The 57,671-nt window shown below is 35.5% G+C and carries 50 protein-coding genes (1 of these 50 running past the window's edge); 22 read left to right on the top strand and 28 right to left on the bottom strand.

Annotation, left to right across the window (positions count from 1 at the left end):
- Nucleotides 1-81: 81 nt before the first annotated feature.
- The gene (locus tag QP953_RS03395; protein WP_309553965.1) at nucleotides 82-699 is read left to right on the top strand and encodes a hypothetical protein; all 618 of its coding nucleotides are present in this window, start codon (nucleotides 82-84) and stop codon (nucleotides 697-699) included.
- 88 nt (nucleotides 700-787) lie between these two features.
- Nucleotides 788-1,411 (top strand): hypothetical protein, encoded by a 624-nt coding sequence (locus QP953_RS03390; protein WP_309553964.1) that lies wholly within the window; start codon nucleotides 788-790, stop codon nucleotides 1,409-1,411.
- A 57-nt stretch (nucleotides 1,412-1,468) separates the two neighbouring features.
- Here QP953_RS03390 and gldN read toward each other — a convergent pair whose 3' ends face one another.
- The 3 genes from gldN to QP953_RS03375 all read right to left on the bottom strand — a co-directional run bounded on the left by gldN (nucleotide 1,469) and on the right by QP953_RS03375 (nucleotide 8,709).
- Nucleotides 1,469-2,359 carry a gliding motility protein GldN gene (gene gldN / locus QP953_RS03385; RefSeq protein ID WP_052598015.1) on the bottom strand — a complete coding sequence of 297 codons (891 nt, stop codon included), beginning with the start codon at nucleotides 2,357-2,359 and terminating at the stop codon, nucleotides 1,469-1,471.
- 458 nt (nucleotides 2,360-2,817) lie between these two features.
- Nucleotides 2,818-5,502, bottom strand: a complete 2,685-nt coding sequence (locus QP953_RS03380) for a transglycosylase domain-containing protein (protein ID WP_052598014.1) — start codon at nucleotides 5,500-5,502, stop codon at nucleotides 2,818-2,820.
- A 375-nt stretch (nucleotides 5,503-5,877) separates the two neighbouring features.
- Nucleotides 5,878-8,709, bottom strand: coding sequence for a tetratricopeptide repeat protein (locus QP953_RS03375; RefSeq protein WP_052598013.1), 2,832 nt, complete (start codon nucleotides 8,707-8,709; stop codon nucleotides 5,878-5,880).
- A gap of 644 nt (nucleotides 8,710-9,353) precedes the next feature.
- Between QP953_RS03375 and QP953_RS03370 the strand changes: the two genes are divergently transcribed.
- The gene (locus tag QP953_RS03370) at nucleotides 9,354-10,205 is read left to right on the top strand and encodes a M23 family metallopeptidase (protein ID WP_052598012.1); all 852 of its coding nucleotides are present in this window, start codon (nucleotides 9,354-9,356) and stop codon (nucleotides 10,203-10,205) included.
- A gap of 101 nt (nucleotides 10,206-10,306) precedes the next feature.
- Here QP953_RS03370 and QP953_RS03365 read toward each other — a convergent pair whose 3' ends face one another.
- From QP953_RS03365 to radC, 3 genes are all read right to left on the bottom strand, one after another.
- Entirely contained in the window at nucleotides 10,307-11,119 is an 813-nt protein-coding gene (locus QP953_RS03365; RefSeq protein ID WP_052598011.1) for an ABC transporter permease, read from the bottom strand.
- A 6-nt stretch (nucleotides 11,120-11,125) separates the two neighbouring features.
- Nucleotides 11,126-12,172, bottom strand: a complete 1,047-nt coding sequence (gene rlmN / locus QP953_RS03360) for a 23S rRNA (adenine(2503)-C(2))-methyltransferase RlmN (RefSeq protein WP_052598010.1) — start codon at nucleotides 12,170-12,172, stop codon at nucleotides 11,126-11,128.
- Between the two features lie 143 nt (nucleotides 12,173-12,315).
- Nucleotides 12,316-13,023 (bottom strand): RadC family protein, encoded by a 708-nt coding sequence (gene radC, locus QP953_RS03355; protein WP_309553963.1) that lies wholly within the window; start codon nucleotides 13,021-13,023, stop codon nucleotides 12,316-12,318.
- Nucleotides 13,024-13,273: 250 nt separating this feature from the next.
- Between radC and QP953_RS03350 the strand changes: the two genes are divergently transcribed.
- Together QP953_RS03350 and QP953_RS03345 are read left to right on the top strand one after the other, a co-directional pair.
- The gene (locus tag QP953_RS03350; RefSeq protein ID WP_052598008.1) at nucleotides 13,274-15,610 is read left to right on the top strand and encodes a CotH kinase family protein; all 2,337 of its coding nucleotides are present in this window, start codon (nucleotides 13,274-13,276) and stop codon (nucleotides 15,608-15,610) included.
- Nucleotides 15,611-15,820: 210 nt separating this feature from the next.
- On the top strand, nucleotides 15,821-17,557 hold the full coding sequence (locus tag QP953_RS03345; RefSeq protein WP_309553962.1) for a response regulator: 1,737 nt from the start codon (nucleotides 15,821-15,823) through the stop codon (nucleotides 17,555-17,557).
- Nucleotides 17,558-17,561: 4 nt separating this feature from the next.
- On the opposite strand, the gene QP953_RS03340 is transcribed toward QP953_RS03345, so the two are convergent.
- The 12 genes from QP953_RS03340 to QP953_RS03285 form a co-directional block, all read right to left on the bottom strand.
- A complete protein-coding gene (locus QP953_RS03340) occupies nucleotides 17,562-18,218 on the bottom strand; it encodes a M23 family metallopeptidase (protein ID WP_309553961.1) in 657 nt (218 codons plus the stop codon).
- On the bottom strand, nucleotides 18,188-18,814 hold the full coding sequence (locus QP953_RS03335) for an SPFH domain-containing protein (protein ID WP_309553960.1): 627 nt from the start codon (nucleotides 18,812-18,814) through the stop codon (nucleotides 18,188-18,190). Before QP953_RS03335 ends, QP953_RS03340 begins: the two co-directional genes overlap by 31 nt.
- Nucleotides 18,815-18,848: 34 nt before the next feature.
- Nucleotides 18,849-19,427, bottom strand: coding sequence for a uracil-DNA glycosylase family protein (locus QP953_RS03330; protein WP_309553959.1), 579 nt, complete (start codon nucleotides 19,425-19,427; stop codon nucleotides 18,849-18,851).
- 139 nt (nucleotides 19,428-19,566) lie between these two features.
- Nucleotides 19,567-20,397 (bottom strand): GNAT family N-acetyltransferase, encoded by an 831-nt coding sequence (locus tag QP953_RS03325; protein WP_309553958.1) that lies wholly within the window; start codon nucleotides 20,395-20,397, stop codon nucleotides 19,567-19,569.
- A gap of 6 nt (nucleotides 20,398-20,403) precedes the next feature.
- Entirely contained in the window at nucleotides 20,404-20,916 is a 513-nt protein-coding gene (locus QP953_RS03320; protein WP_309553956.1) for a hypothetical protein, read from the bottom strand.
- 22 nt (nucleotides 20,917-20,938) lie between these two features.
- Nucleotides 20,939-21,358, bottom strand: a complete 420-nt coding sequence (locus QP953_RS03315) for a hypothetical protein (RefSeq protein ID WP_052598002.1) — start codon at nucleotides 21,356-21,358, stop codon at nucleotides 20,939-20,941.
- 140 nt (nucleotides 21,359-21,498) lie between these two features.
- Nucleotides 21,499-22,008 carry a hypothetical protein gene (locus QP953_RS03310; protein ID WP_309553955.1) on the bottom strand — a complete coding sequence of 170 codons (510 nt, stop codon included), beginning with the start codon at nucleotides 22,006-22,008 and terminating at the stop codon, nucleotides 21,499-21,501.
- Nucleotides 22,009-22,288: 280 nt separating this feature from the next.
- Entirely contained in the window at nucleotides 22,289-22,672 is a 384-nt protein-coding gene (locus QP953_RS03305; RefSeq protein WP_052598000.1) for a hypothetical protein, read from the bottom strand.
- Nucleotides 22,673-22,906: 234 nt separating this feature from the next.
- Nucleotides 22,907-23,674, bottom strand: a complete 768-nt coding sequence (locus QP953_RS03300; RefSeq protein WP_052597999.1) for an ABC transporter ATP-binding protein — start codon at nucleotides 23,672-23,674, stop codon at nucleotides 22,907-22,909.
- A 34-nt stretch (nucleotides 23,675-23,708) separates the two neighbouring features.
- Nucleotides 23,709-24,398 carry an ABC transporter permease gene (locus QP953_RS03295; RefSeq protein ID WP_231512809.1) on the bottom strand — a complete coding sequence of 230 codons (690 nt, stop codon included), beginning with the start codon at nucleotides 24,396-24,398 and terminating at the stop codon, nucleotides 23,709-23,711.
- Between the two features lie 320 nt (nucleotides 24,399-24,718).
- A complete protein-coding gene (locus QP953_RS03290) occupies nucleotides 24,719-25,849 on the bottom strand; it encodes an alginate O-acetyltransferase AlgX-related protein (RefSeq protein WP_309553954.1) in 1,131 nt (376 codons plus the stop codon).
- A 5-nt stretch (nucleotides 25,850-25,854) separates the two neighbouring features.
- The gene (locus QP953_RS03285) at nucleotides 25,855-27,267 is read right to left on the bottom strand and encodes an MBOAT family O-acyltransferase (RefSeq protein ID WP_408913452.1); all 1,413 of its coding nucleotides are present in this window, start codon (nucleotides 27,265-27,267) and stop codon (nucleotides 25,855-25,857) included.
- 331 nt (nucleotides 27,268-27,598) lie between these two features.
- Here QP953_RS03285 and QP953_RS03280 point away from each other — a divergent pair, with 331 nt between their 5' ends.
- Complete coding sequence (locus QP953_RS03280) at nucleotides 27,599-29,503, top strand: AAA domain-containing protein (RefSeq protein ID WP_309553952.1); 1,905 nt, start codon at nucleotides 27,599-27,601, stop codon at nucleotides 29,501-29,503.
- A gap of 297 nt (nucleotides 29,504-29,800) precedes the next feature.
- On the opposite strand, the gene QP953_RS03275 is transcribed toward QP953_RS03280, so the two are convergent.
- Complete coding sequence (locus QP953_RS03275; RefSeq protein ID WP_052597997.1) at nucleotides 29,801-30,226, bottom strand: hypothetical protein; 426 nt, start codon at nucleotides 30,224-30,226, stop codon at nucleotides 29,801-29,803.
- A gap of 56 nt (nucleotides 30,227-30,282) precedes the next feature.
- On the opposite strand from QP953_RS03275, the gene QP953_RS03270 reads away from it, so the two are divergent.
- Together QP953_RS03270 and QP953_RS03265 are read left to right on the top strand one after the other, a co-directional pair.
- Nucleotides 30,283-31,416 carry a hypothetical protein gene (locus tag QP953_RS03270; protein WP_052597996.1) on the top strand — a complete coding sequence of 378 codons (1,134 nt, stop codon included), beginning with the start codon at nucleotides 30,283-30,285 and terminating at the stop codon, nucleotides 31,414-31,416.
- A gap of 127 nt (nucleotides 31,417-31,543) precedes the next feature.
- A complete protein-coding gene (locus QP953_RS03265) occupies nucleotides 31,544-33,094 on the top strand; it encodes a peptide MFS transporter (RefSeq protein WP_309553951.1) in 1,551 nt (516 codons plus the stop codon).
- A 163-nt stretch (nucleotides 33,095-33,257) separates the two neighbouring features.
- On the opposite strand, the gene ovoA is transcribed toward QP953_RS03265, so the two are convergent.
- Complete coding sequence (ovoA, locus tag QP953_RS03260) at nucleotides 33,258-34,604, bottom strand: 5-histidylcysteine sulfoxide synthase (RefSeq protein ID WP_052597994.1); 1,347 nt, start codon at nucleotides 34,602-34,604, stop codon at nucleotides 33,258-33,260.
- A gap of 320 nt (nucleotides 34,605-34,924) precedes the next feature.
- On the opposite strand from ovoA, the gene QP953_RS03255 reads away from it, so the two are divergent.
- The 10 genes from QP953_RS03255 to QP953_RS03210 all read left to right on the top strand — a co-directional run bounded on the left by QP953_RS03255 (nucleotide 34,925) and on the right by QP953_RS03210 (nucleotide 44,974).
- Nucleotides 34,925-36,118, top strand: a complete 1,194-nt coding sequence (locus QP953_RS03255; protein WP_052597993.1) for an NADP-dependent malic enzyme — start codon at nucleotides 34,925-34,927, stop codon at nucleotides 36,116-36,118.
- 152 nt (nucleotides 36,119-36,270) lie between these two features.
- A complete protein-coding gene (locus QP953_RS03250) occupies nucleotides 36,271-36,477 on the top strand; it encodes a hypothetical protein (RefSeq protein ID WP_052597992.1) in 207 nt (68 codons plus the stop codon).
- Between the two features lie 540 nt (nucleotides 36,478-37,017).
- On the top strand, nucleotides 37,018-37,617 hold the full coding sequence (locus QP953_RS03245; protein WP_309553950.1) for a DNA-3-methyladenine glycosylase 2 family protein: 600 nt from the start codon (nucleotides 37,018-37,020) through the stop codon (nucleotides 37,615-37,617).
- Nucleotides 37,618-37,830: 213 nt separating this feature from the next.
- Nucleotides 37,831-38,328, top strand: a complete 498-nt coding sequence (gene tpx, locus QP953_RS03240) for a thiol peroxidase (RefSeq protein WP_052597990.1) — start codon at nucleotides 37,831-37,833, stop codon at nucleotides 38,326-38,328.
- Nucleotides 38,329-38,671: 343 nt separating this feature from the next.
- Entirely contained in the window at nucleotides 38,672-39,736 is a 1,065-nt protein-coding gene (locus QP953_RS03235) for a hypothetical protein (RefSeq protein ID WP_052597989.1), read from the top strand.
- 336 nt (nucleotides 39,737-40,072) lie between these two features.
- A complete protein-coding gene (locus QP953_RS03230) occupies nucleotides 40,073-42,217 on the top strand; it encodes a S9 family peptidase (RefSeq protein ID WP_052597988.1) in 2,145 nt (714 codons plus the stop codon).
- 166 nt (nucleotides 42,218-42,383) lie between these two features.
- Complete coding sequence (locus QP953_RS03225) at nucleotides 42,384-42,773, top strand: hypothetical protein (RefSeq protein WP_052597987.1); 390 nt, start codon at nucleotides 42,384-42,386, stop codon at nucleotides 42,771-42,773.
- 264 nt (nucleotides 42,774-43,037) lie between these two features.
- Nucleotides 43,038-43,964, top strand: coding sequence for a glycoside hydrolase family 73 protein (locus QP953_RS03220; protein ID WP_231512808.1), 927 nt, complete (start codon nucleotides 43,038-43,040; stop codon nucleotides 43,962-43,964).
- Nucleotides 43,965-43,995: 31 nt separating this feature from the next.
- On the top strand, nucleotides 43,996-44,439 hold the full coding sequence (locus tag QP953_RS03215) for a hypothetical protein (protein ID WP_052597984.1): 444 nt from the start codon (nucleotides 43,996-43,998) through the stop codon (nucleotides 44,437-44,439).
- A gap of 295 nt (nucleotides 44,440-44,734) precedes the next feature.
- Nucleotides 44,735-44,974, top strand: a complete 240-nt coding sequence (locus QP953_RS03210; protein ID WP_052597983.1) for a hypothetical protein — start codon at nucleotides 44,735-44,737, stop codon at nucleotides 44,972-44,974.
- Between the two features lie 100 nt (nucleotides 44,975-45,074).
- Here the strand turns inward: QP953_RS03210 and QP953_RS03205 are convergent, their stop codons facing one another.
- The 5 genes from QP953_RS03205 to serS form a co-directional block, all read right to left on the bottom strand.
- Nucleotides 45,075-45,494: a hypothetical protein gene (locus tag QP953_RS03205; protein WP_052597982.1), complete on the bottom strand. Its 420-nt coding sequence runs from the start codon at nucleotides 45,492-45,494 to the stop codon at nucleotides 45,075-45,077.
- 99 nt (nucleotides 45,495-45,593) lie between these two features.
- Complete coding sequence (locus QP953_RS03200; protein WP_052597981.1) at nucleotides 45,594-46,370, bottom strand: hypothetical protein; 777 nt, start codon at nucleotides 46,368-46,370, stop codon at nucleotides 45,594-45,596.
- Between the two features lie 409 nt (nucleotides 46,371-46,779).
- Nucleotides 46,780-47,661 carry a hypothetical protein gene (locus QP953_RS03195; protein ID WP_309553949.1) on the bottom strand — a complete coding sequence of 294 codons (882 nt, stop codon included), beginning with the start codon at nucleotides 47,659-47,661 and terminating at the stop codon, nucleotides 46,780-46,782.
- A 277-nt stretch (nucleotides 47,662-47,938) separates the two neighbouring features.
- Entirely contained in the window at nucleotides 47,939-49,009 is a 1,071-nt protein-coding gene (gene ribD, locus QP953_RS03190) for a bifunctional diaminohydroxyphosphoribosylaminopyrimidine deaminase/5-amino-6-(5-phosphoribosylamino)uracil reductase RibD (protein ID WP_309553948.1), read from the bottom strand.
- 79 nt (nucleotides 49,010-49,088) lie between these two features.
- Complete coding sequence (gene serS, locus QP953_RS03185; RefSeq protein WP_052597978.1) at nucleotides 49,089-50,363, bottom strand: serine--tRNA ligase; 1,275 nt, start codon at nucleotides 50,361-50,363, stop codon at nucleotides 49,089-49,091.
- A gap of 996 nt (nucleotides 50,364-51,359) precedes the next feature.
- Between serS and rho the strand changes: the two genes are divergently transcribed.
- The 4 genes from rho to QP953_RS03165 all read left to right on the top strand — a co-directional run bounded on the left by rho (nucleotide 51,360) and on the right by QP953_RS03165 (nucleotide 55,247).
- Complete coding sequence (rho, locus tag QP953_RS03180; protein WP_309553947.1) at nucleotides 51,360-53,027, top strand: transcription termination factor Rho; 1,668 nt, start codon at nucleotides 51,360-51,362, stop codon at nucleotides 53,025-53,027.
- Between the two features lie 134 nt (nucleotides 53,028-53,161).
- Entirely contained in the window at nucleotides 53,162-54,154 is a 993-nt protein-coding gene (locus QP953_RS03175; RefSeq protein WP_309553945.1) for a hypothetical protein, read from the top strand.
- A 54-nt stretch (nucleotides 54,155-54,208) separates the two neighbouring features.
- Nucleotides 54,209-54,637: a hypothetical protein gene (locus tag QP953_RS03170; RefSeq protein WP_052597975.1), complete on the top strand. Its 429-nt coding sequence runs from the start codon at nucleotides 54,209-54,211 to the stop codon at nucleotides 54,635-54,637.
- Between the two features lie 142 nt (nucleotides 54,638-54,779).
- Nucleotides 54,780-55,247 (top strand): hypothetical protein, encoded by a 468-nt coding sequence (locus QP953_RS03165; protein WP_309553943.1) that lies wholly within the window; start codon nucleotides 54,780-54,782, stop codon nucleotides 55,245-55,247.
- Nucleotides 55,248-55,341: 94 nt separating this feature from the next.
- Here the strand turns inward: QP953_RS03165 and QP953_RS03160 are convergent, their stop codons facing one another.
- From QP953_RS03160 to mrdA, 3 genes are all read right to left on the bottom strand, one after another.
- Nucleotides 55,342-55,812: a ribonuclease H-like YkuK family protein gene (locus tag QP953_RS03160; RefSeq protein ID WP_052597973.1), complete on the bottom strand. Its 471-nt coding sequence runs from the start codon at nucleotides 55,810-55,812 to the stop codon at nucleotides 55,342-55,344.
- Nucleotides 55,813-56,140: 328 nt separating this feature from the next.
- The gene (rodA, locus tag QP953_RS03155; protein ID WP_052597972.1) at nucleotides 56,141-57,556 is read right to left on the bottom strand and encodes a rod shape-determining protein RodA; all 1,416 of its coding nucleotides are present in this window, start codon (nucleotides 57,554-57,556) and stop codon (nucleotides 56,141-56,143) included.
- Nucleotides 57,557-57,614: 58 nt separating this feature from the next.
- A protein-coding gene (gene mrdA, locus QP953_RS03150) for a penicillin-binding protein 2 (RefSeq protein ID WP_052597971.1) crosses the window boundary here: on the bottom strand, nucleotides 57,615-57,671 show its 3' portion. Its footprint extends 1,812 nt past the window's final position; the window shows 57 of its 1,869 coding nt (coding positions 1,813-1,869); the start codon falls outside the window, past its right edge; the stop codon is at nucleotides 57,615-57,617.

Below are 57,671 nucleotides of genomic sequence, written 5' to 3'. Positions count from 1 at the left end.
TCATAAAACAACGTGTAATGTATTCTATATTTTTATGTACTCAATACAAATAGTTATACATCACCTTAATTTGTTTACAACATGAAATATTTAATCTTCTTTTTATTGACCGCAATCCTTCTATTCGGTTGCGATGATCAATCCGATAATCTCAGTAATCGTTTTGCTACGCTCGAAAAAGAGCAACTAAAAACCTATAGTCCAGCACAAATGAGAATTATGCTATCAGAACTTCAAACGACTGAACGGCTTCCCCAATGGGTTGAGGCAGTTGTAGACTGGATTAGAGATCAATTTGGCAGAGACCAAGATCCATTCGAAAGTGGTGGCTGTAGTGGTTCTGGAGGCTGCGGTCCTTGCTCAGGTTTTTGTGATGGAAAAAATCACTTTGGAGGAACAAGTAATGGAGGCTCATCAACGCTAAGTCAAGCAGACTATCAAGCTGGTTTGCGGCTCTATAAACTTACGTTGATGCACAACCAACAAACGGGAGAAGATAGATTATTGTTTGAATTTCCTCAAGGTTCAGACTTTATCAATAGCAACAATGAACTTATCATTCCTCAAGACATTTTCTTTTCTCCCCAAATGACACAGTTATACAACAGAAATAGCATTCAGCTTAAAGCTGGTGTTTATCCATTGGTATTTAACTCTAATAACATGGGACAAACCCTTGTTGACGCAAACATTAACTAAAAAATACATCCACAATTCTTTATACATACTGGTGGGAATTCCTAAAGCTACCTAAAATAAATGCAGGATTACTCTAATTAATCAAAAAATGAAATATTTAGTATTAGTGCTCTCTATTATGCTCTTGGCATTGGTTGCCTGTAATGAAGAACAAGAAAATCTAGTCAAAGAACAGGTTGCCAATAATGAGAGAATTGAACAGCCCAAATCAGGTGATTTAAAAATTTATGACAAGGGTGAAATTCAAGAAATTTTGACTAGTCTCCATAGCAATAGTCGTGTTCCTGGGTGGTGGGAAAAAGTCAAAAAATGGGTCAAAGAACATACAGGAACTCATACCTTTCCCAATTGTCCTTATAGTTATCCATGTGGTCCTTGCCCTGGCATGTGTTTCATTAGAGGTATCTTTGATGGCGAAGATAATGGAAGCGATAACTTATCTCAAGTAGATTATCAAGCAGGTTTGCGTTTGATGGGATTATCTATCGTCGTCAATCAGCAAACAGGTCAAGAAAAACTATTATTTGAGTTTGACCAAAATTCGGAGTTTCTTTATAATGGTCATTTGTACATCACACAAGATACTCCTTTCTCCAATCAAATGCTAGGGTATTACAATAGCAATAGTATTGTTATGAAAGCAGGTATCTACCCTGTTGTATTTAATTCTACAGGCAAAGGTGAAACTCTTGTTGATGCAATTATTCAATAATTCTTATGCTAAAAACTATGAGCCAATCCTATTCTTGAGGACTGGCTCTTTTCTATATTAATAAGACCAAAGGTCATGTTCAAAATTAAATATTTCGGATTGAATCCGCTCCGATTCTAGCAATGCATTGACACCATTTTTGGTATAATCTTGAATTCTTCTGTCGTGAACATTACTCTCTTTTATAACATAAGAAGAAAATAACCGAGCTTCAAAAATATCATCCCAACTCAACCGAGCACCATCATTCATTGAGTTAAATGCTTCTGTTTTTGCAAAAGTATTGCGCAATTCTGGATAATAAGCCCAAAACATAGGTCCCGAATTTAACAAATTACCATCATCATCATAACGATTTATAATTGGAGCAATTCCCAATATTCGAACGCCTAATGTAGATGTTTCTTCGTCAAAATACCAAACTTCTTTGATACGATACTTTTTAATATCCTCCCAGTTCATTTCGTTGTTAACCACTATGATACTATCTCTAAACGTCTCTGGATCATAAATACTCACTGTATCACTAGAAGACATCAAACCTTGGATTTCTTCTTGAGTCAATGCTTGCGAAAACCGATCATCCCATGTATTATAAAGTGTAATATCACCTTCCTTTGCCGCATCCATAATGGTCGTAATTAAAGGACCATGAGGACTCACAAAAACATGATTCATTTTTTCTCTTGTATCAACTTCTCTCCAAATTCGTTTTTCCCAAAATACATCTTTCTCATGAATATAATCATAGGGTAAAGGCATTTTTTCTTTGTGTAAATAACGATCGTAAAAGCCATCTCTAGGCTTTTTACAGTTGTTACCATCCTTCTCATTAGATACTACACGTACCCCTGCTTCTGTCATATAAGTATTTTGAGCATTTAGAGTACCTATAAATACCAATAAACTGGTTGCAATAATTCCTGTTATTTTTGTGCTTGCGTTCATTTTATACAGCTTTTATTCTTGAATTGAAATATTGGTTGGGGATAAAACATACTTTTGTTTTAGTCAATTGTAGTGGATAATCCCCAATAGTTTTCTAGTGTAAAAATGTACGAATAAGCATCCATTTAAAAATTACAGCAATCACACCTTTTAGGTGTTTATTTCTTCTTGAAACGCCCTTATTTTTCAATTTATTATAATTCACAAAAAAAAATAACAGTTCATTAACTGTTATCCCTCTTTGTTGCTACATACGATTTACTGCGTGAGCGCTTTGCTTTTAGTTAGCTGCACTACTACTAGATAGTACTCATTTTAAGAGCTTCGTTTCATAAGTTCGCTTAGCTAGCTCAGCAGACAAAAAAAGTCGACAACAAACCTCTGTTCGCTATCGACTTCTTTATAGATTGAATGGCATTATTTTACTTTACAGTAACTTCCCTTCAGAATATTTTGCATCAATAATCTTCGTCTATACCATAAATATCGGTATTGGTAGCATCACTTGCTTTATCAGGCTCGCCATTACTACCATCTGCAAACTGATTGTATTTCAAACAATCCATTTCTCGCTCAATGATCTCAGGAATAGGAAAACGAGATTTATAATCATAAACCTTATCCGCACGCAAAGAAGTATCTGCTTCCATGTTTAGCAAGATATTTTGGAAAATTGGTCGAGCCATTTTGGCACCTTGTCCATATCTTAGGCTTCTAAATCGGATGAACCGATCGTCACAACCAACCCATGTTCCAACCACTAAATCAGGAGTAATTCCCAAAAACCACCCATCTGCTTGGAAGTTAGTTGTTCCCGTTTTTCCACCATAAGAAGATTTCACCCCTCTCAAACGTCCACTTTGGATCTTTTGTAACATTTCATTCATTACATATGCCCCTTGTTCAGACAAAATAGATTCCGAACGCTGATCTTGTCCTGCGGAGTAGATCAAGTTACCATTTTTATCTTCGATTCGATCAATAAAAATAGGCTCTGTATATGTTCCTTTATTAGCAAAAATAGTATAGCCTCCTGCCATTTCAAAAGGCGACAAATTAGGCGTTCCCAAACAAATAGCAGCTGAGGCAGGCACACGCCCATCAGAGGTATCAATTCCGACATCAGCTAAGAAATTTCGGAATGGTTCGGGTCCCTTTAGCTCCTTCATTAAATAAGCAGAAACGGAGTTTAAAGAGCGATTCAATGCTTCCGTCAAAGTAATTTCATCGCCACTATAACCGCCAGCATTCTTAGGTGTCCAATCTGTCAATAACCCAAACTGCCCCTCTCCTTTCGAAATTGTCGTTGGTTGATCCCATACTTTAAAGCAAGGAGAATAGCCTTTTAAATCTACCGTCAAAGCATATAGAAAAGGCTTGATCGTCGATCCTACTTGACGAGCAGCTTGTTCTTTGTTCACATGGTCAAATTGAAAGTATTTGTGGCTAATTCCACCAACCCAAGCACGAACAGCACCAGAGACAGGTTCTACGGCAATCATTCCAGTCTGAAGGTGCATTCTATGATAACGGATAGAATCGAAAGGACTCATCAAAGTATCTTTTTCTCCTTTTTTGTTGTAAGCAAAAACCAGCATTTGAACAGGCTTTTTCATGTAATCCATGATCGCTTTATGCTGCTTCTGTAGAGAGTCAATAGCTTTGGTAGACAACACTTCTCTATACGTTTGAGCTTGATCTTCTGTAATAAATCCTGTTTCTTCCCATTTTTTCAACAAAGCTTTTCCATCTACTTTCGGAGAATAGCGATTTTTTTGCTTTGGGTTTTTCTCGTATTCTACAATTTGAAACAATCGATCAATATCAATATCTCTTAATTTTCTACGAACAGCTGTCGGCATTAATTTTTCTCGGACTCTTTGGTAACGATCGGTATTCCAAACTTGCTTTGCTAGGCTCAATCGACGCAATTCCATTTCTGCATCTGTATTTTGAGAAGTCTTGCGTGTCCAAGGATTCTTAATTTTAGAGCTAATTTTTGGATCAGGATGATTCCAATCTGACCAAGCTTCGAACAAATGTTTCTGATGTTCTTTTAAATGGTCTCTCACTGCTTTTTCGGCATGCACCTGAACCCTAGAATCAATCGTTGTATAAATTTTAAGACCATCTCTGTAAATATCGTAGGGTGTTCCATCTGGTTTTTGAAACTGAGGGTTATCCTTGGCTAATTGCACCAATAATCCTTTCAAATGATCTCTCAAGTACATTCTAAAGTAGGTTGCGATACCATCGTTGTGATCTTTAACCTGAAATTTGGACATATCCACTGGTTGCTTGCGCAATTCGTGATATCGAGCTTCTGTAATATGCCCTTTGATTTGCATATTTTTTAAAACTTGCTCTCGGCCTTTTGTAGCTCTTTCTGGATATTTTCTTGGATTGTATAACGATGGGTTTTTTAACATTCTCACCAACATAGCCGCCTCTGTAATCGTTAAATCGCGCGGATGTTTATCGTAATAAATCTCTGAAGCCGATTTAATTCCATTAGCACCATATAAGAAATCAAACTCATTAAAATAAAGCGCTATAATTTCCTGTTTGGTATAAGAACGTTCCAAACGAACGGCCGTCAACCATTCTTTTAATTTGGTAGAGACCAACAACCAAGAGCGTTTGACAAATCCTTTGTTCTTGGTATTGGGGCGCCCTACCAGTAGCTTAGCAAGTTGTTGAGAAATTGTACTTCCTCCCCCTGCATTACGCTGTTGTAGAATCAATGTTTTTACAAATACACGCGCCAATGCTTCAGCATCAATACCCGAGTGCTCTAAATAACGGGCATCTTCTGTAGCAATCAATGCATTAATCAAATGCGGCGACAAACTATCGTATTCTACAGGAGTACGGTTTTCAATATAGTATTTACCAAGAACCACATTATCAGAAGAATAAATATTAGAAGCAATCCTACTCCTTGGATTTTCCAACTCCTCGAAAGAAGGTAAATCAAAAGAAAGCATGACAAAAATTCCAATAGCGATAAAAATTCCTAAGGCATACAAACGCCACATCCATTTGATAAAACGCTTATACTTCGCAACTCTATCTTCTCTACCATCCAACTGAGCTCCATTAGAGCTGGATGACTCTTGTGCATCCTCTATATATTTAGGCATAACAGATTATTTTTTGGTGGCTCTTTTCAATAAATCAAAAAAGAGTACAAATTTCTAGTGACTGATATCTTTTCTTCAACAACAAAAAATTAGTAGACGGTTAAATGATTATTTGTCAAAATTTTATCAAGATTATAACCAATGACTGACACCTTTACTATGTTTTGTATTAAACTTTTGATGATCAATTTTACAGTCCTTACAAAGTACTCTCCGTTAACGGTCATTTTACATTGCCTATACAAAACTTCATTAAATAACCTTTACTAGCTAAAGGCGCTGTCCACTAAATAATTATTCCTACAAAGATAAAAAAAGAATTGGCATCTCTTTCTAGAAGAAATGCCAATTTTATCAATAGGTTGAATCTATTATTTATCGGTAATGCTGCTCAAAAAAGGAGCTATACAAGTGAAATTTTTGTGTGGTCATAGCAATACCATAGTTTTCGCTAGAGATAGCATATATAGTATATCCCTTGGCTTTGGGCAAAAATTCAGGATTAGACCTAGCATCAACAACATATTTCATGGCTGCATCGGCATTAGGGTAAGCCCCTCGAACAATTAACGAAGGCGTACTTCCATCTACTAAGATAGAAGAAACTTGTAGTTTTTTGTTGAGGTGAAACTTATTATTATATTCTGTCAAAGGTGCTCGGAATTGATTCACTTTTGTTTTTTTATCATTAAATACAATCAAAATAAAGTGCTTTATGTTTTTGTTTACTTTGTATGGGCTTTTTCCATCTGTCGCACTATTATTGTTAATAGCATTCCCTCCTTTTCTTCCCTTACCACCTGTCAAGATAGCAATCATTTCTTTAGCCTGCTTTTCCTCTTTGGTATCAGGAAAACTAGTCACAATTACTCGAAGCGCTTTAATATAATCTTTTTCCCCTTTCATGCCTCCCACACACATAGCTTCTAGAATTGCAAAACGAGCTTTCATTTCATAATTATTGCCAAACTCTGTAGGGATAGCACGCACACGTCCTAATGCCTTTTCCGTTTCGCCATCCTGAATCATAGCATAGGTATCGTCGTAGTATTTGTTTATTTTTTCATACTTTAATCGTTCAGAATTTGCAAATTCTGGATCACTCAACACCTTGGCAATATTCGAATCAGGATACTTTTTCAAGATTTCATTTTTGTAATAATTAGCCTTGCTCGTGTTATTTTTTTCAGAATAAATATTATAAGCCAAGAACATCCCTTCTACCGTATAAGCATTGTCAGGGTATTTAGCGACAAGTTCTTGTATCAACTCCAAAGCTTTATCTGTTCGTCCAAGATCTTCTCGGTAGTGTTCTGCTGCTTTGTACACAGCTTCTCCAATTTTTGCTTTGGTTGATGCAACTTCTTGATCATTATTAGGAACCCCCTTCTTTTTTAGATAAGCATCAATTTCAGCTTGTGTTTTAGGCTCAACAGTAGCGATATCATCCGCATCTGTATTGACATCCTCTTCTCTATCAGAACGTCTCCAGTTGTCTACCCATGCCCGATCATTCCAACGTTTTTCAAACTCTCTTTCTCCTTTTTTTCTTAGAGAAGCGTTGTATAATGGAAATTTAGACTTTTGCATTTCTATATCTGAAATTGTAATTTTTCCAGCTACCGAACGTGTATTATTGCGTCTAGGCAATGGTCTCTCACCATCCATCGGTTGAGCAGCCATACTTCTTCCTTCTCGGTTTCTAAATCCTTTAGCACCAGAAGCAGGAGCGGCTACTTGACTTTTAGAAGTGAACTGAGAATTTAACTCCTCCATTTCCATTCCTTTTACAGCCCAAGCCTCTTGTTGTTTTCGCTCCCAAGACCCTACAATCAACATACTATCCTTGTCTTCTTTTATAGCAACATATTTGGCAACACCTTCCAACCTACGTTTGTACATTTCGGTTGAAGCATAGCGTTCATCACTTTTGTCCATTGCTTGCATCGTCGTATCATAGTAAGCATAAGACTTCACGAAATCATCTTTTTCATAAAATAGTTCTGCCAATAACAAGGCTCCCTCAACACGTTGTGTATTTGAAGCACTGTAATTTAAGGACTGTTGTAATGCCAAAATTCCTTCTTCTTTATTCCCTGATTTTAATTTAATCTTGGCAAGGGCAAAATAAATTTGATCTTTATATTCTTCATTCTTTGAATCACGCAACATACGTTTTAAGGCTATTTCTGGATCGACTACTTTTTTGCCAGAGGCAGAAGCAGCATTCATAGCCATATTCAAACGAGCATTAAACTCCATTTCATAACTAGGGCGTAAACGCAATATTTTATGGAAATTTTCCATCGCCAGTTGGTTGTTATTTTGCATTTGATACAACTGCCCCAAGATATATACATAACGATTTTTGATGGTCTTCTTTTTGGTTCCCTTAACAGCAGCTTCCAAGGGTTCAATTGCTTTTACATACTCTTTTTGAACAATCCAATTATAAGCACTTACAGCGTGAACTTCTGAGCGCAATTTTTTAGGAACTTTTTTATCGTTCTCTAATTGACGCAAATAGAACCCTGCATCATCATATTGTCCTAGCTCAATATAAGTTTTCGCTAACCAAAGCATTGATTGATAACGTACAGGGCGGTGTTTCAAACCATATTTGATTGGTTTTTCTTCTTCCTCATCATCAGAGTTACCGTTAGGCTTTTTCTTGCCTTTTGTACTTTTTTTCTTTTTGCGTTTCTTTTTCTTGCGTTTCTTGCGCTTTTTTCCTCTACGTTTTTTCTTCTTTTTTTTCTTTTTGAGTTTCTCTAATTCTCTTTCTACATTTTCTGGATGATATTTGTCTACAACATATTTGAAGGTATTGGCAGCTCGTTCATATTCTTTTTGTAAAAACTCTGCCTGCCCCATCAAATGGTAGCTATCATCTGTCCAATTACCAATTTCATGCAACTTAATATTTCGAGCACATTTTGTAATCGCCTCATCCAATGGTTGTTTTACTGCATTAACATCTGTGACAGCAGCATAAGGATACATCTCTAATAATTTATTGTAATTATCCTTATGTTGGCTATTTAGCGTACTAAAACTCTCTTCAACACGTAAGTTGGCATTATAATAGGCATTATACCGACCAGTTAAATTATGATAAGGTTTGGTAGCTAAATTCTGCTTAGCACATCCTGCCAATAGAATGATGGTGAGGCTGATACTACCAAAGAATAGAAATAGACTTTTCATGCAATGAATCGTTTTGCTTTTGTAATGATGGGTCAATGCGTTTGTCGCTTGTAATTTGTCTTTTGATTAATAACGATGATCATCAATAAAGTTGTATGGTTTGCTCTGCTGATTTTTTCTTTATCTGCATCATTGTTAATCAAAAATAAAAAGTTTCATCAACTTTTATCTCTTCTATTCATACAACTGTTTTGTATTTTGTTATATACATCAACAGAATAGCCTAATTTAGAAATAGCTATCGTCTTATTACCTTTGATATCGACAAAATATTACGATCCCAAATGATCAAAGGATATATATTTGTTGTAGACATAAAACAAGCACATACTATCTACAAAAATACGCTCTTTATTTAACTTTTGCTGCTTTGTTCTTATTTTTTAACGAAAGAGTAAGAGTTTATGTGATAATTCCCCCTATTCTTTTTGTACTTTTGCCATCCGTATATAAAATTTAAAGGGGTAGATGTAGAATTGCAGATATCGATGCATTTTATAGTTTCCTCTCTATTCATAAAGTTTAGTGGTCTGTTGATTAACTAATATGCCTCTTTATAAAAGAGTTTTAAGCAGACGATTGATTTATAATAACGTAAAACAACAAGCTTTTAGTTAAGAAGTTGTTCAAAATAAAAAATTCTCATGTTTAAGTGGATTGATGGTAAGTACCGTCTGGTTTTAATGAACGATGAAACCTTTCAAGAAGAGCGTTCTTTTCGCTTGCTTCCATTTAATGTTGCTGCAACTGTTGGAGCAATTATTATGACTGTAAGTCTAGTCACTATTTTACTTTTAGTTTTGACACCATTAGGTCGAATTGTGCCAGAAAGAAGCAATCAAAATATTCGTTCTCAAATTAGTCAAATCTATGTTCAAATTGATTCTCTAGAACAAGCGATTGATGATAGGGATGCTTTCATTTTGAAAGTGAAAGATTTAGTCTATGAAAAATTTGAATACGAGGATAGTGTTGAAGACCCTGCCAATAAAAAAACGGGGCAAAATGTAGAAGTACCTCAAAAATCAGATGAGCTAAAAGCACTAATGGAAAGTGTAGATAACGAGGCGGAACTTGGCAATTTGATTGAAAATACCTTGCAAGCAGACGCTGATATCAGCAATATGATTTTTATGGCTCCAATCAAAGGGATGGTTTCAGATACTTTTGCTCCTAGTCGTGGTCATTATGGAACGGACATCATTGCCCCCAAAGGCGCTGTTATCAAAGCAACTCAAAAAGGAACCGTCATTGTTGCAACTTGGTCGGCAGAAACAGGTCATATGTTAGCCATTCAACACGATAACAATGTGGTTTCATTTTACAAACACAATTCTTCTTTACTAAAAAAAGCAGGCGATATTATTGATGCAGGGGAAGGGATTGCTATTATTGGAAATACAGGCGAAATGACGGAAGGACCGCACCTTCACTTTGAGATGTGGTTTAATGGTCAACCTATCAACGCCGAGCGTTATATTGATTTTAAGAATTAATAATAACGATATATAGTCAATCTTTCGTTGATTTTTTAGTTTGGTTTTAATAATCAAGCTAAAAAATCAACAAACTCATACCATTTGTAGTGGTACAACGATTACAAATCCCTAGACATAAATACTCGATAAGCAATCAACAAAAACAAACCTGTATAAGCAATTGTGATTCCTGTCGCTAGATCGTAAGGCAATATAATATTTGCAATATCTTGATCAAAAGAAGGCAGTTTTTTAGCCATATAAAATGGTACCACATCCCAAGCCGCACTTCCTGGAAAGTAGCTTCCCCAATAAAGGTTATCTAATAGATTTAGAAACACTAAATAACGAATAATACGCTCTATAATAAGGACATAAGCAAAAAATATGATCATTGCCAAACCACTGCGCTTAAAGATAACAGCTAACATTAGAGCAAAGCTCATATAAAACATATTTTGCACAAAGAAACGCCAAATGGCATCTATTTCATGCCCCCAAGGACTACCATAGCCGCCTGCTAACCAACCAAAAATAAATGCAACAATAGCCATATAGATTGTCGCTACAAACGCTAGAAGTGTCATCATAATAATCTTTCCCAATAGAAAAGATCGACGCTCCATACCTGTAATTAGATTTTGGCGCATGGTCTTGAAACTATGCTCTGAGGTGATCATCCAGATAGAAATGTAAATCAACAGAAAAAACGTCAACCAACTTGCCCAATAAGATACGGTATCCCAAATATTCGGAAAAATATAAAACGACTGTATAATAGCCATTTCAGAGCCACCACCTGCCGATGGTTTTATCATTGATTTTATGGTTAAGTATAACAACGGCAACAAAACAAAGTACATTCCTGCTGCTATCTTAAAAGCACGATTGGGAGCTAATTTTTTCCACTCTAATTGTAATAAGTGTATCATTGATTTTTATTCTTTGTTGGCTAATTGACCACAAGCAGCATCAATATCTTTTCCACGAGATCGACGCAAAGTAATGGCAACTCCATTTTTTCTCAAGAATTGAGCAAATTGCTCCATTTTATCTTCTCCTGCCTTCGTAAAGTCAACACCACTTACGGGATTGTATTCTATGACGTTAACTTTTACGGTAGGTACTTGTCGACACAACTTCAACATTTTTTTAGCATCGTCAAGGGTATCATTAAATCCATCAAAAGCAATATACTCAAAAGTTATTTTACTATCTTTTGTTTTATTATAAAAATAACGCAATGCCTCTGTCAATGTCTTCAAATTATTACTCTCATTGATCGCCATAATTGAATTCCTTTTTTCATCATCGGCTGCGTGTAGAGACAACGCTAAATTAACTCTTGTTCCATCATCGGCTAATTTTTTAATCATTTTAGCAATGCCTGCTGTACTTATCGTGATTCTGCGAGGTGCCATGTTCAACCCAGCTTCTGAAGTCAACATTGCTACACTTCTCATCACTGGTTTATAAGCCAACAAAGGCTCTCCCATTCCCATGTATACCACATTTGTAATCGGGTGGTTATAATGTGCTTGGCATTTTACATTGACCTTTACCACTTGATCATAAATCTCTGCTGCTGTCAAATTTCTCAACCGATCCATTTGACCTGTTGCACAAAACTTGCAAGCTAAACTACATCCTACTTGCGATGAGATACAAACCGTGTATCGATCTTGTGCAGGAACTGGAATTAATACAGACTCTACCAAATGACCATCGTGTAGCTTGAATCGACACTTGATGGTACCATCAGCACTTACTTGAGATAGATCTTCTGTAATAGGCAAAATGACAAAAGCTTCTTTCAAACTCTCTCTCAACTTCTTAGAGAGATTTGTCATATCGTCAAATGAATAGGCACTTTTTTTCCATAGCCATTCGTATACTTGCTTGGCTCTAAACTTAGACTCTCCTATTCCGACAAAAAAACGAACTAAGTCTTCTAGGCTTAATTCTCTTATATCTTTCTTTTCCATTTTATTGTATTAATTCCTCTTGCAATTCACTTCAGTTGCAAAGGTACGATATTATTATTAATAGATGTAGGTTATAAATAGTTTCCTATGATTCAAAAAATGCCTACAATTCCCTTTTACTCCAATCACATGAGCCACAAACTTTATATTAAACCTTCATCTGCTAGACTTGTATAAGAATTGCCTGCAATAATGAGATGATCCAAAACTGTAATATCTAAATATTGTCCTGCTTCCTTAATTTTCTTTGTAATCGAAATATCAGCCTTGCTAGGATTCAAGTTATCAGAAGGGTGGTTATGCCCTAAGATAATACTGGCGACCAATGGATTGGCAACCACAGCACGGTATATTTTTTTGACATCAACAACAGTTCCAGCTACCCCTCCTACGCTAATGTAAATCCGGTCGATGACTCGATTCGCTTGATTAAGTAATAAAACAACAAACTCCTCGTGCGGCAAATCCATTAAGTCTGCCACTAAAACCTTGTATGCATCTGCACTTTGAGTAATCTTAGGTTTTTGAACCAAAGGAGTAGCTTGGCGACGGATTCCCAATTCTAAGGCAGCAGAAATTGTAATTGCCTTAGCAGGACCAATCCCTTTAAAACCTTGTAACTCTTCAATGCTTCGCTTGCCCAATTCATTGAGATTGTTATTCGTAGAGTTTAAAATGCGCTGCGCCAAGCCAACAGCCGACTCTGACGCCGAACCTGAACCTAATAAAATAGCTATCAGTTCTGCATTTGACAAATGCTTTCGACCACGTTGCAACATTTTTTCTCTAGGTCGATCTTCTAAGGCCCATGATTTAATAGAGGTAAATTCGGTTGAGTTGGGATATGCCATAGTTTTTTAATTTCAATCGCAGGCTCTTATAGTCAATTAATCAAGAAACAAGCCTAATACTCAATTTAATCTTGACAATCGATTAGAACCTATCCATAGTTTTAATAAATCTTAGTATTTTTACATGTTTTAGGAAAACTCCTTCTACGGCAAGAATCAGCAAAATGTTTGAAAAAGCACTAAACATTTTATACCAGAAAGATGATAGAGTCTAAAGACTCTAAAAAAAATGAACTAGTTGAACAGAAAAATGAAAACATTCTACTTATTGTTAATTGGCTTCTTAAGCAGCTCCCTATTACAAGGGCAAGATACTTTGTTATTACAAGCAACCCCCAAAGCAGGTTTTTATAAAACAGGAATGGCTGTTGAGTTAAAAGCAAGCAATCCTTCTGCTACTATTTATTATACAACAAATGGTAATCGCCCAAGTCTACAGTCCAAACGTTATCAAGGACCTATACTGGTAGATTCTACTGCTGTTATCAAAGCATTGGCAGTTAATAATGACAAAAAAAGTGTTGTAATCACAAACAGCTATTTTATCGGGGAAGATTCCATCTCATTGCCTGTTTTATCACTTTCAATCCAACCCTACGTCCTCTTTGATCCTGTCAAAGGGCTCTTCAAACGTGGTCCCAAAGCTTCTCCTCGTTTCCCGCATAAGGGAGCCAATTATTACTCTAGAAAAGAATATCCTTGTTATATCGAAATTTTTGAAACCGATAAGGAGCGCGTTTTTGAAGGAGATCTTGGCTTCAAAATATTTGGAGGTATGAGTCGCATTTTTCCTCAAAAGTCCTTTTCGCTATATGCTAGCAAATCTAGATATGGCAATAAATATATTCGCCATCGTATCTTTCCAGAAAAAAAACAAAAAAAATACAAACGATTGGTGTTGCGCAATTCTGGTAGTGATTTTGGGGAGACTCACTTTAGAGATGCTTTAATTACTAGTTTTGGAAAAGATATTGGCTTAGAGGTACAAGCTTATCGCCCCGCCATTGTTTTTATTAATGGGGAATATTGGGGCATTTATAACTTTCGAGAAAAATTGACTCGGCATTATCTAGTAGAGAATTTTGGGTATCACAAAGATAGTGTCAACTTGGTCGAACATCGCAAAAGTGTGCAAGCAGGTAGTAGAAAAACGTATGATGCCATGCGCTTGTTTATGCGTAATAATAGCTTGGCAAGCCAAGAAAATTTTGATTATATCAATACCCAAATGGATGTAGAAAATTTCATGGAATATGAAATCCTTCAAATTTATATCGATAACCAAGATGCTGGTGGAAACATCAAGTTTTGGCGACCGATGAAAGAAGGAGGGCGTTGGCGTTGGATTTTGTTTGACACAGATTTTGGACTAGGACACTACGGTCGCTATGGCTTCCGAAACAATAGCTTAGCATTTCATACGCGCCCAGATGGTCCAGGGTGGCCCAATCCACCTTGGAGTACTTTAAATTTGCGTTCGCTTCTACAAAACAAGAATTTCCAAGCACAGTTTGTCTCTAGGTTTTTGGATCGTTTAAACACCACTTTTGATTCTACCAGTATTATTCCTAGAATTGATGAAATGGCTGCTGTGATTCTTCCCGAATTACCTAGACATTGGAAGCGTTGGGACCTAACATCCAAACGTTGGTACAAGGAAGTAGACCGCATGAAAGAATTTGTCAAAAAACGCCCAGAATATATGCGGGCGTTTTTGCGAGAACGTTTTCCACAATATGGTAGAGATGTCGTTTTTAAGGTTCAAATAGACAGTTGTGGTACCGTTGAATTAAATGAAGTTGTTGATGTACAACATCAATTCAGAGGCATTTATTTCCAGAAACTTCCTGTTACAGTAAAGGCAAAGCCTTATTTTGGTTGCCAATTTTCTCATTGGGAAATGGATAATGAACGCATGGATGGAAAAGAATTGAACATTCGATTTTCCGATACATTACATACGCTAAAAGCCATTTTTATCAAAGGAGAACATCCTGCTGTACAACAAATGATTATCAATGAAATAAGTTGTGCTGATACGGCTTCAGGTGATTGGATTGAATTTTACAATGACTCAGACAATGATTTGGATATTACAGGTTGGAACATTGTAAGCACGAACAATGACGTTTTTGTTTTTCCTTCTGCAACAATCAAAGCAAAAGATTACATTGTTGTTTGCAAAGATGAAAAACGTTTTCAAAATGCGTTTCCTTCTTGCAAAAACTTTATTGGTGGTTTGCCTTTTGGCTTGAGTTCAAACAAAGATATTGTCATGCTTTATGACGATGAATACAATCCTGTCGATAGTATTGGGTATAATTTCCCAAAAGATTCTGTCGGGTTAATTCAAACAATTGTACTAAGAGATTATCACTTGGATAATAATCATATTCAAAGTTGGGAAAAGCTACAACGTGCCGGTAGCCCTGCTTCTGTCAACCCCGATTATATAAAGGTTAAAGAACGAAAAGACTGGGAACGTTTCTTAGAATATGTAAAAATTGGTGGCGTCACTGCTGCTATTTTTATTCTAATTGTTGCTGCCTATATCATGGTTAGAAAGCAATTTAAACGCTCTAGATAGTTTTTTTCTGCCCTTCTTCTATTAAAAGCCAAATCAACCTTCCTTTGATTTGGCTTTTTCATTCTCTTTTTCTATCTTGAAATATATTTCCCATGTTTATGTCCCATTTTTACTAGTTTTTATAACTACACCCTATTTTTTACATGATAAAGTTACCGCTTAATTCTTAATCAAAATTCATAGCGTTACTTAACCATTAAAAAAGATGGTTTGAAGAAGGGATCAATGGAACAAAACAATCATACAGGGGATGAATACCAAGAGGTAATCTTTAAGAATACCTACTGCCTTAGTATAGGGGTATCTGCCATTGGTTTTTTGGTCAATGCACTATATCTCCAAAATTTCACGATTGCCAACTTAGCTCTTCTATATGCCTTTTTATTGTCTTGTGTCTATTATTTTAATCGAAACAAGAATGTTCAATTGGGTATCCATTCCTTTATCATACTTTCTTTAGTTACCATCAATATTTCTTGGTTTTTCACCAACGGCTTATCAGGATCTTCTCCTTTTATGTTTATCATATTTTCTATTATGGTAACGAGTATGGTATCGCTGAAAAATTTTCTTTATTTCTTAGCACTTATTGTTGGTAATATTCTTGCATTGATACTCATTCAGCAGTATTACCCATCTATTGTCATCAATACTAGCCTTTCTACCCAAAACATAGATTTAGCATTTTTAACTGTCATCACTATTTTATTGTCTAATGCAGCCATTGTCTATTTCAAAGTCATTGATAGAAAAAGACAAACTACACTAAAAGAAAAAAATCTTAATCTGATTACTTCTAAGAAAGAACTAGAATTAGCAAAGGAAAAAGCCGAAGAAGCCAATGAGGTTAAATCTAATTTTCTGTCGGTTATGAGCCATGAAATTCGAACTCCTCTGAATGCTATTTTAGGGATTTCAAATTTACTCAATCAGTATCAATATGATAGTCAAGAAAAAACCGAACTAGTTGATGCTCTTAGCAATTCTACACACGATTTGTTAAACTTACTCAATGATGTATTAGAGTTTAATAAATTGGAAATGGGACATATTGAGCTAGAACTAGCTGGTATCAACATCTTGAATTTGCTCAAAGATATCAAGCGAAATTTCTTAAAAAAAGCTCAATCTAAAAATAACCAAATTATCATTAATACAATTGGCAAGATACCTCCTTCTATCTTAGTTGACGAACCCAAACTACGCCAAGTATTCAACAATCTTCTTTCTAATGCGATAAAATATACTTCTTCTGGAACAATAGAGATCAATATTCAACACCTTCAATCATCTGAAAATAAAACAAGTTTGTTGTTTGAAGTCAAAGATACGGGCATTGGAATTCCTGTAGATCATCATCATAAAATTTTCCAAGAATTTAATCCTATTCCCTTAACTAAAAAACGCAGTTCAGATGGTCTTGGATTAGGACTAACAATTACTGCGGGATTATTGCAACTCATGGACAGTCGCATACAGGTTGAGAGTAATCCTAATCAAGGAACACGTTTTTACTTTACCTTAGAGTGTTCAACGCCACCTGCTGAAAATATTCCTAGCCCAACGGAAGACAATATTGACGATGCCAAAATACTTATAGTAGAGGATAACAAAACCAATGTTTTGGTATTGACTCACTTTTTAAAAAAATGGGGTATTGCTTACGAAATAGCTTGGAATGGTCTAGAGGCACTTTCTTATTTTCAAGAAGATTCCTTTAGCCTTATTCTAATGGACATGCAAATGCCTGTTATGGACGGTTTTGAAGCAACTGCTGCCATTCGAAAAGACGATTATACTATTCCGATTATTGCTCTAACAGCGTCTGCCACTTCACATGAGAAGGAAAAAGCAAAAACAGCTGGTGTTAACGACTATATTACCAAACCTTTTGACCCTAAACATTTACTAAGAGTTATTCAAAAATACACCCTTCTAGCAGAGTAAACTATTAAGGTCTGTGTGCTTTTATAAATTCAGTTGGGTCTAAATACCCATTATAATAACTAGAATAACCTCCCCCTACTTCCATCTCTACACTATCTCTAATTTCTAGGTGCAAATGTGCATAATAAGCTCCGTTGGCATTTCCAATTGTAGCAATTTGTTGCCCTCTTTTGACACCTTGATTAGACTGCACCAACATACTATCGCAATGCGCATAAAGTGCTTCAACGTATGTTGTATCATCCAGTTGATGCATGACACGTACTATTTTCCCCCAACCACTACCAATATCCTTTGCAAATACCACATAACCGTTAGCAATCGAATAAATTGGATCTCCTAAATCTGAATCACCGCCAGCTACAGCATTCCAATCATCCCCTAAATGGTCATTTTTTCGAAAAGGCTGAGCATTATAATACCCTTTTCCATCTGGTTTTCCTACTGGAAAATCGAATCCATCACAACGATAAGACGGATAAGTCAAAAAATAGCGCTCCCACTTGCTTAGAGTATCTTTCTTTATAGTTTGAGAGGGGTCCAACACTGGATCAACCTCTGTCGTTGTAGTTTTATTTTCGGAACAAGCAATTAAAATAAAGACCATTCCAATTCCTGTTAATAACTTTGTTAAGAAGCTTTTTTGTTTTGGTTTAACCATTCTTTCAAATTTTTGTATCCCTCTGCATCCAAGGCATTGTGATCAATGTCGTATTCATCTAGAGGCAAGTATTTTAGAGCTGCTATTCGGATTCTATTGAGTTGGTATCCTCCAAAATCTACTTCAAGTTGATACTTTAGCTCTTTTAAAAATTGTTGAGGGGTGCTATCCAAGCGTTGATAAGTGTATTGTTTGACTAACGTTTTAATTTCATGGACAAATGTCGACTCAAATATTTGCTTCAAGGTTTCCTTTTCGACAGCCCCTGTACCTCCGTAAGTCCTAGCAACCTGTAATACATCCCAATTCGTATGTTGAATTTGTACAAAAAATGTTAACTGAAGCTCGACACGTATATTATCTTGTGTTAAAACACTTTGTTCTCCAATCAAACTAATCAAAACTCGTTGTTCTTTGATATTAATTTTCTCCACTCGATGCACCAAAGGATAAGCAAAAAAACTACCTCTAAAATAAACCTTATCACCTCCCATTCCCCAACGAATAAGTGCAAATCCCTCTTTGACTTGATAAAAAGCATTGCTCCAAATCAACCAAGTTACAATGCTTACGATTCCAATTATTAATCCTATCATTTGTTAATAAATTATAAAACTTGTCTAGAACGTATCAATCTTGGTCAAGGTGCATCCTTATTCTTTTTTGTAATTCAGGAACGACAGATTCTTGAAACCAAGGATTTTTAGACAACCAAAATCGATTTCTAGGAGATGGATGCGGCAACGGAATTTGAGTTGGCAAGTATGCCTTGTAGTTTTTCACTGTTTCCGTTAAATTTTTCTTTTTTGCATTTCCCAAATAATATTTCTGCGCATACTGTCCAATTAACAAGGTCAACTCTACAGATGGCATGTGCTCTAATAGTGCCTGATGCCATAACGGGGCACATTCTGGTCTAGGTGGTAAATCTCCTGTCTTTCCTTTTCCTGGATAACAAAACCCCATCGGTACAATAGCGATACGGGTTGCATCATAAAACACACTTTCATCTACTCCCATCCACTTTCTCAATTGCACTCCACTAGGGTCATCCCACGGAATACCTGACTCATGCACTCTTTTCCCAGGGGCTTGTCCGACTATTAAGATCTTACTTTTTGGATTTGCTACTACTACTGGATTAGGTCCTAAGTCTAAATATTCTTTACAAACAGCACACTGCTTTATTTCCTTTAATATTTTTTCCATACATACTATTCCATAATACTCCGTTGATTATTTTATGAGATCGCTTCGCTTAGTTACCTACGGTGCTACTACGATTTTATAACGGAGTAATGATTTCAATAAGATACCATACTGGTTCTCTCTTTATTACTAGCAATCACTATGGTTTCATTTTTAGCTCCATTTCATATTGGTTAATGCTATTCTCCATGCCTAAGTAACGCAAGGTTTGCAATATATTCGTTCGTTTAGCATCAATATTAATAGTCCTAATTGTTCTACTTACTTGAGCGATGCCATCAAAAAGAAGTTGCCAATCCTCTTGTTGATTCGTTTTATAAATCTCAAATTGAGGTAAATTTCCAGATTGTTCATTGATAACAAAAAAGCCAATTTTTTCTTTAGCCAAAGAAAAAACCTCGTAACAGGTATAAGTGCCCTTTGAACTCAATTGTATTGCTCTATTGGAATTGTCCCAAGCATACCAATTAGCTTGTGGATTGGTAATTTTTTCAAAATCAATTTTATGGATCGTTGTTTCATAATTTGAAACCTCCAATTTTCCTGTAAAACAGAGGTACTCCTTTGTAATCGAAAAGCCGATTCGTTCATACACTCGAACGGCACGGCTGTTTTCTTGAATAACTTCCAGTGCACAACAAGTTACCCCTTTTTGTTGCAAGATAGGAAAAGCATAAGCATACAGTTGGTCAACTATTTTCTGACCACGGTATTTTTTTATCACCCCTGTTCCTGTATTAAACGCCACTCTATGAGTCCCCCTTTCATCAATTCCATTAATAATAAAAGCAATCAACTCTCCTTGGTCAAACATCCCGAAAGAACACGTCCAGTCTACTCTAGCCGCCTGATAGCGATGTTTCCAATAAGTTGTATCAGAAGGCATTTTTAAAAAATACTCCTCAAACGCCATCAACATAGCAAAAACAATTTCTTCTAATGAGCAGTTACTCAAATCTCTTATTTCCATCCTTAGTTACTTTTTATGCAATTTGACTTTTCGATAAAAAAAGAAAGAAAAAACACTCGCTGTTAAAATAAATAGCACGACAAAACCCAAATATTGCAGCCCACTTCGTTGATGAATAGCATCCTCCAAAGCCAATAAAATTAGCCCATCTGTCAGACGTTGAATCCCCCAAATGGCATTCATATGTGCCATAGATTTATCCAAGAAATTCTGTGCTGCCACTGTTTTTACCCAAACCCGAATAGAATCTCCTTCTTTTAACTGGTGAATATCTGGGTGCGTAATTTCCAAAAGCTTCCCCGCCAGAACATATTCTACATCGCTATCCTCTAACCTAAAACGCAAGCCAACATCTTCCCCATATTCGTCCTTAGATATCATTAAGACACCTTGTACAACTCCCTCTTTGGTTGTAAAATCAGTTTGTTTGGTTGTATGATAACCAATAAAAATATAAGCTCCTACCAGCGAGCTAATGATAACAAGTCCATAGAACAATAGAATTAATTGGTGGCGCATATTGTTAAAATTTAAACTGTTGTTATGGGGTAGTACTTCGCGGAGAGGAGTAAACAGCTTTAAAGATTCTAAAATAATACTTGTTGTTTGAATCCTCTTTATACAATGCAATATATTGTTTATTTTTAAACAAATATAAAACAGCTCTAAAATGCAATGGGATTTTCTCTTTGATTACAATATCTTTTGCAGCTAATATCTCCCACCCTCCATTGTATTCCCCATCAGTATGTGTCACTCTAAACCCTTTGTATAAAGCATCTTCATCACTTTCTGGCTTTTCTATAAAAATATAAATCCCATTTTGAAAGCTAAGATTGTTTACCGATGCTTTGGCAAAAGAGTCAAGGGTGTTTTCGTAGCTTTTGTAGCTTGTATTTTGCGCCTGTACAGAGGTTATCGATATACAGATTAGAAATATGGTGTAAAAAAAGTCCTTCATCCATTATAAATTTTGTTTCCTACTGTCAGGTATATTGTAGAAGTCAATTTGGCAGACATTTATACGAAAAAGAGAAAGGGAAGTTATAAGAATAGACCTATAAGTAAACTAATTTTCAAGGAGTAAAGAATAACCATTCTTTATTCTCCACATTGACCAAAGCCCAATTCATGGCAAAAACTAGTTAACTTCCGAAAGCCAGCTTCACTATAACCATGTTCTCCTTGAGGAGCTTTGGCATAAGCTTTTATTTGAGGAAAAGCCATCTGCTGAGAGCATTCAAAACAGATACTAATATGAGCAACTGCTTTATCTTCGTTGTAAAACACAAGCCCTAATCTCGGTTTAAAACACCTTGTATAAAGCCCGCCATAAGTTTTAGGATCATTAATTGTCTTTAGAAAAACTTGAATTTCTTCCTCAGACAATACCTTTTCTTTTTTGATGGTAGGGTTTAGTATTCCCTCTTTGCTAATAATTGGATTGCCTTCCAAATCTTCAAAATGGTAAGCAATAACGCTAGTATACGACACATCTGGAAATACCACTCCTAGCTCCTTAGGACTTGGATTAGTCGGAGGCGTAGAATCACAGCTATAAAAAAATAGAATACACAGAAAAAAAAGGGAGGTTGGTAAATAGTATTTCATTGCTTTTATTTTTGGAGGTCATTTACATCCTATCTACTAGAAAGAAGTCATCGTCCAAAAGTTCTCATACTAAAACACTCTACTTTTGATTTTTGCCAATTTTGATGATACGATTGCTTTGGATTACCTACAGACGAATAATTTTTAGTGTCTGTCTAAATAGAGAAATGAATTAGATAGAATGCATGGCATTCTATGAAAAAAAAGCATCTAGTATTACCTCTAGAAAAGAAGTATTTTCGAGAAATTAAGTATGCTATTGTCGATAATGGGTCAAAGATTAACTTTCTCTTGTGGTAGGAACACGTGTTACTTCTACCATCAAAACATTTGTAATCAATGAGATTTCTCTAGCGACTTCGGTTGGAAAATCAAGTGCTTCTTTTGCCTCCAAGGTAAAACCACTGTTGGTCTCATCTATTTTGAATGTGCTAATTAATGTTAGATTATACACATCCATAAAGGTCTTCATGTAGCTATCTTTGTCATTTAATACGGGAGATAGATCACCACTATAATAAACAATAAAACGAAGCGTTGTTTTATCCTCTGAAACAGAGGTAGTTGGCGTTGTCGTTGGAGTATTGGCGTAGATTTTTGTTGTTGAAAAAACAACAGACAATACAAGAGAGAATATAACGAGTATCCGAAATTTTGTATTCATTGTAAGGGATATTTAGTAATATACAGGGGATTTATCTCTAATAAAGAAAAAATCATTCCCAAAGCACAAGATTCTAAAAATCAATATATTATAGATTACAAATTTCCAACAAAACCCCAAAAAAGAACAACCCTTTCCAAAATGGAAAAAGGTATCGTTTTGAAAAAAACACTTGAAACAATACAAAAAATAAGCTTTAAAAGCCTTTTAGAAGCTAAGGTATGCCTTTTTTAATTATGCATTCTTATTGGTGGCAGCATCTCGTAATCGCTGTAAAAATGGCGAAGCAAATATAAAATCTTGCAATAATTCATTTTCGCTCGTCATCACTTCGTGCCGAGTTCCTACCCATGCTAATTCTCCTAGATGCAGTAGGTTAATATTGTCTCCTATTTCCATCACCGAATTCATATCATGTGTATTGATCACAGTTGTAATTTTGTTTTCTTTGGTAATATTGCGAATTAGTTCATCTATTTTCATTGAGGTTGTAGGGTCTAGACCAGAGTTAGGTTCATCACAGAACAAATACTTAGGGTCTAATATAATTGCACGGGCGATACCAACACGCTTCTGCATTCCACCACTTACCTCCGAAGGATATTTATTATTACTTCCTTTTAACTCTACCCGTTCAAGCGTTTGATCTACTTTTTTTTGTTTTTCTTTTTTAGTCAACTTAGTAAACATATCCAATGGGAAGCGCACGTTTTCTTCTACAGTCATAGAGTCAAACAAAGCAGATCCTTGAAAAAGCATTCCCATTTCTGTCCGAATTGCCTTTCTTTGTTTGGTTGTTAGTGCCGTAAAATTAGTATCTCCATACCAAACGGTTCCAGAGGTTGGCTGGATCAATCCCACCAAAATTTTGAGCATAACAGTTTTTCCTGCACCCGATTTACCTATAATCAAATTGGTTTTACCATGCTCAAATACAGTAGAGACTCCCTTCAAAACCTTCTGGTCACCAAATTGCTTTTTAATATCTTCAATACGAATCATGCTAAATATCTAAATTTTAAACCTATTTTAATGATTAAGTTAAGAGCAATGCCAAGACATAATCTGCCAATAGAATTAGAATATTACTAATTACTACGGCACTGGTACTTGCTCGCCCTAGCTCAATACTACCGCCTGTTACAAAGAAACCTTGATAACAAGAGATAGAGGTTAATAAAAAGGCAAAAACCAATGCCTTGATTTCCATCATCCAAATATTATACGGATCAAAGAATGCTCTTAACCCCTGCATAAATTCAGCTTCTGATACTAAATTACCAACCGTACACGCCACATAACCTCCAGCCATTCCCATAAAAGCAGACAATACCACCAACATTGGAATCACTGTAACCGCAGCTATTATTTTAGGCATGACCAAATAAGCAGTTGTATCTACTCCCATAACTTCTAGCGCATCAATTTGCTCTTTTTGGCGCATCCCTCCTAACTCGGCGGCAATATTAGAACCGACTTTTCCCGCCAATGCTAAACAGGTAAATGTTGGTGCTAATTCGATAATCATGATATCCCGCACAATATAACCAATGTAATATTTAGGAATCGAAGAACCGCCTAATTGATAAGCAAACTGTATGGCTGTTACAGCGCCAATAAAAACGGAAACCAAACCAACAATAACCAATGACCCAATTCCGATATCGATCATCTGTCGGGTCGTCTCTTTCCAATACATGGATACTTTCTCTGGTCGAGAAAACATATTCTTGATAAATAGTATATAACGACCAAAATGGAAAAACAAATTCAATGTTCTAGTATTTTCGTTAGATAAAACTTCTTATTTCATTTGTGGATAGATTTCTTGCCTCTATACATGTAATAAATTACAATCCACCTATCAACTTGTTAAGTTGCAACAAAACTTGCACTTTTCTAAGAAAAATGCTTATTTTCTATTATAAAACTCTTATTTACGTCTCTGTATGTTAATCTCTGTTTATATTTATTTTTCTTGATTTAAGTGTAATATTTAATTTTAGACATGTATACAATCCTTGCTAATACAAAAGTTAGAACTAATCACAATAAAAAATGATCTAAGTCCCGTTCTACTATCTCCCATATAACAATATTAGGCTTTTCAGCTTCAACTACATTTTTGTCGAATAAACTCCAAACATATACAGATTCACCAAAACTCTCTTTCGTAAATTTCATTAAAGCTGAAAAAAAAGAGTCTCTAAATGTTAACACCTTAATTGAGTTAATTGTTGAAGTATAATGAAAAACATAATCCTTTATATTAGGAGGAATAGGTAGCGTTGATGGGACTTCTTGCGCAATCTCGCTAGGATGTTCTAAAATTATACATTGTTCTTCCACATTGATATCCAACATCCCTGTTAAATCTTCTTGATTACTAATTTCCGTTTTCACCTTAAAATCGTTGAATTTCATAACTTTCAAGGAAGGATATTTTTCTACAATTTTAGAAATAAGCACATTATATGCCCAATAAGCTCCATAATCATTCCAGTGCGTATTAGTTTTATGATATAGACGAAATTTATTATTGTCAGGAAAGTTTGCAGACAAGTCTACAAAATTCAATCCTTCGGAAGTTAATAATCTGTTTACTTGCTCTAGTTTGGTGATCTTATTTCCTTTTACTATAGGTAATTCGTTTCCATAAACAGAATGCTTATTAGGAGCTACTGCTATATAAAAATCAATATTACGTTTAGCCAACCATGCTTTTTTTTCTAGCATACCTTTTTTTATCTGCTCTAATTCTTTCTCATTAAATGATATCATCGCTTTTGATTCTTTAATAACATCAGAATAACTATCTCCTAAAAAAAACCACCCATTAGTACCTCTAACTACTTTGTGAGCAAGTGGTTCTACTCCAAACACATCATTTTGGATAAAATAGTAACTTTTAAACAACAGATTCTTGAAGACAAAATTATCCTTATAATAGTGATCATAGGCATTTTTAAAAGAAATAACATCCCTATAAACACCTAACATTTTTTGAAGGCTCCCTCTACTCACTCTTGTTTGCTCAAAAGTAAATCTTGGACTCTCTTTCAATTTCCTATTTTCAGTATTTCTAACATTTAAATTTACACCTAATAACTGTAGTAATAATGGTAAGCTAATTAATAGAGAAAATATAACAATTTTACCTATTTTTATTTTTTTCATAATTATTAAAATCTAAAGTAGATAAATGGATTATAAGACCCTGCTCCTAAATGAATCACAGATAGAACGAATAGTGCAAACAATGCTATTGTTCGAATAATGGTTCCTTGGTATGTCTGTAACTTTTCATCAAAAAAACGATATATCGGTGTGGAACAAATAACTGCTAATATAAAATACAGACCAGTATGACTATTTATATACATAAAATCTATATAACTATCAACTGATATCAACCCTGATGATGGAATAAACATTCTTTGAATATAACTAATAGCATTCGATAAGGTTTCTGCTCTAAAAAACACCCAACCGACCAAAACAACTAATAAAGTATATAAATGTTGTAATGGCTTCCAACATTTGCTTAATTTCTCTTCAAGACCGATACGTTCTATAACAATAAATAGACCATGGAATAAACCCCACACTATAAAATTCCAACTAGCGCCATGCCACAAACCTGTTACAAAAAATACGATAAAAAGATTTAGATATAACCGCTTTTTCCCTACTCTACTTCCTCCTAAGGGTATATACAAATAATCTCGGAACCAAGATGATAAAGAAATATGCCAACGCCTCCAAAATTCTTTAATACTTCTTGATATATAGGGATAATTAAAATTCTCTAAAAACCTAAAACCAAACATTCTACCTAACCCAATTGCCATATCAGAGTACCCCGAAAAATCAAAATAAATTTGAAAAGAATATGCAATAATACCTAACCAGACAAAAGGAGTAGAAATCGTTGCTACATCTAAAGCAAAAATACCATCTGCAATAGTTGCAAAAGTATTAGCTATTAATACTTTTTTAGCTAAACCGATTATAAAACGTTCTATCCCTTCCGAAAAATCATCAATGGAAATGTTTTTAGATACCAATTGCTTGTTTATATCTACATAACGAACAATTGGTCCAGCAACTAATTGAGGGAACATAGTAACATAAGTAGCAAAATTGATAAAGTTTCGATTAGCTTTTACTGTTCCTCTATACACATCTATAGTATAGGATAAAGTTTGAAAAGTATAAAAACTTATGCCTATTGGTAATGTAATATTAGGAATATTATGCCATGTAGCATTATCTAATCCCAACATACGAATCGCAGCATTATAATTTTCGAAGGCAAAGTTGAAGTACTTGAAAAAAAACAAAAAAGATAAATTAGTAATTATGGAAATTGTTAACCCCAATTTTCTCTTTCCTCCTTCTATTATTAAACCGCAAGAAAAATCAATTATTGCTGATAATAACATTACAAGCACTATTTTATCTTCTCCCCATGTGTAGAACACTAAACTAGCTACTAGCAGTATTAGGTTCTTTATTTTATTAGGCATCAAATAATAGATCCCTAATGTAACTGGTAAAAATGAGAACAAAAAAAGCACACTACTAAAAATCATAATTGAGTAGATTTACAAGTTATTATATGCAAACATCAGAATAAAGCTGTCCAAAGATATAAAAAACATATCCAATCTTTCATTTCTAACCATATCTCAATCACTAAATTATAAACGAACTCTGTAAAAGAATGAAGACGATGACTAAAATAGTAACATTAAATCTTAACATTTTGTATATTCAAGTAACCTTACAAGCATAACAAGCCAAAAACTAAAAAATCAATAAGCTATTCAAGCACAATAAGTCTACTTTTCTCTTTAACTTCGGCTTTTTAGATATCAAAGATTTATTACCAAACTCTATATTTTAGAGCATCGTTACCATCTTATGACAACGCAAGAAGAATTAGATCATTTACTCCAATTATTACAACAAGAAAAAGAAGAGGAAAGCTGTCAATTTGACCAACTGCTCCGAGAATTGAGCATCCAGCAACGTATTCAAAAAGGTGCTTGTTGGTATCCTGTACAAGTTGAAAGCTCAGGATGGAGTTTAGGGGAACATCCTTTTATTATTGTAGAACGAGTCAAGCACTTGGACAAAGCGCATAAATTCCGCTCTGGACAAGTGGTCAGTATTTTTTCCGAAAAGGTACTGGATAATAATGTAGAGGAAAAAGGAGTCATTTATTTTATCAAGGGTAATCGTATGAAAATTATTTTGTACGGGACGCAATTGCCTCGTTGGGTTTTGGGTGGTAAAATTGGTATTCAACTCAATTTTGATGAACGCAGTTATCAAGAAATGGAGCGTGCTGTTAAAACAGTAAAAGCAGCCAAGAATGATCGACTAGCAGAATTGCGAGAGATTTTATTAGGCAAACAGCCAGCCCGTTTTGACAAAGAGCATCATCCCTTTGAAATACCCAAACTAAATGCTTCTCAAAATGCAGCCGTGCAAACGATCTTAGCAGCAGAAGATGTTGCCATTATTCATGGTCCTCCAGGTACAGGAAAAACAACCACTTTAGTTGCGGCCATTCAACAGTTGGTCAAACGTGAGTCGCCTATTTTAGTTTGCGCCCCTTCTAATTCAGCTACTGATTTGTTAACCGAAAAATTAGCCAGCGTAGGGCTAAATGTCGTTCGTATTGGTAATATCTCTAGAGTTGATGAAAGCCTCTTAGAACACACAATGGAAGGTATTCTTCAACGGCTTCCTGAAATACAAGAGGTCAAAAAAATGAAGATTGAAGCTGCTAAAATGCGAAGAGATGCGGAGAAATTTAAACGAAAGTTTGGTGCCAAAGAACGCCAAGATCGCCGAGACAATTATAGAGAGGCCAAGGATTTAATGTATCAAGCCAAGATGCTTGAAGACTATATTATTGACAAAACTTTGCGTGAAGCGGACGTCATTTGTAGCACCTTGGTAGGGGCAGTTGGGCGACACATCGAGAAAATGACATTTAATACCGTAATAATTGACGAGGCAGCACAAGCCTTAGAGCCTGCTACTTGGATTCCAATCTGCAAAGCCAACAAAGTTGTCTTTGCTGGCGATCCATTTCAATTGCCTCCAACTGTCAAAAGTAGTGCTGCTGCTAAAAATGGCTTTAATGTAACGCTGCTAGAAAAAGGGGTTCAACGTCTAGAAGTTGTCAATTTATTAGATACTCAATATAGAATGCACAATACCATTATGGGGTTTTCTAATGAGCAATTTTATGATGGACAATTGCAATCCGACGATGCGGTTGCTACTTGGCAACTACAACTTTCGGATGGTACTCCCAGTCCCCCCTTAGAATTTATAGATACCGCAGGATGTGGTTTTGAAGAAAAAGTCAACCCCGAATCTCAGAGTTATTATAATCCAGAAGAGTACTTTGTCTTGCGGCAGCATTTAGACAACCTGCTAGTGATTACAGGAAACCAGCCGATTTCTATTGGCATTATTTCGCCCTATCGAGAACAAGTTATTTCGATTCAAGATGCGATTGTCAAAGACTTTGATCATTTTCCTGATGCCGATATTGAAGTTAACACGATTGATGCCTTTCAAGGACAAGAACGAGACGTTATTTATATTTCAATGGTTCGCTCGAACGATATGGGAGAAATCGGCTTTTTAAAAGATACTCGCCGAATGAATGTAGCCATGACCAGAGCTAAGAAAAAGTTAATTGTTATTGGAGATAGTGCGACTTTAGCCAGCGATACTTTTTATAGTAATTTCTTGGACTATGTCGATGCACAAGGAGCCTATGGCTCAGCTTGGGATTGGCAATAGATTGGTTAAAATTAATTATAGCGCAGCAAGAAGGTTAATAGCCAAACCAATAGTAGCCTTTTTGTTGTGTCATTACTCCGTTGAAACCACGCAGTAGCAGCGCAGCTAACTAAAAGCATAGCGCTCATGCAGTAAATCGTATGAGTTTATTGTCTCATTACTCCGTTGAAAAATCGTATTAGTTTGATTATCAGCAAGATGTACTTCACCAGCCTTTACACTAAAAGACTGGTAATCAAACTAATACAAGATGCTTTTTTAGTTTTTCTACGAAAAACGTAAAAAAGCAACGGAGTATTATTGTCTATAATAAAAGACAAATTGTCCAATTCCCAAGCCTGCTAGTGCGCCGATGGTATTCATTACCAAAACATCTTCCCAAAGATGTCCTAAACCCAACGCCCATCCTATGGTATAACCTAGCCAAATTGCGGTCGTACCAATGAGATACGCCAATTTATATTGTTTGCGTTTTTGACGTATTATATACACCAGCAAACCTAAATTAATTGTTGCTACCATCACCAAGGAGACAATTGCTTCTATATGAACACCATTTTGAAAATAAGGCCGAAACAGCACACTGATCCATCCAATTAGCGTACATAAGACCAGCAAGGCTACTCCCCTAATCCAAAGATATTTATCTAAAATAGATCGCTCATCGGGTATATCCACCAAATGTTCATCAAGTAAAGGATTCTTCTTATATTTATCGGACATTGTTTATAATTTTGTATTTACTCTCCAATATTCAAAACAAGCTGTCTAACAATTATATGAAAGAAGTGGCAATATTCCATACCCTTGCTCATTTATCCATTGCTTTTATTGGAGCTATTTTATTGCTAGCAATCTGGTACAACATCCGTAAACGCTTCAACAATCGTTTGGAAGAAGACGATTCTCTGTTAAGAATTGACAAAGGTTTGGTTTATTTGAGCTTGGCACTATTTGTTTGGGTAGGCTCAGGAACATGGGGGTATTTGGGGACACATTGGAGTTTTAGTCAAACTACCACCTACCTACTAGGCGTAAGCCTATTTTCAACCTTAAACAACTTGTTCTTGCTTTTGGCACTCTTTTATTTCTCTCATGCCCCCAATTTTATTTATAATAATGAGAAAAATATTAGTAAAATTATTGGTCTAATTCTATTGGTTAGTTTATTAACAATTGGTCTTAATTTATGGATTCCACCTAACCAAAACTCCATACATATAGCAGGAATACCAGATTTATTACTTTCTAGTTTTTTATGCTGCCTACTTTCCTACTCTTTATACAAAACATTTATTGATCGAGACTTGAAAGTAGTTGCCTATATTGCTGTCATGGCAGTGCTGTTAATGTTTATCGCTCAGCTTCCTGAAGTGTTTACAGAATTAGATAATGGGTTTACGAATAAGCTCATAAAAATCATTGCCAAAACTTCTTTAATTTCTATATTCTTAGTTCTGGCAACGAGTTGGGTAATTGAATTAGCCAGCACCCCTCGTCCCAATGAAATGACCTTACAATTCTTAGATTGGTCCTTGGTAAAAATCAGCATTCCATCCAAGGAAATTTACGACCAAGTCATTGACTTCGGTTCCAAAACAACTCAATACAAAAATCTATTTAAATTTGCCCTTCGTAGAAAATGGGGCGAAGGTCAAGAACAGTGTATTGTAGTAGGGGGAGCAGGCGAGCTAAAAAATCAAACTTACCTGAGTAGAATTATCGAAAATTGTAACGACATTCTCCATTTACAAGAACATCAGAAATTAGAACGACGAGATATTTTCACCTTTATAGGCAATGGTCAGTATCGACTTCGTGTTTTGCCAGAACACATTACTGTAGAAAAATCCCTTTTAAACGAATTCTTAAAATCACCTGATAACCAAAGCTATAACTCAATTTGTAATTAATTGTTATTCAATATCAAATAGTATCCAATAGCTATTTTTTGCTATACTTTGAAACAAGTCATGGAGATTTGGTGCCTTTCGTCCATTTTGCGTTTGAATCATTTTTTGTTAACATTCAACGCATTTTATGAAAGCCTCAAAAACAGCTTCAACCACCACTTTATTTGGACATCCCAAGGGATTATTTTACTTATTTTTTGCAGAACTATGGGAACGGTTTTCTTTCTACGGAATGAAAGCTCTGTTATTGCTCTATATGACCCAACATTTGCTTTATACAGATGAAGCATCTTTTGGTATTTTGTCTGCTTATATGTCACTTGTCTACATCACTCCACTATGGGGAGGTATTTTGGCAGATAAAATTTTGGGTTATCGAAAATCTATTCTATTGGGGGGAATCCTAATGGCATTAGGACATTTCTTGTTGTCTTTTGAAACGCCCATTTTTTTCTATGGCTCATTGGCCTTAATTATTTTAGGGAATGGTTTCTTCAAACCCAATATATCCTCGTTTGTTGGCGCCTTATACAAAGACAATCCGCACCAACGAGACGCAGGTTTCACCATCTTTTATTTGGGAATTAATTTGGGAGCAGCAATAGCCCCTTTGATTTGCGCTTGGATCGCAGCTCTATATGGTTGGCACTATGGTTTTATGTTAGCAGGCTTCGGCATGTTGCTAGGTCTGGCTTTCTTTCAACAAGGTCTTAAAAGCAATGTTTTTGGAGCAGCAGGACAACTCCCTAATGCAACTCGTTACCATCAAAAAATAGCAGGGCTCAATCAAGGACAATGGGTAGCAATTGGCGCTGTTTTAACCACTCCTATCTTTGCTGCTATTATCTTCTTTCATGAGTATGAGCATTACTTAATTCTACTAGCTAGTGCCTTTTTGATTCTATACATTTTGTTTATTTTAAGCAAAGTTAGTACGATAGAACGAGGTAGATTAATTGTTGTCATTTACTTTACTTTGCTCTCTACTCTTTTTGCAGCTTTATTTGAGCAAACAGGTAGCTCGCTAGTTCTATTTGCCGATAGAAATGTACATCTCATAGGCATCAATGCCGCACAAACCAATAGCATTAACGCCACTTTTATTGTTCTACTAGCCATTCCTTTTTCAATGCTTTGGGCGTGGTTGAGTCGCATTGGCAAAAATCCAGCAGCTCCATTTAAGTTTAGTTTTGGGCTTATTTTGTTAGGGCTAGCAGCTATTATTTTTGGTCGTTCTGCTATTAGTGCAGATGCCTTGGCACAAACCTCTATGATCTATCTTATTATCGGTTATTTTGTCTTAACTGTAGGAGAACTTTTTTTGTCTCCAATAGGCTTATCTAAGGTAACCGAACTCTCTCCTAAACAATACATTTCCTTTATTATGGGCGTTTGGTTTTCTTCTTATTTTTATGGCCATTATTTCGCTGGCAAAGTTGCCCAACTCACAGTTAGTAATGGCGCATCCAATAATCTGTTCGATACTTTCGGATCTGCTATAAAACTCATTACAGGTTTAACACAAGATATTGCCATTCACAAAGGTCCTGCTTTTGAACAGTTGTACGCTTATGTCTCCGTCTATGTAAGTTTTGGAATAATTACACTAAGCATTGGATGCTTAGCCCTATTGCTCGCTCCTATAATGACTCGATTGATGCATCTTGAAAATAGATAGTTTGCTTTAAGATAGTAGCTAGCTACGCTGCTAACTATTGTTAAGAAGAAGCTTAGCTATTCTATACCCTAGTAGAATAGCTGCTTCCTCTTTATTTATCTAGAAAAAATAAGCGTTCTTTTTAGACATTTTCAACGCAAGAAAAGTGGATGCAAATACAAAATTACAAACTTCGAGCTATACGAAAACCAGCATGTTGATAAAAATGCTTTCTAAACCACAAGCGATAGTACTTAGAAGCACCTGTTCCTGTTGTTGCCCAAGCTCCTCCTAGTAGCATACTGTGCTGATCGTCAAAATAAGGAGCCGAAAAGTCCTCGTATAAATAATGAGTTTTAAAACTAGGTAAGGGATAAAAATCATCTTGTAGCCAATCCCAAACATTTCCAAATACATCGTTAAATCCTAGCGAAGTTTGTCCTGTTTTTAAGCTTCCCACAGGATTAGGAGAGCCATATTTTAGATTGATATTATAACAAGTCTCAAAAGCACAGTCGGTTGTTTGCATTTCATTCTGAGTTATGGCATGAAACTCTGCTTCTGTCATTAATCGATATCCATTGCCTTTCCACTTACAATACGCCCAAGCTTCGTGAGCATTGACTTCAACAGGATAATCTAAAGGCATCGGCAAAACATCAAACATAGCTCTATATTCAAAGCCATCTACTGAAGCAACCCAAAATTTCGGATGCTTAGTAGCCGTCCGTTCTTTCCAAGCCCAACCCTCTGCTGTCCAATATGCCGCCTCATGATAAGCTCCACTATTATAAAATTCTAAATAATCTTCATTGGTAATTAAATTTTTACTGGCTTCAAAAGAAGCAACCTCTTGCACAAGTTGCCCGTATTCATTATCCCACCCAAAAATAGATTCCTCTTGTTGTTTCCCTATAACTACCTTGGTAGCCTCTACCTGAATCATAGAATTGATGGGACTCTTTCCTTGACTTGGAGCATAGGTCCAGTTGATTGGGCGCTGTACCTTGCTGATAGGCAATTGCCGAATCAAAACCGAGGATGTCTCAAAATGAATTCTATCGTGTTCTATTCCCATTAACAACGCCCACAAAGGATCTTGGTCTGTAATGGTGGTTGGAAAGGAATAGGATTGAATGCAATTTTCTACCACTTCTTTTACTTTTGCTCTATACTTAGTCACCGATTCTAGAGTTGGCCACAAGTCATGTACTTCTAAGTGTTCTGGCAAATTAGGGTCAACTCCTTTGGCAAATAAAACTTCATATGCTTCATCAACACCTTCATCAATCAAACCTGCCATCAATAGTTTATTAATGTAAAAAGCGGCTGTATGCCCCCAATAAAAGATCAAAGGATTCCGCAATGGGTCTGGAGCTTCATAATACGTTTCGTCAGATCGAATAGCGCTAAATAACCATTCGTAAATAGACCAAGAGTGACGGAAATATCTCAGTACATCTGATTGGGTAACTGCACTCAATAAAATGGGCATATTCTGCTCTTGCAAGCTTGTAACTGGAGTAATCATAGTTCTTATTTTGTTAGGTTGGGTGGAAATAGAAATAAACTTTTTTATATATTATAAAAATATGCAATATCTATAAAAAAAGCCAAGCTTTTAAACTCTTAAAAGAGATATAATGACTTTTTGTTTTGCAAATTGGACATTTTAATCTACGTTTGTTAAATATAAAGTAAACTATGTTTTTCTTTTTAGTTTATTTTCTTTGTTAGAGCTCTCTAGGGTTGTAATCGCAAGTATGACAGTTACAACCAATAATAAAAGGCTCTTGTTCAAATACTAAGCACCAAAACCTGTTAATTTAACCAAAAAAACTACTTACAATTATGGATTATTTCGAAGAATCTCTTCATTTGCATCGTTACTTGAAAGGAAAAATTGGCATTCGTAACAAAATGGACGTGCGTACGCAAGAACACCTTTCATTAGTTTATTCTCCTGGCGTTGCAGCTCCATGTCTAGAAATACAAAAAAATCCAGAATCTGTCTGGGATTACACCATGAAGAGTAACTCTGTTGCAATCGTCACAGATGGGTCTGCCGTTTTAGGACTCGGCAACTTGGGGGCAGAAGCTTCTATTCCTGTTATGGAAGGAAAAGCAATGCTATTTCGTCGTTTTGGAAGAATCAACGCCTTCCCAATTTGTCTAGATACACAAAATGTAGACGAAATTGTAGAAACAGTACGCCGTATTGCTCCTGTTTTTGGTGGTGTCAATTTAGAAGACATCGCAGCACCAAGAAGCTTTGAAGTAGAAGAACGCCTACAAGACTTAGGCATTCCTGTATTTCATGACGATCAACACGGAACGGCAATCGTCGTTTTAGGAGCCTTAATCAATGCTGCTAAACTAGTTGGAAAACGCTTGGAAGATTTGTCGGTTGTTATTAATGGTGCGGGGGCAGCAGGTATTGCTATTGCTAAATTGTTGCGTTGTGTAGACCACGGAGCAGACAATAGCCTGTGTATTCCTGTTAAAGATATGATCATTTGCGACAGCAAAGGGATTGTCCATAAAGACAGAGACAACTTAAATGATGCTAAAAAGCAAGCCTTAGGTTTTACCAACCTAAATCACAAAAAAGGCTCTTTGAAGGATGCTTTGGTTGGCGCCGATGTCTTTATTGGTGTGAGTATGGGAAATTTACTTACCAAAGAGGATGTACAAACAATGGCAAAAGATGCTATTATTTTTGCATTAGCCAACCCTACTCCTGAAATTATGCCTGAAGAAGCCTACAAAGGAGGCGCTGCTATTGTTGGGACAGGGCGTAGTGATTTGCCCAACCAAGTTAATAATGTTTTAGGTTTTCCTGGGATTTTCAGAGGGGCTTTAGATGCCCGTGCTAAGCAAATTACGCCCAATATGAAATTAGCTGCAGCTTATGCTATTGCGGAAAGCATTTCCAGTCCATCCAAGGATATGATTATTCCTCCTGCGCTTGATGAAATCGTCGCCTATAAGGTAGCTAAAGCCGTCAAGGAAGCAGCGCTAAAAGACATGGAACAAACTCAATAAATAAAACTGTTACAAGTAAAAAACTGCCACTTTCTTGCATAGACTTATAAGGCATTAAAAACCTAATTTATAACACTTTAGGTTACATTTTTATTTTTTTATCGTTATAGTAGTAATGAGTTATTTTAAATAATCCTACTTAAACTTAAATTATGAAAAATTTGTCCCTACTCTGTGTTATCGTTCTAGTAGTATCCACATTAGCTTCTTGTGGAAGTAGCCCGTACAAAAAACGCAAGGGTTGTCGAGGAAATGGAAGTTGGTATGGTAAGCGTAATCTTGGTGCCGTCGATTTTGATAAAAATACAACGCAAGACATATACGCTTTAGCCAAAAAAGAAAACAATCAACCGTTTTAAGTTGATATTGAGTCTCAAAAATCCAACACAAAGCAATGACTTTTTGTTGGATTTTTTTCATCTTAGCATCCTGTCCTTTTTGATAGTTAATAATACTTCGTTGATTATTATTCGCTTTGTTACTCCCTACGGTCGTGAGCTCGCTATGCTCGGTTCGCTCATGAGAGCGCAAGGCTAGTTCCCTCTGGTCATGAACTTGGGCTTTTGTGCTACTAGCACAAGCCTACTCGGCAAGCTTAGTTTTTTAGTTTTTCTACAAAAAACATAAAAACCACCTTGCACTAATTTAATTATCAGTCTTTTAACATAAAGACCAACAGAAATATATCTTGCTAATAATCAACTGCGAAGTACTTATGCAATACCACGTAGTGGCAACAAAACTAACTAAAAGCGTAGCGCTCACGAAGTACCACGAAGTAGCAGCGCAGCTAAACTAATGCGTTTTTTCAACGGAGTAATGAGTTAAACAACTGTATAACTAACCTTGGGTAATTCATCCATCACTAGTTCATAACCAAACCAAACACACCAATTAACATGGACAAAAAAATCCTTCAACATTTATCCAACGATCCTCTATTAAAAAAAGCAATTGAAACCGTTCAATTGCCCGAACATAAGCCCGAAACAACCGTTTATGGCAGTCTATTGCGGTCTATTATTTCACAACAACTCTCTGTAAAAGCTGCTGCAACTATTTATAGACGCTTTGTCGATTTATTCGATAGTACAACGCCTGATCCTACTCTGATTATAACTACTAATGTAGACGATTTACGAGCGGTTGGCTTATCCAAACAAAAAGCAGGCTATATGCATAATATTGCTACCTTTGCCCAGCAACATCACCTAGACAAAATTGACTGGAGTACCTATTCTGACGAACAGATTATTGCATTTTTAACGCAAATTAAAGGAGTTGGAGTCTGGACTGTTCAAATGATTTTGATGTTTACATTGCAACGCCCTGATGTTCTTCCTACTGCCGACTTAGGGATTCAACAAGCTATGCAAGAGTTGTATGGTATAGAAGAAACAGGCAAAGCACTTATTACCAAAATGAAAGAGATCGCAGCACCATGGAGCCCTTATCGCACAACGGCTTGTCTATATCTATGGCGGTGGAAAGATCAATAAAACAACCGTTCTGGTTTGATAATAGTCCGCCTAAGGATTATACTGCTATGGTATGATTTGAGCAGGCTAATGTTTTGAAGTCCTATTGTTATTAAAATTCTAAAAAACTATTTACTTTTATTTCTGTTAGATAGACACAAACACAAAACAAGAGTTGTTTAATTTACCATTCTAATACTATCAATTAAACATAATAACTATAAAAATAAACCAATGGCAACAATTACATTTAAAGGGGATCCTGTTCAAACTTCTGGCGAGATTCCTTCTGTAGGTACGAAAGCTCCAGATTTTAATCTAGTAAAAGGAGATTTAGCTAAGGCTACTTTAGCTGATTTTAAAGGCTCCAAAGTTGTTTTAAACATTTTCCCTAGTGTAGATACAGGAATTTGTGCAATGTCTGTTAAAAAATTCAATGAGAAAGCAGCAGGTCTAGAAAACACTAAAGTATTGTGTATTTCAAGAGATTTACCATTTGCTCAAAATCGTTTTTGTGGAGCAGAAGGAATTGAAAATGTAATCAACTTATCTGATTATGCGACTGGTTCTTTTTCTAAAGATTATGGTCTATTGATGACAGATGGACCTTTACACGATTTATCTGCAAGAGTAGTTATCGTGTTGGATGAAGAAGGAACTGTTACGTATACAGAGTTGGTACCAGACATTGTTCAAGAACCTAACTACGAGGCTGCTTTAGCTGCTTTGTAGCCACATTCATATGCTTTTCGAAGCAAGATGCAAAAGAAAAATTAACAAAAGCTACTAAATTTGGGAGGCTGTCTGAAAATAAGTCAGGCAGCCTTTTGTTTGCTCTAAAACGAACGAAAAGCCACTGGCATTTCCTGCTTATTAGTTCTTTTATCAGAATATTCTGAAGCATTTTTTCTTGAAATATTTCGTAGTTATTGAACCAAACAATCAAGCACTTAACCCAAAAACGATAAAATTTATTACGATTTCCTACCGCTTTCCTTTATCTTTGTAACATTTATTATCGGATTAGTATTCGAAAAATACGCTATCCAACCATCAAAAACCATTCTTACGTTCTATGCATATCTCTAAAAAGAAACCTAGTTTTCCTATTTCTGAAAATCTACGAAAATACTTAGAAGATTATGATCGAGCGACTGATTTACCTATTTCTTATAATGATTTAACCAATTGGTTTGAGTCGGCTGCTATCTACGATAACAAAGGAAACGACACCCTTTGGGAATCCGTGTTGTACCACCCTACCTTTCAAGATGAAATCGAAGCAGCTTTAACCTATATTTATGGAAAGCTCAAAACAGATGGAAATATGTCTGTAATCGAACATCTTCGAGTCAGCCGAATTGATTACTGTCTGTTTGGAAATTCAAAACCATTCCGAATTCGTATCGTAAATACGTTAAACGACAACCACGATTACTTCTATATCAAGAAGGCAGATGCATCACGAGTATATGGTCTGGAGTTAGAGCATATTCTGAGTCCCAATCGTTTAGATTTTATTGTCGACAAAAACACCTTGGTTGAAGAACACATTCCTGGAATTCCTGGTGATTCTTTTCTGGATTACTATATAGAAACGCCTTCTTTTTTAAAGGGATATGCTGCTAAGGAGTTTGTGAAATTTAACGAGCGATGTTTTGTCATGTTATTGGGTGATATGCGTTCTTATAATTATGTGGTTGATGTAACACCTGACTTTGACAAGGAACAGTACAGGGTTCGTGCCATTGATTTTGATCAAGTTTGTTATGAAGGACGCAAGAATCATTATTTGCCACAATTTTATAAAGAAAACTATAAAATCGTTAAATTCTGTATGGAGGCACTGCATCCTACAACCGTTAACCAATACAAACACGAAGAGCGTACTTTGATGAAAAAAAGGTATCAAGTCGCACAAAAACGAATCAAGCGCTTGCTCAATAGTATGTCCAAAGACACCTTATCCACTAAAGAAAAGCGTCGTTCCCTCATCAAAGATTTAAACCTTTATCACAATACCAATAAATTTTCAAGAATGAACTCTATGGGCAAGATTTTGCGATTGCACATGACATTGATGCTAGGAAAGCCCAAACCTAAAAGAATTACAGGAAAAATTAGTTATAAAAAGTTATAGCTTCAAGAGCTGTAAAATAGGTTATTGTCTTGCAAACCAAGTTATCTTTTTTTGATAAGATCGTATGAACTTATACTGTACCGACTGAGTGTGCTTGGTTTGGTAATAACTCCTTGTGCACTTTCTCTTGGTTCCTTCTCTCAATCCTTAAGCACTTTCGTTGATTCCCCTATAAGTATTCAGTCGCTTTAATACACGCATCTATCAATTGTACACTTTAGTAGAAATTGAATTCAAATCTGGTATTTAGTTTGTATATTTGATCAATACAATGCGTTATAAGAAATCTCAAAATTTCATAGCCCATTCATTTATTTCAACAAGAAAAATAACACCATGAAAAATAGTTTTTTCATCCTTGCCTTTTTAAGCATTTGTTATACAGCAACTGCGCAATTAAAAGATATTACTATTCCTCAAATCTGGGAAGACTATAAGTTTTACCCTAAAATGGTTCCTGGATTTAATTTCATGAATGATGGTAAACATTATTCGGTTCAAAAGAGCAGCGAAATTATCCAATATGACTTGACTTCTGGCGAACAAACACAAGTCATTTATAGTGCCAAGGACATCAACTTTTCTAGCTATACTTTTAGTGCTGATGAGAATAAAATTGTTTTAGAAACAGATAGAGAGCAAATTTATCGCCGTTCCTCTAAAGCTAATTTTTATGTTTGGGATCGAAAAGCAGAAAAATTAACCCCTGTTTCTAAAGAAGGCAAACAACGTTATGCAACATTGGATGCTAAAGGAAACAAAATTGCTTTCGTTCGTGGCAATAACCTATTTTACAAAGAAGTGAACGCCTCTAAGGAAGTTCAAATTACAACAGATGGAGCGCAAAATAAGATTATCAATGGCGCAACAGATTGGGTGTACGAAGAGGAATTTGCAATGTCTAGTGCTTTTGTATGGTCTCCTGAAGGTACTAAAATTGCCTTTTTACGTTTTGATGAAACAGACGTTAAGGAGTTTACTTATACATCTTATAACAATGAGTTATATCCTATTTATAATACCTTCAAATATCCCAAAGCAGGAGAAAAAAACTCGGATGTAACGGTTCATATTTATGACTTGGCAACAAAGAAAACAACAAAAGTACAAGTAAAAGGAGAGAAAGATCAATACATCCCTCGTATTAAGTGGATTGATGACAATCAACTTTGTGTGACTCGCCTCAATCGCCACCAAAATGATTTGACCTTATTAATCGCCAATCCTAAAACAGGCAAGACAAAAGTTTTGCTACACGAGGAAAACAAGTACTTTATTGATGTACATGATAATTTGACTTTTTTAGATAATAATGAGTTTATTTGGACGAGCGATGACGATGGCTTCAACCACATCTACCTTTACAATATGAAGGGCAAAAAAATACGCCAATTAACCAAAGGTGAATTTGACGTCATTCGCTTTTATGGTATTAACAAGACCACCAAAGAACTATTCTTTCAAGCAGCAGCAGAAAGCGCTATGAATAGAGGGGTTTATAGCACAGCACTGTCAGGTGGCAAAATGAAAGCTTTACATACAGAAAAAGGAGTTAATAAGGCACAATTTAGCAGTACGTTTGATTACTATGTCAATACGTATTCTAATGCAACGACTCCCCCTACTTATAAAGTTTATGAAACTAAAAACAACCAACTTGTTCGTACCATAGAAGATAATCAATATCTGAACAAGCAACTAAAGGAGTATAACATGGGCAAACATAGCTTCTTTGAATATACCAACACCGATTCAGTGGTGCTGCATGGTTGGATGATTAAGCCTGCTAATTTTGATCCAAACAAAAAATATCCTGTCTTTATGTATGTATACGGAGGGCCTGGTCGCCAAACGGTCATGGACGAATGGGGCGGTCAAAACTATATGTGGTTTCAAATGTTGGCTCAACAAGGGTACATCGTTGTTTCGGTTGATAATAGAGGGACAGATGCTCGTGGAGAAGCATTTCGTAAATCTACTTATATGAACTTGGGTGGACTAGAGACAAAAGATCAAATTGAAGTCGCTAAATTTTTCGCCAATCAATCCTATGTCGATCCTAATAGAATTGGAATATTTGGATGGAGTTTTGGTGGTTATTTATCCACCTCTTGCCTAGCCAAAGGAGCTGATGTTTTCAAAATGGCAATTGCTGTAGCTCCTGTTATCAACTGGAAATGGTACGATACCATCTATACCGAACGTTTTATGCGTACCCCTAGCGAAAACGATAAGGGATACGAAGATAACTCTCCCATCAATTTTGCAGGACAGATCCGAGGCAAATATCTCTTAGTACATGGAATGGCTGATGATAACGTGCATTTTCAAAACGCAGCTGAAATGGCAAGGGCTTTGATCAACAAGAATATTCCTTTTGAAGAGGCTTACTATCCCAATAAAAATCATGGCATTTATGGTGGGTACACTAGATCGCACCTATATAATAAAATGACCAACTTTGTTCTAAACAATTTGTAAAATAACAATTATCGTTTCTAAAAGTAGGAGAAGCATTCGTTAAAGGGGCTTCTCCTACTTTTTTTTAGAATGACCACAATCATCTCTAGAAGTGACTTTTATCAACAATTTGCACCATCTCATAACCTATCTTTGAGTTATTAATTAATGCAAAAACAAACAAGTCATGAATACGATAGCTGCAAAAACCGAACATAAGACATTACCTCAAAAAGATGTCACTACTAAAACAGCAACAACAACTACAACCAACAGAGGTATTATTGAACGATACTTGGATTTTTGTGACAATCAAATGAAATATAGAATGACTTGGTTCTTATTTCCTGCTTTAATTCTACCTTGTTTGTTTATGCCTCTAGCTATCTATACAATGCTAAATTTTGGTGGAGCTGGAATTGGATTTTCTATTTATCTATTTGGTGGTATGTCACTGTTTATAGCAGGCATGGTTGCCAATGTAGGTAATTTGACAACTCGAGTAACGATTTCTTTATTTTTTGCTGCTGCGTTGTGGAATATCTTATTTCCTCTTATTAGTGTTATGATGGGCTAGATACACAGTCTGCTAAGTTTAATAAGAAATAATTTTGTAATTTTTAGAGCCCTTTCGAGGGCTCTTTTTTATTTACAAATACATTTTTTTGTTTCAAAATTTTCAAAAAACACCCTAACAAACCTCCAAAAACACTATCAAATTTATTTTTTGCACCTTTTTAAAACATTTTGTTTTTGATTTCTTTTATTTTTAAAACATTTTGTTTTATATTTGTAATGTGATAACAAAAAGACATTATAGACAATATAAAATGCATTAATTATGATGATAGTAAACAAAAATTTGCCCGTAGTGGTAAAACAAGCCGTTGATGATAGTCTACAAAGAATCAAAAATCTAGCAAAGCAACTATGGCTGCGTGTCGCATTCTTTATTTTAATTGTTTTGGTATTAACGCAGAAAGAATTTAGCTTCCAATTTACCATTGGCAATGGGACAGCTCAACAAACAGCTAGTGTTGTCGAAACACCTCCGCCATCACAAACCCCACAAAATACTGTAGCTCCTTATGCTACAACAGTATCTAGTACAACTGCCTCTAAAGACAAAAAATGGTGGGAAACCATTCGTGACGAAAGCAAAGATATTCGCTCTCAAATGAATTTAGCCAATGCTGCTACAGCAGTAGGTAGTGCTTTAACAGAAGAACAAAAGAAGAAGGCTGCTCAATACTCTAACTTAGGTTTTATTTTGAATCCCAACTTTGCAAAAAAACACAACGTAGATCCACAAATTGTAGCCGTTAAAAACAAGATTTGTACAGATTATATTGCTAAATATAGTGTAACAGCCAAAGAAGAAGCGGATTTGTTCAATATTCCTGCTAGCATCACCCTAGCACAAGGTTTGTTAGAGAGCAATGCCGGCAAAAGCTCTCTTGCCGCCAAAGAAAATAATCACTTTGGAATCAAATGCCGTAAAAAATGCCTTGGTTGTCGTTGTGCCAATTATACCGACGACAGTCGATACGATATGTTTAGAATTTTTGACTCTGCTTGGGAGAGTTTTAGAGAACATAGCAAGTTATTATCTAACACTCGTTACAAACACTTATCTAAATTAAAACGCACGGATTATAAAAACTGGGCACATGGTCTACAAGCAGCAGGCTATGCAACAGACAAAAGGTATGCATCCAAATTGATTGCCATTATTGAAGCATTGAATTTGGATCGATTTGACAAATAATTTTGATGGGCTACTATAATCTTTTTATACTATGATGATCCAAAAAATAACACGTTACTTTCAAAGGATAGGAATTGATTTTATAACGGACCCTGATCGCCAGGCATTGAGTTTTGATGTCAAAACGCCTGAAGGAGAATGGCAATGCTTAATTTTGGTAGGCAATAAAACTAAAAATAGCACGACCAATAAACGAGCGCTCCACAGCGGCATCGGTTTATACTCTACCCATCCAATGAAAGTTCCTCTAACCCTACGCAATCAAATGGCTCTTTTTTTAATGTGCTTAAATAGTGATCGTGTTTTTGGAAACTTTGAGTTAGATCCAGATTCTGGCGATTTGCATTTCAAGACCTATATTGATTTTGAAAATCGCTCATTCTCAGAAAAAACAGTTGAACGAAATTTATTGATCAACATTTCTATTATGGAACAGCACCTACAAAAAATAACCAAAATGATCAAGTGTGCTTAAAAAATTAAAAGCCAAGCTACTACAAATAACAGGTAGGCAACTTTTAAGCCCTTTTTTGCTTCTATTATAGGCAAAAAGGGCTTTCTTATTATTATTTTCGCTAATATTTCCAACCTTTTGACTATGGGGGACGTCCTATAAGAATCTTATAAAAATATTAACAGGTGTTATACAAAATAAAATTCCGAAAAAAAAATGACACCCATGCAACATTTAGACAAAAGGTTGCGTTTTCCATATAGTAGCAAATTTAATTTCAAACAGTTTATTTTTGAAAAATAAAACGACCCGGAAAATGAAGCATCAAATTACAAAAGAAGATTTAGTTCGTGATATTTATGGAGAAACTGATTATTTAGAAAAAATGGCTATCCAAAAAGCAAAACATTCTGATTCTAAAATCAAGGAAAATCACAATGCTTTAAAAAAAGCACAACAATTATTAGATGCAGTCGATATCCAACCACCTAGTTTTGTGGTCCAAAATATTTTAAATTACAGCAAAAGTTCTGAATTTGAAGCAGAGGCTGGATAAGAGTTGCTAAATCATCAAATCAATCTAAAAAAGGCTACTACTCCTTGAGAGTAATAGCCTTTTTTCTTCGTACAGTTACGTTGTTGCTTATTTGGTAGTCTTATTTTTTCTTATCCATCTTATTAACAATCTCCTCTACTTCCTTGGTCAACTTTTTCAAATCTTCTTTGGTTTGCTCCTCATCTATATTTTCTCCTTCTTTTGATTGTTCTACTTTTTCCTTAATTCGTTTGGTTTCTTGTACCAAATCCTGAATTTCGTCTTGACTATCCTCGCTCTTAGCTTGTTCTCGCAATCGATCCAACAAGGCTCCTAATTTATCAATAGAATCATCATAAGTACCTTCTTTAAATTTTCCGCTTTCGTGCTGAAAAATATTAAATATCCCTTGTACCGTTTCCTTAGCATTGCTAATGACCTCTTGCCCCATGGCTTGTTCTTGCTTCGTTCCAAAAAATTGAGTGTAAACTACCCAACCTACAATAAAAAAGAATACAAGACTTATTAACTTACCAATCATAATTACAGTTCGTTTTTATCAATTATTTACGTGTATTACACACATTCAACTTAAATTTCAACAATTAAAAAAAAATTAAAGTTCAACTAGCTTCAAAGACTATAATCGTCCTTTGGGTTGCTCTTTTTTATTCTTTCTTTGCTTGCGCTTATTGGGAGTAAATAAATAAGCTCTATCCTCATCGCTTATAAATGGAATTACAATTGAAACATTAAATCCAAAATGACTCATATCATCTTCTATTGCATCCATAGCAACGTTGGGCGTTTGGTTGAGCTCTGCTTCAAAATTACCGCTTTCTAAATAAGCATGTAACTGATAATAAGGGCGAATTCTCAACAAGTAATAATACTTATCTCTTTGAGATTTTTTTAGCAAGAATTTAATTTTGATGGCATAATCAATGTAAAACTCAGGGGCAATAACATATTTGTTAACAGGTGTCTGATAATCTCCTCCAAAAGAATAACGAATTCGTTGAGCCCCCAAGTGCATTGCAGCGCCAAAAGTAAAATAATGTTTAGGAAAAGGTTTGACCCCTGCCCGTGCCGTAGCCGACATATAATTGGCTACTACCTCTGCACTTTCTTTTAATTGATTAGGATTCGTACTTTTTTGACTAGAAACTAAATTTCCAAATCCTAGCTCTAAAACGGTATACTTGCTGTATTTTCCTGCTCCAAAACGATAGCCATGAAAGTTGTTTGTCAATGGTCCTATCGTGTGACTTTCTCTAGCATTAAAAGCATCTATCACCGCATTGGAGCCTTCCATATTTATTGCGCCATAATTATAGCCACCAAAAATATAATATTGCCCAAAAGAAGTGGGAATTACAAAAAAACAGAAAATCAGTACAATATAAATGCGTGTCATTTTAACTTGATTTATTAGTGATACTCACAACATGAATTTGATATAAGAATGTTTTTAATTCTTTTCTTACACAAATTTTAATTGTTGATTATCAATATTGGGGATAATATTTTTTATCATTACTTTGTCAAAACCATACAGTAGTAGCATAAAAAACTAATTGACAGCCAATTAAACTTACACCAATAGCACAAAGGCACTGCCCATGGAATAATCAGCAGAGTATTATTTTACAATAGTAGTCGTCCAGAAAAATTCTACAAACCACGAAGTAACACATAGGTCTGCTATAAATCATCTGTTAAGCTTTTTCTAAATACGAGTTGGGCAAATATACACAATTTATTGTACAAGAAAATCACCTAAGAGTTAATAAACAAGACCTTAGCACATAGCCTTAGTTCTCATTCTAAATAATCTCCATATTCGACAGAGCAATTAAGACAATTGCTGCTATTGACAATAAGATGCCGACCATGTTTAGCTTAGACAAATGCTCTCTAAACGACAAATACCCTACCAAGGCTGCTCCTGTTACAATTATAATATTACAAGAAGAATAAACCACTGAACCATCCATGCCACTATCTAAAGCATTTAGCATGAAATAAATGGAAAAATAATTGGGTACACCAAGTACAATTCCTCCTATGATATTTTTAAGTTTAATTTTTTCTCTAAAAATTATTAAACCAACCATGCCTACTACTCCTGCATTAGCAAATAAAATAATGGACTCATTGGCAGGTTTCATTTCATGAACAGCATGCAAATATTGTAATAATATTTCAATCAATGAACTTACTAGAAAGATAGATACTGGATAGAGTATTAACCATTTAGAAGATTGAGTATCTCCTTCTTGAGCCTTTTTTACTTTTTTATCTGGAATATTAATAAATACAACTGCAGAAAGTGCCAATAATATTCCTATTATTTTAAAGACATCATAAGGTTCACCATAATATAAGATAGCAAATGTGGCCGAAAGACCTAAAGACATTCGTTGTGCAACGGATGTAACTGCCATACCAAAATGGGTAACAGTTCTACTAATAAGGTTAAACCCACCCATAAACAAAAAACCAAGCCCAATCATAATAGGAAACCAAGGTTCCGTAATCATATCTTTTTCAAAAGGGACTGCCCCTAATGTAAGACAACCTGTAATAACGCAAATAAGATAGTTAAAAACAATCGCTTGATAACGATTTATTGAGTAGCGGTCGAACAACTTAAAAATAACCACAATGGTTATCGAGCAACTCGCTGATAAAAGTAAATAGCCCAAGATTTATTTTTTTTGTATTAAGAAGTTTGTCATCTGCTCATTTCACAATCTCTCACTAGACATAACTAGGTTGTCACTCGCCTATTCGTGAGTTTTATGACTTAGATTCGTTATGCTAGTACACAATTGCCCTTAGCAGATTATAAAAAATGAAGTTTTCTTTGTTAATACGCTGTTGCTTTTTTTAGGTTTTTAGGCTCAAGACAAAACACATCTCACTAATAACCAAACCAATACATTTTTTCTTCAACAGAGTAATGCTTGTGAATATTTCAATTTAAGATTGAATATAACTGGTGTCGTTTTGAGTAGCATTCACATAAGTTTTAACCCAGTTATCCCCTAATGGTTCTTCAAACTGTAAATATTGAGTTGGAATATTTGGCGCAATGACTCCTTCTCCAAGACATAAATTGCTACACAGAACTTTGGCTTCGTCCCACAAATTGGCAGCTATAAAACCTTGTAAAAGCTGTTGCCCTCCTTCAATCATGACAGATTGTATTTTTTGCTCATATAGGTATTCCAATATTGAAGGCAATAAGTTTTCATCAAAATCTAAAGTTACATAGCGAACGTTCTTTTGACTTGCCTGCTTTTTTTGTGCTGTAAATACCCAAGTTTCGATAGAACCATCAAACAAATATAAATGATCAGGTAAGCGTAATTGTCGATCTAAGACCAATCGAAGTGGAGATCGACCGTAAAACAAACGATTATTGAGTTGAGGGTTATCAATTAAAGCAGTATTGGTTCCTACCATAATAGCCATTTCCTCACTTCTCCACTGATGCACCAACCGTTTGCTCAATGCATTGGAAATAGCTATCTCCTTAGAGGGATCTCCCATAAACCCATCTTTAGATTGGGCAAATTTTAATAATATATAAGGTCGCTTTTTTTGAACGTTGGTAAAAAATCGTCGAACTACCCAAGATGCTTCTTGCTCTAATATTCCTACCACCACCTCAACACCTGCGGCTTTGAGTTTTTGAATGCTTTGCCCCGCAACTTTTTCAAATGGATCTTTGCAAGCAATCACCACTCGTGGAAACTTATGTTTTAGAATAAGCTCTACGCAAGGAGGTGTTTTGCCATAATGAAAGCAAGGCTCTAGCGTAACATAGATGGTAGATGCTGCCAATAACCTTAGGTCTTCAGGGCGTACAGAAGCTACTGCATTCACCTCTGCATGTCCTTCTCCACAACGCTCATGATAGCCTTCTCCTATAATTTTATCTTGATGCACAATAACAGCGCCTACCCTTGGATTTGGGGCATTGTGACCGCCTGCTCGATTGGCCAATTCAATGGCACGTTGCATATATAATTCGTCTTTTTCTTTCATGCTGCAAAAATAGAAAAAGCCCACTTGAAAATCAAGGGGCTTTTATTTTTTATTCTAGTATTTTGTCAACAGCTTCTATTTATTTGATCATATCAAAACCTGTGTATTTTTGCAATACTTTAGGAATTTTAATACCATCTTCTGTCTGATTATTCTCCAACAAAGTCGCGATAATACGAGGCAATGCCAATGCAGAACCATTTAAGGTATGCGCCAAGTGGTTTTTACCATCTTCTCCTTTATAACGCAATTTCAAACGATTGGCTTGGAAAGTTTCAAAATTAGAAACAGAACTTACCTCCAACCAACGTTTTTGTGCCGCAGAATAGGTTTCAAAGTCATAGGTTAAAGCAGAAGTAAAGCCCAAATCTCCTCCACACAATAACAAGATGCGGTATGGAAGTTCTAGTTTTTTCAACAAACCTTCTACGTGATTACACATTTCGGTAAGCGTATCATACGATTTTTCAGGATGTTGAATTTGTACCAACTCCACCTTTTCAAATTGATGCAAACGATTCAAACCACGCACATGCGCTCCATAAGAACCAGCTTCTCTTCTAAAACAAGGCGTATGACCTGTTAATTTTACAGGAAAATCCTTTTCTTTTAGAATCACATCTCTATAAATATTCGTCAGAGGAACCTCAGCTGTTGGAATTAAATACAAGTCATCGTTGCCAATGTGATACATTTGACCTTCTTTGTCAGGCAACTGACCTGTTCCACGAGCACTATCTTCATTTACCACATAAGGTACTTGGTGCTCAATATATCCTGCGTCTTGTGCTTCATCCAAAAAGAAACTAATCAAGGCACGTTGCAGTCTTGCCCCTTTACCTATATAGACGGGAAATCCAGCACCGGTAATTTTAGCCCCCAATTCAAAATCAATTAAATTGTACTTTTTGGCTAGTTCCCAATGCGGTAATGCTGTACCACTAACTTCTGGCAAATCTTGTCCCCAATCTTGCTGTACTTGATTGTCCTCATCTGAATTTCCAGGAGGAACGATTTCATTGGCACAATTGGGCACTTGCAACATCAAATCTTCTAATTGCGCTTTTATTTCTGTCAATTCATGTTTAAGACCGGCATTGATGGTTTTTAGCTCACTTCCTCGTTTCTTTTTCCCTTCTGCTTCTGCACCTCTACCTGTTTTATACAAATCCTTGATTTCAGCTGCAATTTTGTTTCCCTCTGCCAAATGTTCGTCCAATTCTTTTTGAAGGCTTTTGCGTTTGGAGTCTACTTGTATGATTTGGTCTAGAATAGAGAAATCTGTAAAATTTCTTATTTCTAAACTTTTGATTACTTTCTCTTTGTGTTCTCGAATAAAACTAACTGGCAACATTTCTTTTTATATTTATAATAGTATATAGTACGAGCTCCATTGCTCTATGTTAAGCTTCTTATTTTGAATATGCTTAAAAACTGTTTTTCTCAACTCATTTTTTAAACTATACTCTTGCGTTTTGATCCTTTTTGGACTTCAAAAAAGACTTTTTTTTAATTTTTTATGGATTAAATATAACTTATTACGAAGTTAAACGTTATTTTGAATAAAAATAGGTTTATTTAAGTATAAAATCCTGTTAATTTAGTTCTAAATCTAATATTTTTGCAAATATACTATTTGAATTCAAAAATTAAAGTGTACTTTTGCATCACTAAGTCAAGTAAAATCGACTTCCCTCAAAAAATCGTTAACCTCCCACTGTTATCAATTCAAAAAAATCATTTCTACATAGCTTGTAAATTTAAAACCACACTATTTAGTTCCATTCAACGAACTTTTTAATGATTTTATTTTGCATAACATCAAGCAAGGGAGTTTGCATTTATCTACAGTTTGTTCAACAATTTCATCTATTTGAGGTATGAATTTGGAGAAAACAATTGCTCTGCTATACATCAATGTTAGAGCAAAAGTGCAGCAAGCTGTTATTTAATTTTCTATAATTTGTTAGAAAGGTAGGTAACAACAATAAAGCAATTATATTCTCAATCGTTGAGATGCCTTTTCTGTTGCTTATACACCAAACTTCAACAAGTTATTGTATTTAGTTGGTAAGTCTATTATACCCCATAAGGAGCTCTTTGTTTGGTTGATTGTTGTTTTGTAAAAAAACAAAATTCCTCAACTATAACTTATAAGACTCCATGATAAAAAACCACAACACATAAACAAATAAAGTTTGCTGTTTTGTGTGGACAATAGTTTGATTATATAAAAAACAACAATTATTTAATCTATCAAGTCTTATCGTAGTTACATGGTTAATTACATATACTTAATAGTATAATTTTCATTGATTTATTCACTTAATTTCATTTAACCTACCTTTGTATGTACGACATACTTCAATTAAATCAGATGCTCGTTCCTGAGCTAAGAGAAATAGCTGAGACGCTGGAGATGAAAGGATATAAGAGACTCACCAAAAAAGAGCTGATTTATAAAATCTTGGACTTCCAAGCAATTAAAGGAGATACTATCTCTACTTCAACAACTCCTACAGAAGAAAAAAAGGTTGCAAAAACAACCCGAACTAGAACACCTAGGACAACAAAAACTCAAAAAGTTGCTGTTGCTGAAAAGGAAAAGTCAAAAGTTGAAAAAACTTCTAAGACAACAGAAGAACCAACAAAACGTAGAAGAGTTCGCAAGACAGAAAACAGAGAGTCAGCAGATACTAACACAACCAATAAAGAAACGGAAGTCGCTAAAAAGACTGAAGAGAAAAAAGTTGCTGTTCCAGAAAAGAAAGAAGAGCGTTCTACTCCTCGTAACAATACGAATAGTAATAGTAGTAATAACAAAAAGGAGCCTAAAAAACCTAGAAGTACCTCTCATAAAGAGAAATTCAACAAATCTGCTAAGTTTAATATTGACTTAGATGGTGTTGTATCAGGAGAAGGTGTGCTAGAAATGATGTCAGAAGGATATGGCTTTTTGCGTTCTTCAGACTACAACTACTTAACCTCTCCAGATGACATTTATGTTTCGCCTTCTCAAATCAAGTTATTTGGCTTGAAAACAGGTGATTCTATAGAAGGAGCCATCCGCCCTCCCAAAGAAGGGGAAAAATATTTTGCCTTGCTAAAGGTTGAAAAGATTAATGGTTGGAGTCCTGAAGAAATTCGTGACCGTGTTCACTTTGATCACTTAACACCTTTATTTCCTGAGCAAAAACTAAATATTGTTCAGAAGAGTAAACCCAATTTGTATTCTACTCGTATCATGGATTTGTTTACTCCTATTGGGAAAGGTCAACGTGGTCTTATTGTTGCCCAACCCAAAACAGGTAAAACATTCTTGCTGAAAGATGTCGCTAATGCTATTGCAGAAAATCACCCAGAGTGTTATTTGATTATTCTATTAGTCGATGAACGCCCAGAGGAGGTGACAGATATGCAACGTAGCGTGCGTGCTGAAGTTATTGGTTCTACTTTTGACGCTCATCCAGAAAATCACGTTCGTGTTGCCAATATTGTTTTGGAAAAAGCAAAACGTATGGTAGAATGTGGGCATGATGTTGTCATCTTATTAGATTCTATCACGCGTTTGGCAAGAGCTCATAATACAGTATCTCCTTCTAGTGGAAAAGTATTGTCTGGTGGTGTGGAAGCGAGTGCATTGTTAAAACCTAAAAAATTCTTTGGGGCAGCTCGTAATATCGAAGATGGTGGTTCTTTGACTATCTTAGCGACAGCCTTGATTGATACTGGTTCCAAAATGGATGAGGTTATCTTTGAAGAGTTTAAAGGTACAGGTAACTTAGAATTGCAATTAGACAGAAAATTAGCCAATAGACGTACTTATCCTGCTATTGATTTGACCAAATCAAGTACGCGCCGTGATGATTTATTGCATCACCCAGATGTTATCAATAAAATGATTATCCTTCGTCGCTATCTTGCAGATATGAAAACAGAAGAAGCAATGGACTTTTTATTAAGTCGCATGAAAGGCACACATAGTAACGATGAGTTTTTGCACTCTATGACTAAATAATAAGATAGAATTCCAAAATGAATGCCTCTCGATTTTTTTGAGAGGCATTTTTTTATGTCACCAAATGATCAGATTTGGTATTAGATTTGTGCGTTTTAATTTACAACACTATTCACACTTCTTTATATTCCCACATGAACAGTATCTACATCTTTGCAGGCTTAATTGGTCTGCTTTTAATTCCTTATTTGACTCAAAATCCCTTTGATTGGCACCAGGCTCAAGTTCTAAAAGAAGGGTCAACAACCTATTATATCATTCCAGAGCTAGAGTTGAATACCTTTCAAGAAAACTCCTCCCATTTGTTTACGATTGAGCCTGTTCTCGAAGCATCATCTCAGAAACAGAGTTTTCAATGGGGCAAAAATACAGAGCGCATACAAACTCGTGTGGCAGAACTTCGCCAAGAATCGAGTATGTTCAATCAAATTTTAACCCATTTAGAAGAATCTGAATATCCTTATTCTATTAATAATACGCCTGTCAAAGATGCTTATGGTACTTATTCTTCTAAAAACGGTACGCTCAAATTTGGGGTAGACCAAATGCATGATTTTTTCTTTGATGCCACTATTATCGAAGAATTTGCCCACGCTTATCAAGCTCTTTATTATAATTATACGCATGGGCGATACCGTGCCAAGCGAGAACAAGAAAGCTTGCAGCAAGGCAAAGACTATTCTAAAGCTAGAAAAAAAGGACTTTTAAACTGGAAAAAATTTGGTCAAAAACATGCTTTTATCGAAAGTGAGGCAAAATTAATGACTTATTTTATTCAACATCAAACCTGTGGTATCTCGGTTCAAGATATTATAGATACAGATGATTATAATACTGGTGGAAAAGGACGGAAAATTATTCATCGTTATCTCAAGAGAAACACACTTTATTCCAATGGAACTACCACAAAACGTCTTGGGCACTTAGCTTTTTATTGGATAGATTTGCCTACCTTTGCTTTGTACCAACAGCAGTTTGTACAACATTGGCGTCGCAAAGCGCCTGGTTCCAGCTATACCATTGGCTACTTCTATCATAAACCTGACGCTTTAAACAACATTTATCAACCTATTTGCAAAGCAAGTCCTGCTCTAATAGATAAAAAACAAATGGTCATAAAACCATGAGTACATCTATTCTCTAGCCGTAAATTAGGTCCAAACACCTTTTAATTTCCCCCTATGAAAACGATACGTTTATTTATTCTATTGGTACTGCTTTTGGGTTATACCTTTGTATTTGCACAAAAAAAACTACACTGCAAAGAAACTGGTTTTTATAAAAAACCATTAAAAATATGTTTTCCTTCTTGTGTCAAAACCATATTAGAGGAACAATGTAGTGAAACACTAAAGGGCTTTACAGGACAAGTTGAATTTAAGTTAGTCATTTCTATTCCACAAGAAAAGGTCTTAAATACATACCTTTTTATTCATGACAAAAACGAACCTCTCAATCCTAAACAACGCATTAGTATAAAAAAGGCACTTAAAAATATCCCTTTATTATTCTTAGGGAAAGAGTCTAATGAACGACAAGCCAAGCCTAATTTTTTTTACAAAACGAGTTGGGTCTATTCAGTAATAGATGGTCATTTCAAAAGTTTGTGAATTTCCTTTTGTTCCTCTATCTAGAATTGATTATTTTTAACCAATACGGGGTTACGTTTTAGTTCTGTGTTATGCTCCATGAGATTGCAAGCTTAGTTTTTCATTCAATAATGTACTTCACCCAAAACATCAATACAACACAATGAATATTATTTACATCGTAAAAGCACTAATGATTGGTTCTATGGGAGCGGGAGGGTTTTACTTTCTTATTTCCTTTCTCTTACATTATTTTCCACTCCCCTTGTTTCTTAAAACACAAAACGTAGTCGATGCATGGGCTATAAAACATTACAAAACAGAAAAAGCATTGGATAAAATCTGGAATGTTGGAAATAAAGTTGCTCAAATTACGGTTACGCTTATGTGGTTGGTAATATTGGCTGCCTATGTCTATCTCTTATATCAAGTCTTGTCTTTTTATATTCCTATTGATAATAGGAGTACACTTTTTCTTTATTATTATTTAATTGCGATTGCCCTTCCTATCGTTTGGGTTTTATTTCGAATTGCTACGTACGCATGGGCTAAAAGAAAAGCCAATCAACTATCTCCACCTGTTAAAACACCTCCTCGAAAAACGCTTATTGAGCAAATGGAAGGTAAATAACTAGCTCCAATCTATAAATTGGGCAACAAAAAACAAAAAAGCTACCCTCAAATGAAAGTAGCCTTATATTATTATAAATCACTAATTTTTGCCATTAGCAGACTTTGTCTGCACAGCTAGAACTAGCAAAAGCATTTGGTTTTGCTTTAAATTCATAGCCCATTCCTTTGATATACCCCATAGCTTCTTTCAGTGCTACGTTTGATTTAAAGCTTGCATCTGTATTGATGTCGGCATGAATTTCTAAAGAAATAGCATACTTATCCCATATTTCAGATAGCTCGTAGGCTAGGGTTACCGATTTACTCACCTCGTGAATCATTCGTTCTTTGATCGCCATTTTTTGCGTTAGAATCTCGCTTTTTATAAACATAAAACCTCCTTTTCCTTCTCGCAAAAATACAATAACGGTCGCAAAGCCGATGTTTTTACCACGTACTTGCGAATCTGTTCCAATACAAATTTTTAGTTGGTGACCTGCTTCCAATTCTTTTTGAATGGTTTTTTCTACAGCTTCTTTGATAGGCAACAAAATTCTGCTCCCATTTAGTCTGCGCCAGCTCATGTCTTCTCAGTTTTGAAGTTAAAAAATACTTGGATGTATGTTTTATGCTATGCTCCTTCGAAGTTAACCACGAAGTTTTGTCGATAGGCTGTTATTTGTGATTAACAGCAATATTCGTTCCTTATTATTTATTGGTTTTCAATGTGTTTTTGATGTGACGTTCCTTGGTTAAACTCCTCTTTATAGAGATAAGTTCCAATTATTAAGTTATTTTTATGTCAACAGAATGTTAGGAAGTTGATGGCATGGGGGGATTCGTGTCAATATGGTAATCCATTGACATCAAAAAGATTAAGCATTTTTTTGTTAAAATGTGTGTATTTCGAGTCTATCGAAACACAAATAAGCGGTTGCTATCTAATTTAATTAGCAAGCCCATTAGAATGGAGAAAGAGAGTAATGAGGAGCCTCCATAGCTGATAAATGGTAGTGGTATTCCAATAACAGGCACCAAACCTGTTGTCATACCAATATTGATAAAGACATGAAAAAACAAAATGCAAGCAACCCCTAACGCATAGTATTTTGTAAACAAAGAACGTTGGCGTTGTGCAATAAATAAAATACGTAAGATAAGCGCAAAAAAGACTAAAATAATAAAGGTTGTTCCAACAAATCCCCATTCTTCTCCAACAGTACAAAAAATAAAGTCTGTCGATTGCTCAGGCACATAGTCTAACTTGGTGCGCTCTCCTTGCAAAAAACCTTTGCCAGCCCAACCCCCAGAACCAATAGCAAATTTTGACTGCTCTACATTGTATAAAGGTCCCAAAGGATGGCATTTTTCTGGTCGGAGCCATACCCAAATACGCTCTTGCCTATGCCCTCCTATTAAGTTATTAACAATATAATTGACCGACGTAGAAAAAAGAATAGCCGCAGTTACTAAGAGCGAGACAAAAAAGCTGTTTTCCCATTTTTTATCCCCAATATTTACCAAAGCCAATACAACTAAAACTAATCCATTAACTCCTGTAATTAAAATATAACGACTCTCATCAAAAAATAAATACGTCAAAATAGCTTCTATAAGAATAAGCCCCAACCACAAATCTTCTTTTCGCCAAGATTTTAGCAGTACTATATTGCCAACCAACAAGATAGTATTAATAAGCCACCACGTTTCGTCATATAATAACGCAGAAATAGCCAAAGCCGCTACCACCAAACCTAGTATATAAATCCAAGCATCCATCCCTGCTCTGAATAGTAAAATAAAGAAAGCAAAATAAACTAGGGTTGATCCTGCATCTCCCTGTAAGAGGACTAACAATACAGGTAACAATACAATCCCTAGCGCAATCAATTTTGTTCTTAGTTCTTGCATTCGTGCAGTGGGCATTGCCAAATAGGCTGATAACATGATACAGGTCGTTACTTTTGCAAATTCGGAAGGTTGAAATCGAAAGCCACCTATATCAAACCAAGAAGTTGCTCCGTTAATAGGAGTGGTAAATAAAACAGCAATTAGCAAGAGGATAGTAATTCCATAAAAAACAGGCGCAAACGTTTGGTAAATCCTTAGCTCAACCAATTGAATTATTCCAACTAGCACCATTCCTACAGTAATCCACAACAACTGCTTCCCATAGTTTTTCTTCAAGTCGTACAAACTAGTAAATGAATCCTCATCCAAATAGCCTGCTGCAAAAATCATCATCCAACCACAAAAAACTAAGATTCCCCACAGTGCTATGGTAATCCAATCATATCCTCCAATATCTGAATCTCTACCTTGACGCATATACTCTATCTAAAATTAATTGTTTTGTTTAAATACTATTGTTCTTTGGATTATGAAATTAAGGAACAGAAGAGTACGATGGTTTTTCTCGTTTAACTAGATCCGCATTTAGCAT

Origin of the sequence: Aureispira sp. CCB-E, from assembly GCF_031326345.1 — a bacterium.
In the GTDB taxonomy this organism is placed as follows: Bacteria; Bacteroidota; Bacteroidia; order Chitinophagales; family Saprospiraceae; genus Aureispira.
Note: the sequence above shows the minus strand (reverse complement) of the source record. Positions and strands in the feature narration are given on the sequence as shown.

Excerpts from the sequence above, each read along its gene's own strand:
- QP953_RS03395 (WP_309553965.1), top strand. The coding sequence starts at position 82 with ATGAAATATTTAATCTTCTTTTTATTGACCGCAATCCTTCTATTCGGT.
- QP953_RS03390 (WP_309553964.1), top strand. The coding sequence starts at position 788 with ATGAAATATTTAGTATTAGTGCTCTCTATTATGCTCTTGGCATTGGTT.
- gldN (WP_052598015.1), bottom strand. The coding sequence starts at position 2,359 with ATGAACGCAAGCACAAAAATAACAGGAATTATTGCAACCAGTTTATTG.
- QP953_RS03380 (WP_052598014.1), bottom strand. The coding sequence starts at position 5,502 with ATGCCTAAATATATAGAGGATGCACAAGAGTCATCCAGCTCTAATGGA.
- QP953_RS03375 (WP_052598013.1), bottom strand. The coding sequence starts at position 8,709 with ATGAAAAGTCTATTTCTATTCTTTGGTAGTATCAGCCTCACCATCATT.
- QP953_RS03370 (WP_052598012.1), top strand. The coding sequence starts at position 9,354 with ATGTTTAAGTGGATTGATGGTAAGTACCGTCTGGTTTTAATGAACGAT.
- QP953_RS03365 (WP_052598011.1), bottom strand. The coding sequence starts at position 11,119 with ATGATACACTTATTACAATTAGAGTGGAAAAAATTAGCTCCCAATCGT.
- rlmN (WP_052598010.1), bottom strand. The coding sequence starts at position 12,172 with ATGGAAAAGAAAGATATAAGAGAATTAAGCCTAGAAGACTTAGTTCGT.
- radC (WP_309553963.1), bottom strand. The coding sequence starts at position 13,023 with ATGGCATATCCCAACTCAACCGAATTTACCTCTATTAAATCATGGGCC.
- QP953_RS03350 (WP_052598008.1), top strand. The coding sequence starts at position 13,274 with ATGAAAACATTCTACTTATTGTTAATTGGCTTCTTAAGCAGCTCCCTA.
- QP953_RS03340 (WP_309553961.1), bottom strand. The coding sequence starts at position 18,218 with ATGGTTAAACCAAAACAAAAAAGCTTCTTAACAAAGTTATTAACAGGA.
- QP953_RS03335 (WP_309553960.1), bottom strand. The coding sequence starts at position 18,814 with ATGATAGGATTAATAATTGGAATCGTAAGCATTGTAACTTGGTTGATT.
- QP953_RS03330 (WP_309553959.1), bottom strand. The coding sequence starts at position 19,427 with ATGGAAAAAATATTAAAGGAAATAAAGCAGTGTGCTGTTTGTAAAGAA.
- QP953_RS03325 (WP_309553958.1), bottom strand. The coding sequence starts at position 20,397 with ATGGAAATAAGAGATTTGAGTAACTGCTCATTAGAAGAAATTGTTTTT.
- QP953_RS03320 (WP_309553956.1), bottom strand. The coding sequence starts at position 20,916 with ATGCGCCACCAATTAATTCTATTGTTCTATGGACTTGTTATCATTAGC.
- QP953_RS03315 (WP_052598002.1), bottom strand. The coding sequence starts at position 21,358 with ATGAAGGACTTTTTTTACACCATATTTCTAATCTGTATATCGATAACC.
- QP953_RS03310 (WP_309553955.1), bottom strand. The coding sequence starts at position 22,008 with ATGAAATACTATTTACCAACCTCCCTTTTTTTTCTGTGTATTCTATTT.
- QP953_RS03305 (WP_052598000.1), bottom strand. The coding sequence starts at position 22,672 with ATGAATACAAAATTTCGGATACTCGTTATATTCTCTCTTGTATTGTCT.
- QP953_RS03300 (WP_052597999.1), bottom strand. The coding sequence starts at position 23,674 with ATGATTCGTATTGAAGATATTAAAAAGCAATTTGGTGACCAGAAGGTT.
- QP953_RS03295 (WP_231512809.1), bottom strand. The coding sequence starts at position 24,398 with ATGTTTTCTCGACCAGAGAAAGTATCCATGTATTGGAAAGAGACGACC.
- QP953_RS03290 (WP_309553954.1), bottom strand. The coding sequence starts at position 25,849 with ATGAAAAAAATAAAAATAGGTAAAATTGTTATATTTTCTCTATTAATT.
- QP953_RS03285 (WP_408913452.1), bottom strand. The coding sequence starts at position 27,267 with ATGATTTTTAGTAGTGTGCTTTTTTTGTTCTCATTTTTACCAGTTACA.
- QP953_RS03280 (WP_309553952.1), top strand. The coding sequence starts at position 27,599 with ATGACAACGCAAGAAGAATTAGATCATTTACTCCAATTATTACAACAA.
- QP953_RS03275 (WP_052597997.1), bottom strand. The coding sequence starts at position 30,226 with ATGTCCGATAAATATAAGAAGAATCCTTTACTTGATGAACATTTGGTG.
- QP953_RS03270 (WP_052597996.1), top strand. The coding sequence starts at position 30,283 with ATGAAAGAAGTGGCAATATTCCATACCCTTGCTCATTTATCCATTGCT.
- QP953_RS03265 (WP_309553951.1), top strand. The coding sequence starts at position 31,544 with ATGAAAGCCTCAAAAACAGCTTCAACCACCACTTTATTTGGACATCCC.
- ovoA (WP_052597994.1), bottom strand. The coding sequence starts at position 34,604 with ATGATTACTCCAGTTACAAGCTTGCAAGAGCAGAATATGCCCATTTTA.
- QP953_RS03255 (WP_052597993.1), top strand. The coding sequence starts at position 34,925 with ATGGATTATTTCGAAGAATCTCTTCATTTGCATCGTTACTTGAAAGGA.
- QP953_RS03250 (WP_052597992.1), top strand. The coding sequence starts at position 36,271 with ATGAAAAATTTGTCCCTACTCTGTGTTATCGTTCTAGTAGTATCCACA.
- QP953_RS03245 (WP_309553950.1), top strand. The coding sequence starts at position 37,018 with ATGGACAAAAAAATCCTTCAACATTTATCCAACGATCCTCTATTAAAA.
- tpx (WP_052597990.1), top strand. The coding sequence starts at position 37,831 with ATGGCAACAATTACATTTAAAGGGGATCCTGTTCAAACTTCTGGCGAG.
- QP953_RS03235 (WP_052597989.1), top strand. The coding sequence starts at position 38,672 with ATGCATATCTCTAAAAAGAAACCTAGTTTTCCTATTTCTGAAAATCTA.
- QP953_RS03230 (WP_052597988.1), top strand. The coding sequence starts at position 40,073 with ATGAAAAATAGTTTTTTCATCCTTGCCTTTTTAAGCATTTGTTATACA.
- QP953_RS03225 (WP_052597987.1), top strand. The coding sequence starts at position 42,384 with ATGAATACGATAGCTGCAAAAACCGAACATAAGACATTACCTCAAAAA.
- QP953_RS03220 (WP_231512808.1), top strand. The coding sequence starts at position 43,038 with ATGATGATAGTAAACAAAAATTTGCCCGTAGTGGTAAAACAAGCCGTT.
- QP953_RS03215 (WP_052597984.1), top strand. The coding sequence starts at position 43,996 with ATGATGATCCAAAAAATAACACGTTACTTTCAAAGGATAGGAATTGAT.
- QP953_RS03210 (WP_052597983.1), top strand. The coding sequence starts at position 44,735 with ATGAAGCATCAAATTACAAAAGAAGATTTAGTTCGTGATATTTATGGA.
- QP953_RS03205 (WP_052597982.1), bottom strand. The coding sequence starts at position 45,494 with ATGATTGGTAAGTTAATAAGTCTTGTATTCTTTTTTATTGTAGGTTGG.
- QP953_RS03200 (WP_052597981.1), bottom strand. The coding sequence starts at position 46,370 with ATGACACGCATTTATATTGTACTGATTTTCTGTTTTTTTGTAATTCCC.
- ribD (WP_309553948.1), bottom strand. The coding sequence starts at position 49,009 with ATGAAAGAAAAAGACGAATTATATATGCAACGTGCCATTGAATTGGCC.
- serS (WP_052597978.1), bottom strand. The coding sequence starts at position 50,363 with ATGTTGCCAGTTAGTTTTATTCGAGAACACAAAGAGAAAGTAATCAAA.
- rho (WP_309553947.1), top strand. The coding sequence starts at position 51,360 with ATGTACGACATACTTCAATTAAATCAGATGCTCGTTCCTGAGCTAAGA.
- QP953_RS03175 (WP_309553945.1), top strand. The coding sequence starts at position 53,162 with ATGAACAGTATCTACATCTTTGCAGGCTTAATTGGTCTGCTTTTAATT.
- QP953_RS03170 (WP_052597975.1), top strand. The coding sequence starts at position 54,209 with ATGAAAACGATACGTTTATTTATTCTATTGGTACTGCTTTTGGGTTAT.
- QP953_RS03165 (WP_309553943.1), top strand. The coding sequence starts at position 54,780 with ATGAATATTATTTACATCGTAAAAGCACTAATGATTGGTTCTATGGGA.
- QP953_RS03160 (WP_052597973.1), bottom strand. The coding sequence starts at position 55,812 with ATGAGCTGGCGCAGACTAAATGGGAGCAGAATTTTGTTGCCTATCAAA.
- rodA (WP_052597972.1), bottom strand. The coding sequence starts at position 57,556 with ATGCGTCAAGGTAGAGATTCAGATATTGGAGGATATGATTGGATTACC.